Genomic DNA, 56,644 nt, shown 5'->3' on the forward strand with positions numbered 1-56,644 from the left:
GCTAAATGGGTAATTTGCTAAAAAAAGATGCCATAGCGAGTTAATAAACGATCCTTATTCGGTTTTATTCTTTATTTAGAAAACAGGCAATTTGTTATACTTAACGCCGCTTATTAACCCTTCCTACCACCTTTAAATAAGGATAAACGCATCATGTTGACGCAGGATTGCGACCCAGGCCAGCCGAGATTTTCTCGTCGCTGGCTTTTTTTGTTAGCCCCCTTACTATTTTTCTATAGCGTGTCGACCTTTGCTGTGACAGGTGAGATTGATTTAACGACATCTTTTATCGGTTTTTTTGCTGTCGCCATTTTTGTTTTGGCATATGCCTTGGTGATGGCAGAAGAAAAGATTCATATGCGTAAATCAAAGCCAGTGCTAATAGCGGCAGGTATTATTTGGAGCCTCATCGGCTGGGTGTATGTTCAAAACGGCATGTCAGAAACCTCAGAATATGCGTTTCGCATGACCCTTTTAGAGTTCACCGAGCTGATGCTGTTCCTGCTGGTGGCCATGACGTATATCAACGCCATGGAGGAGCGTCGAGTATTTGATGCTCTGCGCTCCTGGATGCTGCGTAAAGGATTTAACTATCGCACGCTTTTCTGGCTGACCGGCGGCTTGGCATTTATTCTTTCACCGATTGCCGATAACTTAACCACCGCGCTGCTAATGTGTGCCGTCATCACCAAGGTGGCCGAAGGTGACAAGCGCTTTATTAACCTGGCGTGCATTAATATTGTGGTCGCCGCCAACGCGGGGGGCGCCTTTAGCCCATTTGGAGACATCACCACGCTGATGGTATGGCAGGCAGGCATTCTTCAATTCCAGGAGTTTTTTACTCTTTTCCTCCCTTCGTTGGTTAACTTCCTGATTCCGGCCATGATCATGAGCCTGTTTATCAAGGACCAAAAGCCCGGTAGCGTGTATGAGGATGTGCAACTGAAACGCGGTGCACGACGGATTATCGTGCTTTTCTTACTGACCATTTTAACCGCCGTCATCTGCCACACCTTCTTACACTTGCCGCCCGTGCTTGGCATGATGACAGGGCTTGGTTATCTTCAGTTCTTTGGCTTCTACCTACGCAAGAGCCTGCCCCGTTCGCTGGAGCGTAAGCGTGAACGCTACAGTCGTCGTGGGGATAACAAGAAACTGGCGCAGTTAGGTAGCGTGGTACCGTTTGACGTATTTAACCGCGTGGCGCGGGCCGAGTGGGACACACTGCTGTTTTTCTACGGCGTAGTGATGTGCGTAGGTGGGCTTGGCTTTATGGGCTACCTTGGCTTGCTGTCCGAGGCGCTTTATACCAACTGGGATGCTACGTGGGCGAACATTGTGTTGGGTGTGGTCTCCGCTGTGGTGGATAACATTCCCGTGATGTTTGCGGTGCTCACCATGCAGCCTGAAATGTCTGACGGGCAGTGGCTATTGATCACCCTAACCGCTGGTGTTGGAGGCAGCCTGCTCTCTATTGGTTCAGCAGCTGGCGTTGCGGTTATGGGCCAAGCACGCGGCGCTTATACCTTTATGGGCCACTTACGCTGGGCGCCGGTTATTCTATTGGGCTACATCGCCAGTATTGCCGTTCATTTATGGCTTAATGCAGGAAGCTTTACCGCCGCTTAAGACAGCTTGATACGCTGCTTTTAACACACCTCCTCACCACAATAGATAACGCCCTTATCCAGGGCGTTATCGTTTAGCTTTTAATAGCTTTCAAACAAGCGATCAATGGATGTCGGGCGGCCAAACAGGTAACCCTGATAACGATAACAGCCATGACCTTTTAGCCAATCCAACTGCTCCTGCTTCTCGACCCCTTCGGCTACCACCGTTAACCCAAGACTCACTGCCAACAAGATGGTGGTATCGACGATGGCCGCATCCGCTTTATCGGTTAAAAGCTCGCGGATAAACGACTGGTCAATCTTTAGCTCATCCAAGGGCAGTCGTTTAAGATAGCTTAACGACGAGTAGCCAGTACCAAAGTCATCAATCGCAAAGCGAACCCCTTGCGCGCGCAATTTGAGCATTGTATTGCGCACGCGTGTTGGATCTCGCATTAACAGGCTTTCGGTGACTTCCAACACCAGCCGCCCAGGTGGCGCTTGGGTCTGAGCAAGAAGACCTTCCAAATTGCGTACAAATTCAGGCTGCTGAAACTGTACCGAGCTCACGTTAACGGAAATCGTCAGCGCAGCATAAGGGGCCTGGTTGGCCCACTTAGCAAGCTGCTCGCAGGCAGAATGAAGCACCCAATAACCAATGGGTATAATTAACCCATTCTCTTCTGCTAGAGGAATAAAGGTCGAGGGCGGCACCCAGCCACGCTGGGGGTGATACCAGCGTAAAAGCGCCTCCACACCGGTGGTAATGCCTTGATGGTTCACCTGAGCTTGATAGTGCAACGTCAGCTCATGACGTGCCAGCGCATGGTGTAAATCGGCCTCAAGGTTGGCCCGCTCGATCAAGCGTGTTTGCATACTGCGATTAAAAAAGCGCAGCGTATTCCCACCCGCTGCTTTCGCCTGCTGAAGTGCCAAATCGGCCTGTTGGAGCACGCTGTTCATACTATGATCAGCGCCATCGAATAGCGTAATACCAATACTGGCGCTGACGGGCAGCGAACGACCCGTACGCAGTTTGGCGATAGTGTCCAACAGCTGCTTGGCTGTGCGTTCAGCGCTTAACGCAGCATCCGCTTGGTGCTCGCCCAGCTTTGCCAGGAGCGCAACAAACTCATCCCCACTAAAGCGGGCCAACACAGCCCCTTCCGGTAACAACGGCCGCACCTGCTTGGCCACATCAATTAACAACTGGTCGCCACTTTCATGGCCCTGAATATCGTTAACGAGATGAAAGTTATCCAGATCAATGGTCAGCAGTGCGCTATAGAGATGGGGCGTATTCTTCTGCTCAATTTTCCCGCTTAACGACTCCATCAATAAGCGTCGATTAGGCAGGCCTGTCAGCGCATCGTAAAACGCCAGATGATTGGTACGCGATTGCAGCTCAAGGTAATCGGTTAGTTCAGTGGAAATACCGCACAGACTCGCGGGCTCGCCTGGGGAGAGGGACAACGGCATTTTAATAGTAACAAACGTGCGAACCTTATCGTTGTGCCGTAGTACGTTACTCTCTTCGAGCGTTATTTTTTTGCCTGATTCCATCACACTGCGGTCAATCTGGGCTATTTCATTCGCGGTTGTGCGATCAAAAAATGCCTCGTCGCTCTTACCCAGAATTTGCTCTTTCGGCAGCCCAAAGAGCTCAACCACCCGCTGGTTGACAAACTGGTAATGTAACGAGGGTGTTTTGATATAGATGTAGGCGTCCACGTTATTAAGAATAGTGGCCAGCATGGCCTCATTAGCATCGAGCTGTGCCCTATTTAGCGTGACACGCCGTTTAAGCCACCATGCACTGCCTAGTGCCACAGCAAGTAGCGCCGTTAACAGGCCAAGCCCGCCCCATAACCAGCTAGAGATCGTATCGGGTGGCGTTTCGGCACGCCAGGAGCGCAGTATCCTAAAATAGGCTGAACGTGGATTTTGCTTCCAACCAAGCAGCACATCGTCGATACGGTTCAATATGGTTGCCGACAAAGTAGGCGACCCGGCATAGAACAGCCGGATAGGTTGAAAGATGATGGGCGTTTCATATAGCCCATAGTCCTGCGCGCGCCAGTCTCCGAAGATATGGTCGGTAACCGCCAGGTCCGCATCCCCCATAGCCACGGCTTGAAAAGCATCCGCATAGCTATCAACGGGCAACCAGGTGACCGCAACACCAAAGCGTTCTGCCACGGCGCTCAGGTAGTTCTGTTGAATAGAGCCATCTACAATGGCGACGCGTTTTTGTTCAAGGTCAAGAATCGCCTCGACCCGCTCGTTTTCGCGCTGATAAATCTGCGACCAGCTTTGGATAATCGGTTCACGATGAAACGCGATACGTTCACCACGCTCTTCACCCCAGGCAGTCCCGGGCAATATATCGATATCACCCTGTTCAAGCAGGGTAAGACAGTGGTGGAATTCGCAGGCAATACTCTCAAGCTGCCAACCCTCTTCTTGTGCAATCGCTGCAAGCAGCTCACCCAAAATACCGCGCAAATGCCCCTGGTCATCCACGAATATTTTTGGCGGATTGTTATAAACGCCCACCAATAAGGTGTCGCTGGCCATGCTTGAAAAAGCCAAACTCCAGAGGCCCAGCAACGCAGCGGCCTTAATAGCGCCTCTGCGTGTACGAGCAAGCAGTCGTCCTGACATCAACCACAGCGGGTGAGTAACGTATCCAGCCTTATCCTGCATCGTCCTGTTACTCGCCTGGCATAGTGAGCGGGCCTGCGCGCTCGACGACACGCTGCCAGGCAGGGTCAGCATCAATACGCGCTACAAACCGCATAATGGCGGGATACGTTGTCAGCGTTTGGGTGGCAGCTATGGCCTGAAGAGGAAAGCTCATTTGAATATCGGCCCCGCTTGGCCACTCTCCTGCAAAGTTCTCTTTACGCGCTAAATGATCTTCGATAAAGCCCAGATGCTGTTTAAGCTGAGGCGCTAAAAATTGCTGACTAACCTTATCGCCAATGCCTTTAGCGAGCGGTTTAATTAACCAGGGAGACTGTGCGGGTATCTTTTTAAACACCAGTTGCATCACCAGCAGTGGCATTAAAGAGCCTTCGGCATAATGTAGCCAATAGCGGTAATCAACCCAGTCGGCGATATTATCGGCAGAGGGTTGCAAGCGCTCTTTTCCGTAGGTGTGTATTAAGTAATCAATGATTGCCCCTGACTCTGCAATCACTAACTCGCCATCCATAATGACTGGGGATTTACCTAAAGGATGAATGTTTTTTAGTGCTTCAGGCGCCTGATGAGTTTTACGATCACGCTGATATACATGGATGTCATAGTCCAACGCAAGCACTTCGAGAAGCCATAAAATTCTATGTGAGCGTGACTTTTCCAAATGATGGACGTGAATCATAAAGTACTCCATGAAGGCGATGTAATACGCAGGCGCTAGGCCTGCAGCAGTTGTCCTTTTACTGCAAGCTTAGTTAGCGTAGCAGCGTTGCCCCTCATGGAGTACATATATCCAGGTAAAAAAAGCCTTATGTTCGATTAATGCGCCGCACATGTATCCACCTATCCATTGGTGACCACTTCCCTTGCAGCCAAGGCGACAGTAACCGTGTGGAGAGTGGAATAAACACAAACACCATCACTGGCGTTAATATCAGAGTGCTCACTAACACGCGCGGGATCAGTGCCCAATCGGCCAACATACCGCCAAATACCCACTGAAAGAGTAACGAGATAGGAAAAAAGGCCAACCAAACGGCAACGGCCTGCTTCCAGCGAGGCGGCACACTGCCTGAGCCGGTTTGAAACCAGGCATCCAACCCCGTGGCACGGTGCTCATGAGGCGCATCATAAAGCCCCTTGCCGCGCACAAGCCAGGCATGACGTGAAGCCGAGTGCTCCCATGCATGAAGCGTTTCACTGCTGCTAAAGCGGAAAATAATCTGATATTCATCGTGATGCTCGGGTGGCGCAAGCACTCCTGAGCCCAGATAACCTGGAAAATCAGCCGCTAGCTCGCGACCTTCGTTCAACCACCGATTAAAATCATGGTAACGGCCACTGGCAATGCGCCGAGCTACCATCAATGTGACAGGTGAGGCAGACATGGTATATCTCCTGATATAACCACAACCAATGCTGGGTAAGCAGGTTGTAAACGACCCGGCGGATAAGCCTGATCGCGTTAACGGCATAAGCGAGGGATACCGCTTATGAGATGACGTAATTATATAGACAATAGCAATGCCATGTGGGTTATTTAACAGGTGACGTTAAGCACTCTAAGCGTGCAGCCTATGCATTAACGATAAGAGAGCGGATGGATGCTCATAAAGCGCCCTTGCGCTGAGAACTCCAGCCGGAAAACACCATGAACACCGTTTTTTCCTACCACACGTCGAATAGCGTCGGAGGGAAACACCACCCAACGCCCATCCACGCTGCGGGTACGCACGTTGGCAACGCGCCCTTCATAATGGGCCAAGCATTCATCGGGACTAAGATGGAGAATCACATCAATGGACGGCATAGCGGTATCAGTTAAAAACGGTTATCCAGCAAGTGACATGCCCTTGCACGCTTCTATTGGTTTACGAATGCGCTATAGTAACGCAACCGTACAATAACGTAATGACTCAAACGGCGGTAACTGCTTATGGATGCGACCATCAGTGCTTTTTCCCCGGTTGGGGCAGCATATACCACGGCCTCCCATCGTGGGTCGTCGACTGACGACACCGAGGACACGCTAAAAGCGCCTTCCACCTCCGAAGACGAAACGGCCAAAACAGATAATGAGGTGGCTGCCCCTACGCGCCCCGATGGAACGCCTCTAGCGCCGGAAGAAATCAAGCTGATTGAGCAGTTAAAGCAGACCGACCGGAATGTTCGTCAGCATGAGATGGCTCACCAGATTACTGGCGGGGCCTATACTGGCGGCGCCACTTACGAATATGAAATAGGCCCGGATGGAAAGAAGTACGCCGTTGCGGGTGAAGTGCCTATCGATTACGGCCCTATCCCGGGGGACCCACAGGCCACCATCGAGAAAATGCAGACGGTAATTGCTGCCGCGCTGGCGCCAGCCGACCCGTCGCCAAAAGACGTGCAGGTAGCCGCTCAAGCCCGCCAATACTTGCTGGAAGCCCGCCTTGAGGCTTCCCAGCAAGAGAGCGCCACAAGATCTGCGCAGAGTGAACCTGAGCAGAACGAGCCTGAAGCGGCCGACTCGGGACAAGCCGCTTAACCGCTGCCCCGAAGCCGCAGTGCTTATGGAAGTTGTGTAAGCGACTGCCAATCGGCTCGTAACGGCCATCGCAAAAGCCAAGCATTAGGGCTACTTTTTTCGGCCCGGAGAGAACTCATTAAAAAGCGACCTTACGTCCCATAAGGTGGGATGTAATCGTAAGTAGGTGCGTTAAAGGTGCAGGCCAGGTATCAAGGAGCAAGTGCAGCGGCGCCTAAAAAGCGCTGCTGCCAGTAGTCGACATCCAAGGGAACGCTGACCACGGCGCGACCACTTCCCGGTGCATGGATCATCTGCTGGTTGCCGCGATAGATGCCCACATGCGTGGCCTTGCTACGCTCTCCAAAGAAGAGCAGGTCGCCAGGCTTGGGGGTATTGGCTGAAGGTAGCGCACGGAACTGTGCGTCTGCGGTGCGCGGTACGCGCATACCGGCCGCGCGATACGCCATTTCAACAAGCCCCGAGCAGTCGAGGCCGTCGGGCGTATTGCCGCCAAAGCGGTAAGGCGTGCCAATGGCCTGCTGAGCATGGGCCAGGATCAGCACGCGCTCCATGGAGAGCCCTTCGCGGGATTCGGCGGGCGAGGAAGGGGGTGCGATAGCGACATCACGGCTGGCACAGCCCGAAAGCCACATTAACATCATCAAAGCGAACGTAAACCTTCCCAGCGTGATGGGCATTAGCAGCTCTCCTTGTGGCAATGCCCTTATCATGGCGCAAACGGGAGGGCAGCGCCAAGTTCAACTAACGGCCAATCCACTCAATAAAGCTGGTTTCGCCTAACGCATGGCGTTCGTGGCGTACACGACTCATCGCAGCGTAAGGCAAATCCATCGCCAATACACGCCCTAACGGTTGCCCCAGCACCTGGCGCAGCAGGCCATTGCAAACAAACAGATGCGCCACTACCAATACATGCTTACCAGGCGGGTTTGCCAGCACGTTTTGCCATACTTCAGCAAGCCGTGAATCAAAAACATCCATCGCCTCGCCCTGCGGTGGTGATACAGTCTCAGGGCTGTTCCAGAAAGCGCTCATCGGTGCGGAGCCCTCCTCGCTAAACACCTCAGCGTGGGTTTTGCCCTCCCAACGTCCCAAGTGTAATTCAGCGAGGTCGTCTTCAATCTGTACTGGCAATTCAAACTCTTCACCTAACCACAACGCAAACTCACGACAGCGCATAAGCGGCGAGGTAAGCACCGCATCATAAGGCGGCCTGCCGTCAACGGTATGGCGCATAATGGCATCCGTTACCTGCTGCCAGCCGGTTTCACTCAGCGGGTGGTCAGTAGAACCGCGCAGCATACGCCCGCCAACGGGTTCGCCATGGCGCAGCAAATCAATAGTGGTGACATCAGCATCAGGAAAGCGCATTCAGAACTCCTCGCTTGGCGATTTATCAATCCGTGGGTTAAATAATCGCGTGGCGGACACGGGCGGATATCCATTCCGAGACCAATACCGTGGCGAAGATCATGACAAAAATAACGCTGACCTGATTCCAGGCGAGCATATTGATAGAGGCATTCAACTGAAGCCCGATCCCCCCAGCGCCCACCAGGCCAAGCACGGTGGATTCACGAATATTGATATCCCACCGGTAAACACTGATACCCGCAAACGTTGGCATGACCTGAGGCAGAACGCCGTAGTTCATGACCTGTAAACGGCTAGCACCGGTTGCGCTAATGGCCTCGACAGGCGTCGGGTGAATTTCCTCAATGGCCTCATAAAGAAGCTTGCCCACAAACCCAATAGAGCGCAGCGCAATGGCGATAATGCCCGCCAGGACGCCTGGACCCAAAATCGTTACCAACAGCATGGCCCAAATCAGCGAATTGATAGAGCGTGACGACACGATAACCATCAACGCCAGGCTTCGCACTAGCGGATGCGGCGTGGTGTTACGCGCGGCGAGAAACGCCACAGGAAACGCCATAACAATCCCCAAGGCGGTGCCCAGCGTGGCAATGTTCAGCGTATCCCACATGGGTTTCCACAGCACATTGGCGTATTCCCATTTAGGGGGCATCATCCGGCTTAAAAGATCACTGCCCTGGCGTCCAGCATCCTCAACAAACACCCACATGGTGTTGTCGGAAATCACCTTCCAGCAGAACAAGAACAGGCTAATCCCTACTAGCCACGCACTAAATTGCAGCCACTGGGCACGCGTGGTACGTAGCCGCCATACCGGGACCCCTTGCCGGGAGATTGAAACAGGCATATAGATTCTCCGGAGATTACTGCGTCCAACGGCGGACGTGGCTTGAGCTGTATTCGCACAGCAGCACAATCGCGATGATGATCAACAAAATGGCGGCTGACGTGTCGTACTCATAGCGGCTAAGCGAGGTATTCAGCGTGGCGCCTATTCCGCCTGCACCAACAATGCCGATCACTGACGATTCGCGAAAATTGATATCCAAACGGTACATGGAAAGGCCAATTAAGCGCGGCATGACCTGGGGTTGAATAGCGTGATTCATGGTTTGCCACCAGCTGGCGCCGGTCGCTCTCACCGCTTCTACCTGGCGCCAGTCGAGGTCTTCAACATCTTCGGCCAACAGTTTGGCCATAAAGCCGATAGTCGCAAACGCCAGCGTAATCATCCCCGCCAGCGGGCCAAAGCCAAACATCACCACAAACAGGATCGCAATAATGATCTCTTGAAAGGTACGTGAGACGGCAATGATGCTACGGCACACGAAATAAATCGGCAGCGGCGCAATGTTGCGTGCAGCGCCTAGTCCCACGGGAATCGCGAGCGCTACCCCAATGACCGTGGAGGTAAGCGTCATGGTCAAACTCTCGACCAGCCCATTGATAATATCGTTACCACGGCTGAAAAAATCAGGCTGCGCAAACGCGCTAATGAAACGCAGGCCTCGGCTGGTGCCTTCCGCCACACGTGCCCAATTCACCTCAACAGAGGCCAGCGCCAACACCAGGTAAGCCACCACCCCCAAGACAATGGCCCAACGCAACCACTGGCTATGCACAAGGGGTAACCGACGCCAATGCCCCTAGCGGGCCGCGTGTTGGCGGGCTTCAAAATACGCAGAGCGCTGCTCACTCATGGCGCTACCCCAGCCATCTCAACTGCGACAGAGCGACGCTCACAGGAAACGGCTTCACTGTCAGGCTCATCGGCAGGTTCAGGAGAGGTATCCCAATCCTCTTCGCCATAAATGGTGGTGAGAATCTCGCTGGTTAGCTCGTCAGGGCGGCCATCAAACACGATCTGGCCAGCCCGCAGGCCCACAATACGGTCCGCAAACTGCTGGGCGAGCGCCACGTCATGAATATTGATAATCGTCGCCAACTCGCGCTCAGCACACAGTTCACGAATCAGGCGCATAATCTGGCGTGAGGTTTTGGGGTCCAGGCTGGCGGTTGGCTCATCTACCAGTAACAGCTTGGGGCTTTGTAACAGTGCCCGGGCAATCCCCACTCGCTGGCGTTGGCCACCGGACAACGCATCAGCACGCTTATCAATAGCGTGAGGCAGGCCTACCCGCTCAAGCAGACGAAACGCTTCAGCGACGGCATCCTGCGGGTAGCGACGCAAAAAGCTACGCCAGAAGCCCACGTAGCCAAGCCGTCCGGAAAGCACGTTTTCCATCACTGTCAGGCGGTCAACCAGCGCATACTCCTGAAAAATCATGCCCATTGAGCGGCGTGCCTTACGCAGGCCGCTGCCCGAAAGCCTGGTAAGCTCTGTTCCTTCCAGGCAAATGCTGCCCGCCGTAGGCTCTACCAAGCGATTTACACAGCGAATCAGGGTACTTTTACCCGCACCAGAGGGGCCGATAAGCGCCATCACCTGGCCTTTAGGCAGGGTAAGTTCGATATCGGTAAGCGCACGGTCCCCGGTTGGATAGCGTTTGGTAACGCCGCTGAGTGTCAACATCGCTCTACCTCATCTACATAATGTAACGGCCAGAAGGGATTAACCTTCTGGCCGAGTAACTGCAAAATTAAGGGCTTACTTAGTCACATTCGTACGTCACACCGTTAGCATCGGCGATCGTGCGGATAACGGACCAGTGCTCTTCATAGGTAATCGGCATAAATTGCGCTTCACCCGAGTTGGCAAACTCAGCCTGTAGCGCAGAACCCTCCCAGTCGTAGCTGAAGAACGCGTCTTGGATCTGTTCAGCCAGTTCAGGCTTCAAGTTATGCGCCAAACCGTACGCTGTGGTGGGGAAGGTTTCTGAGGTGTAGATAATGTCGTAGTCACCTTCATTAACCACGCCTCGGGCAATCATGCGCGTGCCGACGGAGTTCGCAATGGCCGCTGCGTCGTAGTCTTGATTCACAACGCCCAGAATGGAGTTATCGTGGGAACCCGAGAACGCTGTCTCGAAGGCTTCCCCTGCTTCCATGCCATATTCAGAGCGCAGCAGCGCAGAAGGTGCCCGGAAGCCTGAGTTAGAGGTCTCAGAGGTAAACGCCAATTGGCGGCCTTCGAGGTCTTCAACCGACTCAATACCGCTACCTGGATAGGTGATGATTTCCATTTCATAGCCATAGCTGCCGTCGTCTGCTGCCATAATGGCAAACGGACGGAAGCCACCGCAGTTTACGGCAACCGGAACACCACCGGTGTTAAAGCCCGCTACATGCAGGCGGCCAGCGCGCAGCGCTTCTTGCTGTGCCGCGTTGGACTGCACTGGGAAGAACTGAACGTCTTTGCCTGTGGCTTCACTCAGATGGTCCAAAAAACCGGCCCAAACATCCGCGTAAACAGCCGGGTCTTCAACCGGTGTATAAGCAAATACCAACGTATCGGGGTCGACCCACTGCGACTCGTCCGTGGGTGCATCCGCTACCATGTCGCCGTCGTTATCAACATAGCGCGCAGAGAGGTCTGCCGATGCATTAACGGCAACCAGAGCAAAGGCACTGACAACAGCAGCGCTGATCAAAGTACGGGGAAGAGTCACAGCATGCATACGTCACCTGGAATGTTGTTCAAAGATAGCGCCATCCTGCCGACGCTAGATGACAACACCGCGACACTTAAGTGACCACTTGATGACGGTTGTAAAACACTTAATGCAGCTCTACCAATTGCCCTGCCTGCATGGCCACATCAAACAAGCGCAGCGGCGATGTTTTAGGCCCACGTATCAGCCCTTCATAGCCGTAAATAGAGTGCTGGCTGGCATCCGCGATGGGTTGAAACAACACGTGCAGATCTTCTGATTCAATAATACGGTTAAGCCATTGAGCTTCCTGGGCGGTCAACGGCTGAATGCCTCTTGTATTAGAGACGGTGTTAGAGACGATGTTAGAGGCAGTTTGCAAAGGCTTTTTACGAGGGCTGTCTAGTTAGTAAGCGTGCGACTTTTTTATGACATTGGCGTGACAGTTAGCGCGCTAAAATAGCTTACGTGTGAAGGGTGGTGGGCGGACAAGCGTCAGGGAATAGCCTCTAAAGGGGACGTGCTTGAGGTCATGGCGCCAAGCGTGAACGCAAGCGTCGATGCTGCAATCAGGCTTGCCGCATGTGCCTCGGAGCGTGCCAACCTTGCATCCAGCAGACCGGACTCCGCCGCAGTAGCCTCAGTGATAGTGCCTACCCCGTTGCGATAAGCATCAAAGGCCGCGTCGTAAGTCACCGCTGCCGCTTCGGTCAACGCATCAGCGGCGTCAAAAGCCGCCAGTGAGGAGCGCAGTGCATCAGCAGCAACCACCATCTCGCGCATCGCCGTGTTGCGAATTTTCTCGAATGCCGCTTCGGCTGAAGCCGTGACAGAGACTGCCTGCTGGCGTTTGGCGGCAAGAAGGCCGCCATCATAGATAGGCATTGTCACCCCCAAGAACACCCCGGTGCCTGTGGTCTGGTTGCCAATACTGGGCAAATGACCAATGCTCAGATTTTGCTTGTTGGTTCCCGTGGCGGCGGCAACAAATACCCGGGGCATGAAGTCGGCACCGGCGGCACGCTCTGTCGCTTTGGCAGCTTGCAGCTCAGCATAGCTGGCCAGCACATCCGGCCGCTTGCTGAGTGCCGCCTCAATCGCAGAATCCACCGATGCCAACTCGTCAATACCCGGTAGCGGGCGATTCGACGCGCCAGCCACCTCGATTTGGGTCGTCGGCGAAGCGCCGAGAGCACTCAGCAACTCCTGATACTGATCGCGCAGCATACTCTGTGCCTGCACCATCCGCAGGTTGGATTGGGCGACAAGCTGACGGGCTTGAGCAACAGCGATACTGGTGCCGGTGCCATTGGCGTAGCGGGACTCAGCCGCATCCTGCAGAAGGCGGTTGTTGACCAGCACCTCCTCAGCAATTGCCAGCCTGTCCTTGGCAGCACCGTACTGGTAATAGCTACGCGTCACGTTGTAGATCACCGCCTGGTGGGCGCCATTGAAGTTGACGTTGGCCGCATAGGCATTGTGTCGGGCGGCATCGCTGAGCGCCTCGCGCCGACCAAAATCAAACACTAGCCACTGCAAAGCAAGGTTCGGTGCCACACCGCTGACGGTGGTATCGACATGGTGAGTGTCACCATCCAGCAATCCGCGATAAGGAATGCTGGTCTGCTGCCTGCCCGCAAACACATTGGCGGTCAGGATCGGCAGAAACGTGGCCTCGACCATTCCAGAGGCCAGCGCCAGCTGGCGCGCCTGTTCCCAGGCAATTCGGGTTGACGGGTTATGGCGTTGCGCAAAGTCTATCAGTTCGGGTAACTGATAAACCTTGTCCGCCTGTAGATCCTGTGACACCGGGTCTGGCAGCAAGCCGATATCAGTTGAACCTGACACGGAAAAATCGCCAGACAGCGCGGACTGACCTTGAGGCACCCAGGGTGTACTGGGGGAGGCGGAAGTATTCTTTAGCGCATCCGTTGCACAGCCCTGCAGGCCCCCTATAGTGCCAAGAACAACGCCCAGAGCAATACAGGTTCTGAGCTTGGCTAATCTGAACACGCTAGCTTTTCTCAACATGCACAATCCGCTCTATCCGAGTGAGTTGCCGTTCTATATCACTATACGCGCCGCCGTCGAGGGGAGAGCCCTCGTAAGTCGAAGACGCCCTGTTACGTCGGTTTTCAAGCTCAGTGACCAGCTGTGACTTGAGTCGCTGCAGGCGCTCTTTGATAGTGCCGTCATCCTGTTCTGCCATGTAAAGCTGGCCGGTGAGGTCATTGAGCTCTTCAACAATTCTCTCCACGCGCTTCAGCTCATCAGTGCTGGCACGCAGACGTGACGGCTCGAAAGGCACCATATCGAGCAGTTCTTCGGCCTGGCCCAGTGCAAAATATGCAGTAGATGCCGCCTGGGTGCGCAACTGTTGATCCTGCCTGGAAAGCGTACTGAGATCGCTCAAGGCATCCAGCACATCGTTGAGCTGCCGTGCCACCTGATTGATGACGCTACGCGGCCAGAACTGGGTAAAAATCACATAGATGACAAAAATACCCAGCAGGATGCCGTAGATACGGTTGCTGGCCTGGGAGATATCAAAGCTGGGGCCAAACCCGTTGAGAGTGGTCAGCAAGAAAGCCAAGGCGATCTGCACGCCGGCATAATAGATCCGCTCAGTACCTGATGACACCCAGGCACCGATCAGCACGCCAAAGAACACCAGCCCCATCAGGCCACCGACGGAGCTCAGGTGCGGCATGATGAAGGCTAACGAAAAGATCCCCATCGCTGCGCCAATCAGACAACCGACGATCCGCAACGTCAGCTTGCGCAGTGTTTCCCCCGTAGTGCCGAGCGCGGCCACATAACAGGTGATCATCGCCGTATGAATGCCATCCCACTGCATGCCGGTGTAAATCAAATAACAGAGCACCGCCGCAGCTGATGTCTTTAGCGCATAGCGCTGATGTATCGGATTGGAAAACGCATCGGCAGCCAGCAAAGGTATTTTTCTCGGACGCGGCGGTTGTGCAGCGCCTCCATCTGGCTGGGACAAACCCTGTAAGGCGACATAAAGCGGCTGTAAGCCGGCTTCTGCCGCCTCCGGCGCCGCCTGTAGCACTGGGCACGTATCATTGGCGATAGCATCCGCCGCTTGGCGTAACTCAACCGCCAAGTCACTCCTTGCTGCACGACTCAGGCTTTCAGGCAGGGCCTCAGCGATAATCAGGATGCGATAACTTGTCTCAGTGGCTCCGCTGAGCCAGCGAGAGCGTGCCGTCGATATCAGGTGCAGTAGCTTGACGAGCTGCATTTGCTGCAACGAGTCATCATTACCTTCGCTCACCAGGGTGTTAAAAGCCGTTGATGCTTGCTGTGTCTCGATGCGGTCTGCCGCACAGCGCAGTCTTTCGACAATCCGGTTACGCACCAGTGTTTGCGAAGGGGTGCCGAACAGCAGGTTAAAAAGGATCATCAAAAACATCGGCATGCAGGCCATTTTCCATGCCATCAGCAAGCCTTTGTCAGCGACCTCTCCAACCGGCACCATGGTCACCAGCGTCATGATAAAGGCGATCACCAAGCCAACAATGGCCGCCTGCTCGCCCAGCGGAGTCGCTGAGCTGAGGAACAGGAAAATATACGAGGCGAAAAACATGACCGCTAGGCGCATGGCAGGGCTGTCGATGCTAACGTTGATGATCGGAATCATCAGCACCACCACGGTAGACGCCATCAAAATGACGCCCAAAGCCATAATGCAGTTCTTGACGGCATCCTGCTTGGACAGAAAAATGATCAGATAGCAGCTAATCGCGGCCTCAGGTATTTTCAGCATCATGGCCGTTGCAGACACCAGAGCACACAGTAGCGCCACGCGCCAAGTCAGGCCCATCCTTCCGGGAAAGGGCTGGATATCCGCCCACGCCTGGCGGGCGATTTTCCCCCACGGAGATTCAGCAGCCATCGTGGTGGTGAACCGTTGCCACCGCCGATGCGCCGACACGCATCAATTCTGCTGGCGGGTCATCCAGCCGAATGCGGACGGGAAAGCGCTGCTGAACTCTCACCCAATCAAGAGATTTCGGCACAATCGGCAGCGATAACGGCAGGTCGATCAGGTCTTTCGAGGCCACGCCCCAGCCTACTCCCACCACCGTGCCTTTAATGGCACGGTCGCGGTTAGCCAGCGCATATACCGTGGCGCAGTCACCGACAGCGATATTACCCAGCATGGTTTCGGTGAAGTTGGCCGAAGCATACCAAGTCTCCGTCTTGACCAGATTGAACTGGGACTGGGCAGGCAGCGCGTAGTCACCCACAGAAACGGTCACTCCGACAACCCGACCGTCGGCAGGCGCATAGACCCGAGTGCCGTCCAGCTCATGCTGGGCAATGTCCTGAGCGGCCCGGCGCGCTTCAATCAACGCCAGGGTTGCTTCATCATTACCCACCAGCGCCTCAGCGGCTTGACGCTGCTGAATCGCTTCCTGCAAGCTGATTTCGGCATTGCGTTTAACAGTGCGCGCGTCGTGGATCTGCTGCTGAGAAACATACCCCTTGGACTCCATCGGCAGCAGGCGGTCAAGGGTCTGGTTCGCCAGCGTCAGGTTTGCCGTGGCTCGATTGATTTGGGCCTCGGCAATTTCTGCATTGGCCTGCTCCACGCGGATAGTGCGAGACTGATCACCACTGGCCGCCGTTGCCATGGCCAGGTCGGCCTGTGTCTGTTTCAGGGCCAGCCGATAGGCAGTGTCATCAATTTCCAGCAACAGATCGCCCTTGCGGACAAAGTCATTTTCCTCAACATGCAAGGCCACGATGCGGCCCGCGACCGATGGAGCAATGTGGACAATATCGGCCCTCAGAGTGGCATCATCTGACAGCGGATTGGCGCGCGCATTCTCGTAGCTGTGGTAGGCCAGAACAGCAGAGCCCGCAATGATGGCAATGGCGATCACGGCTCCGACAATGGATGCTACCCGCTTGGAAGCATGACCTTTCATGATTCAGCGTCCAAAAAAAAGATGAGAAGATAACAGCGTCATGGCCAGCGTCAGCGACAGATATACCAGGACACGCCACGGAATGATGTCATCAAGCTTCGTCACCACGAAAATGACACGGATAAAAATCGTTGCCACCACACCGATAAACAGCGAGATTAGCCAGTAAGGAAAGAAGCTACCAAACATGCCGACAGCCGGAGCGGCTGACAAGGCCGGAGTGGCTGCCATCAACAAAAGGATCGCCAGAAAGGTTCTTTTCAGCAGCCGTTCTTTCCTGGCGGCGCCTGCTCTCAGCACCAGAGCCTCCTATTCATTGCAGTCTGCCCCTATCAAATCTGCCCCTATCAAAATAGTGCCCAACAGGGCCTTTTACTTTTGTTCGATCTTGATGAGGCGATGCACCTGGTGCATGCCGTCCCCTAAGCATGCTTACTATGGCATGCGTGGTTCGCGGCTGTCTATGCCGCCGCCCGCGCTACACGCTATTCCAGCGAACAGCCCTGTTGTTTGCCATGCACTGACGTCAGATACATGTCATCAGATAAAGGGAAGGTCAGCGGGCGGGGGAAAGACAACGTCATTGCCGTTGGCGTCCAACTGGCGAATATCCACCGGGCGGCCCTCGATATCCAGCGTTACAAGGCCAATACCGCTGGCGTTCCAAAGCCGCTCGCCCGCGCTTGCCCCGCTGGGGTCACGCGGGTGGATACTCAGCTTGCGACGTTTGGTAAACCAGTTAAGCGGCGACCAGGGCGCGTAGAGCCACCGATTAAGCCGGTCAAAGGTATTTAGCAACTGCACGGGGAAAGTGTTCTTGATGCCGCTGGAGGTCACCTGCCATAAATGTGGCGCACGCTTTTGGCGACGCACAATAATGTCGTAAGCAAATGAGTAGTGCACATCGCCAGAGAGAATCACGTAATTGCCCGGCGTTTTGGAATGACGCCAGATTTGCAGCAATGTATTGGCGGCGCCACGGTGGGCCATCCAGTTCTCGGCATCCACCACCAGCGGCTTGCCCGCCCAGGTGAACATCTTCTGAACGCCTTCAATCAGCTTTACCCCAAACATGGGGGCTGGCGAGACGATGACAGCGCTTTTGCAACCCAATAGCGCCTGCTGCATTTCCATCAGCGCTTCCCAATCCATTAATCCGGATGGCTGTTGGGGGCTACGCTCGCTACGCCAGCGGCGGGTGCGGGTATCCAAAACAATCAGCGCAGGCGTACCGGGCACCTGAAACTCCCACCCTTGAAAACGCAGTAGCCGTTCGATCAATGCATCCTGCCTGGCGCACGAAAGCGGCAGCCCTAGCTCACGGAACAATTCGGCCGCCTGTTCGACCAGCGGGTTAAGCTTATCCGGTGCATTGCCCCACCCCTGGCAGAGCAAATAGGCCACCAGCGCATTGCCAATAATGCGCTTTGAGAACGGATGGCCATACGCACAGCGCTCCCAATCGGCGGTCAGGTTCCAGTCGTCGGTAACATCGTGGTCGTCAAAGATCATCAAGCTGGGCAAATGCGCCATTAACCGAGCGCACTGCGGTAACCCGGCCACAAAATCATCCAAAGCCGCCTGCTCCTCGCGATAACGTTGGGCTGCTTTATCGTTAAGGGCAGGCATCTCCGGGGCAATCATTTGCCAAGCAACCGGCGACCACACTAAACAGTACATGGCGAGCATTTCCGCCAGTGTCATTAGATGATTGGAGGCGTTCGCCGAGGTAAACACCGGCTTTTTAACGCCGCCGAAAAATCGCTCGCGCAGCGCCACGTTGCTGGTGACATCAGGCAGCAGCGACTCACGCTGGTAATAGCTATCAGGCGAGGCATAAAGCGCCTGGCTATCCTCCACCGTGGCGCCCTCCAGCCGCTCATCGACTAGCCCCAGGCGTTCAATAAGTGCATGCACCGCACGCAGCATGGGGCCTGCAACATCATCCACATACACCTGGTCGCCGGTCATTAACAACCATGCTGGCCACTCTTTCGGCGCTTGCTGCTTGTCCGTCAGCCAGCTGTCGGCGCGCACTAACCCATCGGCGCTCGCATGGTGAGGCTTACGGCACGAACCGTGCATCAACCGGTGATGGCGTGAGGCAATGACAAAGGCAGGATAAGCAGCGCCTTCATGGCACAGCCAAGGCGCCCACTCGGGCAGCGCCTGCCACTCCCCCGTCGCCGCTTGAAGTCGCAGGTCGTATTCGATGCGTTCATCAATGGGTAGCGCCTGCGGCAAGCGCAGGTCAATCAAGTGAATAAACGCGTGCCGACCGATAGGCAGGCACTGGTGATGATCATTTAAGTGGAAGCGCTGCTCATTGCTGCCGCCCGGGAAAAGCACCAGCGACATATCAAGCGGGCGCGTTGCCACTAACCACAACACCAGGCGTGTGGGGCTAATACGGCGCAATAGCGGGCCGACCAATACATCCGGCAACGCATCATCCATTGTCATTGCATTTGTTCTCCCTTAGCCATGCGCCACCACCGGCAGTTCAACAGTGACCTCAAGCCCCCCAGCCTCTGCGCGCTGAAGGCGCATTTGGCCATGATAGAGCGTGACCAGGTCCGCTACGATGGCAAGACCCAAGCCACTTTGGGAGCGCTGTTCATCTAAGCGCTTGCCGCGCTCAAGTGCCTCCTGGCTCTCTTGCTGCGTCATTCCAGGGCCATCATCACCGACGCTCAACCAAAGTGTCTGGTCGACGACCCACACCCTGAATGTCACCTCGTGGTTTGCCCAGCGCAGCGCATTATCCAGCACGTTGCCGATAAGCTCCTGAATATCCTGGGCATCCAAGTGCACACGCGGGTGATTTTCCCACATTTGATGCAGGGTAAGCGTGCGACGTTGAGCCAGCCGACCCAGCCCGCTTAGCAGCGGCGATAGCGTATCGTGCAGCGAAATCGGTGCAAAGCGGCCACCGTCACCTGCGGCAGATGCCCGTGCCAAGTGATGGCGAACGGCACTGTCCATTCGGGTTAACTCGGCTTCCCAGGCGGCGCGGTGCGCGTCAGGCAGTTGGTGGACCAGCAAGCGCATAACGCTTAAGGGGGTTTTCAGGGCATGGGCCAAATTACCTGCCGTGTGACGGCCACGCTCAATCAGGCGCTGGTCGCGGGCCAGTACGGCATTCATGGAAGCCGCAAGCGTAGCAAGCTCATTAGGCAGGTCTGTTGTCATCGCTGCTGCGCGCCCCTGCTCAACGTCTTTTAAGTTGGCCTGCATACGTCGCAGCGGCGCAAGCCCCCAGCGCACCTGTAGGCCCAGCACGCCTAACAGCAATACTCCAAGACTGATCAGGCCCAGCCAGAGCAAGCGCTGGAACTCGCGTATATCGGCCTTCAGCTCATCATCGCGGGCCGCTACGCTAATATGCAAAGGGGCTTCTAAAGGGGCCAGGTAAATATCTCGCTCGACGGTACGCAGTGATTGCCCACGTGGGCCGGGCAACGAGCGCGCGCTCACCTCTTCATTATTGGTGACCGGCAGGCGTTGATCCCACAGCGAGCGCGAGGTGATCGTGTGCGTTTGTTGATCGGTAATTTGCCAGTACCAGCCCGAGAAGACCTGGTCAAAAAGTGGGTCCCCAAGAGCGCGGTCATAGCGCAACTGCTCACTTAGCGGGTCAACGGAAACGCCCGCAATAATCACGTTCAGCGTTGCTTCAAGGCGTTCATCAAACGACTCGGTCGCCGCGTTTCGGTAATGATGCGAGAGCAGCATTCCAGCGAGCGGCAAGGCCACCCCGATCATGACTAAAACGGCCAGCAGCAAGCGAAGGCTAATCGAGCGGCCTGCCCAGCGCGTTCGCCAAGTGGGCGTTACCTTGCTCATTCGCCGCCGGGCACTTCTGCCAAGAGCCGGTAACCCTGCCCACGCAGGGTGGCAAACCGCCAGGCCCCCAGCTTGCGACGTAGTCGGCTGATTTGCACATCAATCACGTTTGAGTCGGGCTCATGGTCGCGGTCGTAAACGTGTTCAGAAAGCTCGCTTCGGCTGACGACCCGGGGAGCGGCATGCATTAGGTAGCTAAGCAAGCGTGTCTCCTGGGCAGTCAAGCTTACCGGGCGGCCCGCCAGGCTAACGTGCTGCGTATGAGTATCCAGGCTGAGTTCACCTACTTTGAGTACCGGATGAGCATGGCCGTGGGTACGCCGCACCAGTGCCCGCAGTCGAAACAACACCTCACCCGGCTCGAAAGGCTTGGTAACGTAGTCATCAGCACCTGCGGTAAAGCCCGCCGCTTTATCCGCCCAACGCTCTCGAGCGGTCAGAATCAGCACAGGCAGATCAATGCCGTCTTCACGCCAGGCAGCCAGCCAACGCGTGCCGTCACCGTCGGGCAAACCTACATCAAGTATTACCGTATCGTAGGTTTCGGTACGTACCAGAAAGTCGGCCTCCTGGCCATTTTCGGCATGCTCAACGACCCAGTCACCGTCACGCAGCGCTTGGCTCAGCTCGCGGGCAATCGCCTGATCATCCTCTACCAGCAAACACTTCATGGCGTCATACCTTGTGGGCGGCGCATCTCATTGATACGCACACCCTCTATTTTCATTAACTGACCATTGTGACCATCAAATTCAAACTCAACCACTTGACCTTGTGGGCCCAGCAGCTTGATTTCATACTCTACCAGACCCTGCTCGCGCTCTACCTCCACTTCCAGCACATCTCCCAGATAGTTCGCTTCCAGCCAGTCTAAAATGGTTTCCAAGGACACCACCTCCCCACGGCGCACTTCACTGTGCAGTGTTTCCCAGTGCTGGTCACCTACAGCGCTGCCTATCAATATGGCAGCCAGCAGCGCCCCGCCCATCCACTTGGCAGAGGAGAGGAAGCAGTAAAAGAGTCGGTGCTTGAATCGATGGCGGAGTGACTTCATTGAACTAGAATGCCAGAAGCAACATGAACGCTAGATGAATGGATTGTTCAGCTTGGGGAAATAAGCGAAGTGCTATAAATCCTCTGTCGCATTCGCTGAGTGATCTGTATCAGACCACATTCATCAGGCAATGCCATTCATTAAGCAAAGAAGGAATTTGATATGAACGTCATGCAAAAAATGCTGTTGATCCCCGCCTCTGCTCTGCTACTTACCGCCGCCGCAAGCAGCGCTCAAGCAGACGCGCTGTCCATGGACCGGGTTGACGAGGTGCTGGTACCTGCCGTCGACTATGGATTCACCCATTATGAAGAGATCAGCATTAAAAGCCGTGGACGCGCCGAGGTAGAAGGCTGGCTGGATGATGAGTGGTACGCCGACGTTGAATTTTCTCTGGATAACGGCGAAACCCTGAAAGAAGAGCGTAAACGCTTAATTACCGGTGCGTGGGGAATGAGCGAAGAGGACGTACGCCAGGCGCTGGAAGCGGCACGAAAAGAGGGCATGAGCGAGTTTGAGGATATCGACATTGATAAGGGCGGCATTATTGATATCGAAGGCCGGGATGAGAATGGCCGCGAGCTGGAAATAAGCCTGCGTCAAGGCTCTTACGAGATTACTGAAATTGACCGTGATTAATGGCTGCTAGCGGTAGCACCCTATCGCTGGCTAAGTGTTACCACACGGTGCGGGCCCTACGGGGCCCGCTTGTGTTTTTACCACTACCTAGCGACAGTTTTGTCAAGGGGAGAACATCGTGGAACTGATAACGTGGAAGTAAGAAGGCATCGTGCTGAGAAAAGCGAAGAGATGATAGCGCCGGGGGTGTCTCAAATAGCGCATGATTTGGCGTGGTTGATAACAGCGCCCGACCTGGTCACGCTCCCGCCGCCCATGCCAAACGGTGGCCGCCCGACGTGTCAGGAGTTGGGCCTGGCCGCAGGCACTGCTGACTGGCTACAGCAAATAACGCCGCTACTCGCAGGTGTTAACCGCCAACAGACAGGCCGCATGGGGCACTACCACGAGCGGCTGTGGCATCTCCTGCTGGATAACGCGCCTAACACGCGGCTACTCGCCAAAAATGTGCGCATCTTTAAAAAGCGTACAACGCTTGGCGAGCTGGATATGCTTTACCGCACCCGCGATAACCCGGCGCCCGTGCATCTGGAAGTGGCGATCAAGTTTTATTTGGGCCTGCCTGAAGGCCCCGGCCCGGCCGACAGCCCAAGCCGCTGGATCGGTCCTGGTGGGCTGGATAGCCTGGCGCTAAAATGCGCTCATTTATGCCAGCACCAGTTGCCGCGCTCCATAACGCCCGGGGCACTGGCCACGCTTGCTCACTGGCTAACCCCCCGCGACATCGCCACCTGCTCGTCCACGGTAGGAGAGCTTCTTACTCATCGCCTCGCCATGCCGGGCGTCTTGTTTTACCCGTGGCATACGGCGCTGCCTTCCCCCCAACATGCTACGCCGGACCATCACCGCGGCAGGTGGTGTTTTTTGCGTGACTGGCCTGCGCTGCGCGATAGCCTGGGTGCGTCGTTACGCATAGTCTGGTTACGAAAACCGCACTGGCTAGCGCCGCCCAGAGCGGAAGATTTTCAACCAGTGGCCGCCGTGATACCTGGCATTGAGCGACTCATCGAACAGTACGGGCCCCAGCAAATAATGCTCTACCTGCCCCACCAGCAGCGCATTGAGCGGGTATTTATTGTGCCCAACGACTGGCCCCGCCAAGTGCCCATCGCCCCCAAGGCAAAGTAGCGCACACATAAAAAAGCCGCTTACTGATCACAGCAAACGGCGTTTTGATGATGTTCTATTTCAACCAATACCCGGGCAAAAACCAAGCGCTAGATCACGACCAGGTTATCGCGGTGAATCAGTTCATGGGCTTCTACGTAGCCCAAAATAGCCTCAATTTGGTGACTCGGCTGCCCCGCCAACTGACGCGCTTCATCCACGCCGTAATTGACCAGCCCTTTGGCAACCGGCATGCCCTGCTCATCGACACACACCACCATATCGCCCCGCTTGAACGTGCCTTTTACACCCCGCACCCCTACCGGCAACAGGCTGGAGCCTTTTTCGCGCAGGACTTTTACCGCCCCGGCATCCAGCGTCAGCGTGCCACGCACTTGAAGTTGCCCCGCCAGCCAGCGCTTACGCGCCGCCATCGGTGCCTGCTCCGGATGCAGTAGCGTTCCCAACGCCTCACCACTCATAAGCCGGGTAATGACATCTGGCTGGCGACCACTGGCAATCACTGTAACGGCGCCTGAACGCGCGGCAAGCTTGGCAGCACGTACCTTGGTGCTCATGCCACCCCGCCCCAGCGCCCCGCCGCTGCCCGCCACCGCTGCCAAGCGCGGGTCATCTGCGCGCCCTTCGGCGATCATCTGGGCATTGGGGTTATGGCGTGGGTCGGCATCGAACAGGCCTTCCTGGTCGGTCAGCAGCAGTAACGCGTCCGCTTCCAGCAGGTTGGCTACCAACGCACCCAGCGTATCGTTATCGCCAAAGCGTATTTCGTCGGTCACCACCGTATCGTTTTCGTTGATGACCGGCACCACGCGCATCTCCACCAGCGTGCGCAGGGCCGATAACGCATTGAGGTAGCGTTTGCGGTTGGAAAGGTCGTCATGAGTAAGCAGAATCTGCGCAGTGAGCATTTCGTGGCGAGCAAAATGTTGCTCATAGCACTGGGTAAGGCCGTTCTGGCCCACGGCGGCGGCGGCCTGCAGCTCATGCACCGCACTCGGGCGTGCTTGCCAGCCTAACCGCACCATGCCTGCTGCCACGGCGCCGGAGGAGACCAGCACCACTTCAACACCCTGTTGATGAAGCTCGGCAATCTGGTCAACCCAGCCGCCAATAGCGGCTTCATCCAGGCCACGGCCGTCGTTGGTCAGCAGTGCGCTGCCGATTTTCACTACCACGCGGCGCGCACAGCTTAGCGCTTCGCGGCCCATCCCCTGCTCATGACTCTCCATCCGTCTCTACCTTATCAGGCACATTGTTAACGCTATTCAGCAACGATATTCAGCGATGGTATTCGACAACAATATTCAACGTCGGCCATTACTGGCAGGCTGAGCAAGCCTGCCGGTTTCGGCCGTTAGGGCGCGTACTCGACCTCAACGTCGTAATCATCATCATCGAAGTCATCGTCGTCGGCTTCTTCAGCAGGTCGCTTGCGGCGACGCCCCAGACGCTCTTCGATACGAGCGACCGACTCATCTTCCATGCGGCGGCGCATTTCCTGCTCGCGGGCCAGCGCCTCTTCGTCTTCGTTCTCAAGGCGACGCTGCTCGGTCAGCCAGCGGTACGCGGACTGAACCAGCTTGTCCGTGCCTTCATTGCTAATCGCCGAGATACGGAACACCGGGCCTTCCCAGCCAAGCGCGTCAATGATCGCTTGGGCGCGCTCTTCGCGCTCCTCTTCCGGCAGCAGATCAAACTTGTTCAACACCAGCCAGCGCGGGCGCTCGGAAAGCGCCGGAGAGAACTGACCAAGCTCATGCACAATCGCTTGAGCGGCTTCCACCGGGTCAGACTCATCAAAGGGCGCTATATCGACCACATGAAACAGCAGCCGCGTGCGGGTCAGGTGCTTAAGAAAGCGCTGCCCCAGGCCCGCACCATCAGAGGCACCTTCGATCAACCCCGGCACGTCCGCCATCACAAAGTGCTCGTGCATCCCTAGCTTCACCACCCCCAGGTTAGGCACCAGCGTGGTAAACGGGTAGTTGGCGACTTTAGGTTTGGCCGCCGATACCGAGCGAATCAGGGTGGATTTGCCAGCATTGGGCATGCCCAACAGGCCAACATCCGCCATCACCTTCATTTCCAGACGCAAATTGCGTCGGTCGCCTTCGGTACCTGGCGTGGTGCGCCGCGGTGCACGGTTAGTGGACGACTTGAAGTGGATGTTACCCAAACCACGCCGACCACCTTCCGCGACCAGTACCACCTGGCCAATTTCGGTAATATCCGCGATGACTTCCAGCGTATCAACGTCCACAACGGTGGTGCCTACCGGCACCTTAACGTGCAGGTCTTCACCGGCTTTACCGCTCATCTGGCGGCCCATGCCGCCCTGGCCGTTCTCAGCCTTGTAAAAACGCTGAAACTTGAAGTCGACCAGCGTATTGAGCGCATCGTCACCAATCAGGTAAACGCTGCCGCCGTGCCCACCGTCACCACCATCGGGGCCACCCTTGGGCACATATTTTTCGCGGCGAAAGCTCAGACAGCCATTGCCGCCATTTCCCGCCTCAACAATAATCGAGGCTTCATCGACGAACTGCATAGTTTCTCCCGGCCGCTTCCGCCGCCCTATATGCAACGCTCCTGCCTCCATTCATTGGGCAAGAGGGTTTAAACAGACAAAAAAGCCCCGCCATAGCGGGGCTTTTCTTCATTAACTACGTTCTACGCAACCAGAGTTGCTTATTCAGAAACGATGCTAACGAATTTGCGGTTTTTCGGGCCTTTGGTCTCAAACTTCACAAAGCCTTCGTTCAGTGCGAACAAAGTGTGATCACGACCTAGACCAACGCCAGTACCCGCGTGGAAACGCGTGCCGCGCTGACGAACGATGATGCTACCAGCGTTCGCTGCTTGGCCACCGAAAAGCTTAACACCGAGGCGTTTGGATTCGGAATCGCGACCGTTACGCGTGGAGCCGGCTGCCTTTTTATGTGCCATTGCAAAATTCTCCTTTCAGGGAATGAACCGCTTACGCGGAAATTCCGGTAATTTTGACTTCAGTGAACCACTGACGGTGGCCCTGACGCTTCATGCTGTGCTTACGGCGACGGAATTTAATGATCGTCACCTTGTCACCGCGGCCGTGGGAAACGATTTCAGCGGAAACCTTGGCGCCACTCAACAGCGGAGCACCAATGTTTACGTCGTCGCCGTCTGCAACCAGCAGCACTTCATCAAACTCAATCGTTTCGCCGGTAGCGACTTCGATTTTCTCGAGTTTAAGGGTCTGACCTTCTTGAACGCGGTACTGCTTGCCACCGCTTTTGATAATTGCGTACATGTCGCTCTCCGGACTTGTCGGTAATGCCGTTATGCGTTGCATAACCAGCGCTCATCGCCTGACGCTCTTATTGACCTGCTGCGAGTGGCGCCCCTTTTGGAGCCATCTGACAGGGAGCATGATGAGTGGGTCGCGGATTATAACGACAATCGCCTTCTACCACAAGACTGTAGGCCGTTGTCAATTGATGATTATTGTCGCACGTCGAATGGATACCCTGCACGCGCCTTGACGCTTTCCCGGTAGCCCCATAGCATGACCTCAATTCAGGGGCGTACCCCTCCACCTGCCGCGATGAACGGAACCCATGACCGCCAACGTCTCCCCAACCCCGACTGCCAGCCCTACGCCCTCACCGCTGCACGCCGTGGTGGCAGATGACTTTGAAGCCGTCAACCGGACGATTGTTGAGCAGCTCACCTCGAAAGTCCCGCTCGTCGAGACCATTAGCCAATACATTATTGAAAGCGGCGGCAAGCGTTTGCGGCCCATGCTGGTACTGCTGGCAGCCCGTTCACTGGACTACCAGGGCGACAAGCACATTACGCTGGCCACGCTGATCGAATTCATGCACACATCCACACTTCTGCACGACGATGTGGTGGATGAGTCTCACATGCGGCGGGGCAAAAAAACCGCCAACGATGCCTGGGGTAACGCGCCATCGGTGTTAGTCGGCGACTTCCTCTATTCGCGCTCATTTCAGCTCATGGTCGATGTTGGGTCGATGCAGATCATGGAGATTCTCTCCAGCGCCACCTGCACCATCGCCGAAGGCGAAGTGCTACAGCTGACCAATATTGGCAACCCCAGCGTCTCTGAAGCGGACTACTTTGAAACCATTCAAGGTAAAACCGCCATGCTGTTTGAAGCTGCCAGCCACAGCGGTGCCGTACTTGCTGATGCCACACCAGAGCAAGCCCAGGCGCTACAGTTATATGGCCGTTACCTGGGCCTTGCCTTCCAGTTGATTGATGACCTGTTGGATTACCAGGGCGATGCCGACGCCATGGGTAAAAATGTCGGCGATGACCTGGCCGAAGGCAAGCCCACCCTGCCGCTGATTCACGCCATGGAGCAGGGCACGCCTGAGCAGGCCAAGCTGATTCGCCAAGTGATCCGCAAAGGCGGCCTTGAGCAGTTGGATGACGTACTCGCCATTGTTCACGCCACGGGCGCACTTGAGTACACCCGTAAGCGCGCCGATGAAATGGCCGATAAAGCGCTGGCGCAATTAGAGGTACTCTCGCCCAGCCCGTATCGCGACAGCATGGCGCAACTCGCCCGCTTGGCCGTTGACAGGCAAGCATAAATTCGCACAACAGCGGCGCTGAGGCTTGATAAAAAGCGTCTACTTGTGTAAGATACGCCCCGTTGTCGAGCACCGCTCACAACCTTCGGAATATAGCTCAGCTTGGTAGAGCGCTGCCTTCGGGAGGCAGAGGTCGTAGGTTCGAATCCTGCTATTCCGACCAAGAACATATAAAAAACGGCCACTTAGCTAATATAGCAAGTGGCCGTTTTTTTAATCTACACTTCCCTTCCGCTAGCCTATTCTTCGAGCAGGTCAGGCGCGACGCTGATAACCTCGTTTCTATAGTCATTCAGCGCTTTTTCAATAATTTCGATCCAAGCGCCATCCGTTGCGAGATGCCGGTGCTCAAGGGCATGAACAGAAATGCGCTCCTGTTCCTCATTAGATCGTAGTTCCAGAACAGTTGCGATGCGGGTGTTCAGCGTGCCAGACCATCCCGGATTGAGCCATGCCCAAAACTCATCGATGTAAACATCTATAATAGGGGTATTTGCGGCGACGCCAGTTGAATGAGCGAGAACATTATAGCCAGTTTCACGCAGGGCGAGAGTCAAATTGCTGCGCACGACTTCATCAACGGTCTGTCCATTTTCTAAAAGAACATCCCCCATCGCCATACCGTAGGTGTTTCTTTTCCGACCAACCGCTCTTGCCTTGGTCTCATCGGACGCTTTACTTGCTCCTCCTTTCCCAAGCGAAGGAGTACTGGGCTCTCTTGGCGCCTCTTCGAAAACTCGACGATCGATAACCTCGCCTATTACTACTTCTTGTCCAGCACTTATGTGTTGATCCGAATTTCCTTCTGGCACTGTCAACGCTATTTCGCTGCGGCTGGTGGCGCACCCAGACAGCAATACTAGACTAAAGACTGCCACTACCCCTGAATACATGTTAAGTCTCAAGGCCTTATCCCCTTTGGTTAATTTGGCAACATGCTTTTCATCTAATAAAGTTATTTACTAGGAGTTCAAGCTTCCTCCCTGGAGAGGACTATGTCAACTTAGACAAAGTCAGCATTATTGCCTCAAGCCTTGAACGATCTGCCTATTGAGATCACCTCACCGTTTCGCATCATTTGAGCCACATTCCTTTTCCACACCCTATAATTAAGTTAAAGTAGCCGCCTTTTTTGAGCAGGCTGCTAAGTGGTGTCCTTTTCTCTATTTATCGAAGACTGGCGGGGCTGGCTTCCTGAAGAGGCAATGGCAACCGTTAAGCCAAATCGTCTTATTTCGGCCCAGCTGAGTAGCGAACTGCCTGCTATGCTGCGGCGACGGCTTGATGATACGGGCCGCGCCACTTGCGATATTCTGCGAGAACTCGACCCACAGGCTAACGCCCCCTTGGTGCATGCCTCACGACATGGCGATACGACGCATACGCTCGCGATGCTGGAAAGTCTGCAGCGGGGCGACCCGATCTCCCCTACCCGCTTCTCAATGTCAGTGCATAACGCTATTCTGGGCGTTCACTCTATTGCGCAATCGCATCACCGTCCCTTGCAGGCGTTAGGCGCTTGTGGTGATGAGTTTGATGCGCTTCTTCACGAGTCGTATGGGTATTTGCAAGCGGGCTACCCCGCCGTAGTTGCCGCATTTTCAGAAAGCTGTCTTCCTGCGGCCTATCAGGGCGAAACACAGCATCCAGGCACAGCCTGTGTTATTGGCATGCGCTTAACTCTGCAACGAGGTCGCGCCATCACGGCATCTACATCAGCCCACAGCGCTTCTCCGACACCGGTCAATGTGCTGCAGTGGCTTAGTGGGGAGACCGCTTTCCTAAACGGTCGACAGCGCTGGCATCTGGAGCAGGAATGAGTATCAACCAACTGTATCGCGGCTTGGGTACGGCTATTTCCTTCACAGTCTTCGGGATCGGTGGCCTTTTCATTGGCTTGGTGATTGCGCCACTGTTGAACCTCTGCGTGCGTAATACTGAGCGGCGCCGCTACCTGGCGCGCCGCCTTATCCGCGTCTGCTTTCTCGGATTCATCAATTTGATGAAAGGCCTTGGCGTGCTTGATTACCGCGTTGACAACCCTGAGCGCCTCAAACGCCCTGGATTGCTTGTGATTGCCAATCACCCCTCGCTCATCGACGTTATTTTTTTAATCGCTTACACGTCTCATGCCAACTGCATCGTAAAGGGGCGGCTGACCCGCAATTTTATTACCCGCGGCCCTATTCGTGCTGCGGGCTATATCACCAACGATGACCCCGAGTCAGTGCTGGAGGCTGCCCGTCAGAGCCTGCAACGGGGTGACTCACTGATTCTATTTCCTGAAGGCACCCGCACTAGCCCGAAACGCCCGATCAAATTTCGTCGCGGGGGAGCAAATATCGCCCTGCGCACCGGTACAGCGCTCACCCCTGTCCTGATACGCTGCACGCCGACCACACTGACAAAACACGAACCCTGGTACCACATCCCCGCTACCAGGGTTTTAATGGAGCTTAGCGTGCTTGACGACCTGCACGTTGATTCCGCTAGCCAACAACCAACCGGCCAGCTCGCTAGACAACTAACTCAATGGCTGAGCGACCACTTCAACAGAGAACTGGAACACTTCCATCATGATAGAAACCTGCAATCAGGCGCTGGAACTTGAACTCAAGCGTCTCATCATTGACGCGCTAGAGCTTGAAGATATTACGCCTGCCGATATTGACCCAAGCGCTCCCCTGTTTGTCGAAGGGCTAGGGCTTGACTCTATCGATGCGCTTGAACTCGGGCTGGCACTGCAAAAGCAGTACGGTATCAAGCTTGATTCCGAAGCCGATGAGACGCGTCGCCATTTCGAAAGCCTAGCGGCGCTGCAAGCACTCGTGGAGGCCCGCCGTGTCAATTGAAACCGCTGATCACCAGCGCGCAGAAATACTCGCCCATATTCGCAAGACACTGGTTGATCTGTTTGACCTCAATGCCAGCGAAATAGAGCCCGACGCCCGCCTCTATGAGGACCTGGATATCGATAGCATCGACGCGGTGGACCTTGTCGTCGAGCTAAAGCAATTCACTGGGCGACGCATCAAGCCTGAGGATTTCAAATCAGTGCGCACGATCAGCGATGTTGTCACTGCCGTCGAACACTTGATGCAGCAGTAATCATGTCCAAATACGCAAGCATGGCGTGCGCGTTGATGTGGCCACTACTGGTACTGCTTTTGCACGATGATATCGGCAGCTGGCCATTACTGGTCATCGGTGCGGCACTACTCGCCTGGAGAATGCCTCAAGCGCGCTATCTGGCAGCCGCTGCGGCGGTCCTGTTGGTCGCCTTGGGCGGGCTGGGGCACGCGGAACTCGGCATGCGCGCATACCCCGTGGCCGTAAACGCGGTCATGCTGGCTATTTTTCTCTCCAGCCTGTGGCGAGGAGTGCCGGTCATCGAACGTTTGGCGCGCCTGCGCGAGCCTGAGCTGCCCGCCGCCGGCATACGCTATACCCGAAATGTCACTTGGGCATGGTGTGGCTTTTTCATACTCAACGGTACCATCGCAAGCTGGACAGCACTGTACGCAAGCTTGGCAGCATGGACACTGTACAACGGTGCCATCAGCTATGGCCTAATCGCCGTCATGTTTACCGGTGAATGGTTAGTACGCCATCAGCTGCGGAGCCGCCTGACATGACCTTTATCTCGCTTACCCAGTTACCCTGGCGTAGATCCACTCCCCGTCATGAGTCACTGCCCAGCCACTGGGTGTGTGGCGCTTCGCTTACGGCACATATTGATGCATGGCACCACTGGCTGACGGACAAACCCGCCGGCCGCTGGCTGCTGTGCCAGCAGCAACCGCTAGCGTTCTGCGCCGCACTGATCGCCTTATGGGAAAGCGGCCGGGTCGCCGTGCTACCCGCCGATGATCGCCCCGAAACGCTCTCCCGGCTGGCAAGCGAAGTCGATGGCACCCTGCCCGATATGCCTGAGCCGCGGCTCCCGCAGGGCGCTGAAACACGCCCACGCGTTGCGCCTCTTGACCCGAGCGCTACCGCCGTTGTGCTATCCACCTCAGGCTCCACCGGCAACCCCGTTCAGCTAGCCAAGCGTTTTGATCAATTGGAAGCAGAGTTATCAGCTCACGCCAGGCTTTGGCCACTGGCAGACAGCGGGGTTATTTCCCAGGTCAGCCACCAGCATATTTATGGGCTGCTCACCGGCATACTGCACCCCTTATGTGCGGGCGCGCCGTTTATGTGCGGGCGCGCCGTTCTGCGGTGGTGAAAGCCGCTATCCCGAAACGCTAGTGACCCGCTTGCAGGAGGCCAGTGACGCTGGCCTGTACTCGGTGGTGGTCAGCTCCCCCGCGCAGCTGTCGCGCTTGCCTGAACACCTACCCTGGCACACCGCTACGCCGCCGGTCCGCGTGTTCTCATCGGGTGCGCCCTTGGCGCTGGCACACGCGCAGCTTGCTGAACGCCTGTTACAGGCGCCGGTCATCGAGATTTATGGCAGTACCGAAACGGGCGGCATTGCCCAGCGTCGCCAAACACGCCGTTCCAGCTGGCAGCCGCTGCCCGGCGTGGAGTTATCGTTTCAAAACGGTAGCCTGAGCCTGCGGTCGCCGTTTCTGGAGATGCCTCAGCAGTGGTGGCATCAGCCTGACCAGGCGGCGCCGGCAGATGACGGCTTCACGCTGCTGGGCCGAGCGGATCGTCTGGTCAAGATTGGCGGCAAGCGTGTCTCGCTCGACCATGTCGAGCGCATTCTTACGGCAGTGGAAGCGGTCAGAGAGGTACGCTGTGTCGACCTTGACCGCGCCGACAGCCGCCTGGGGGCGGTGGTCGTGCTGGATAAACCATCGATTCCGCACCAGCGTGATGCTCGGCAGAATTTGATCCAGCGTATGCGCGAAAACCTTTCCGACCACCTGGAGCCTATTGCCGTGCCCCGTTATTGGCGCTTTGTCGAAACGCTGCCGAGCAATGCCCAGGGAAAGCTGGACCGCACGCTAATCAACCGCCTGTTTGCCGACCTGGACGACCCGAAAGTGCCGCGCTGGCTGGGAGAGCACCCTCTTGATGCCAATAGTCGCCTGCTCACCCTGGAAGTTCCGGAGCGGCTGGTGTTTCTGGAAGGCCACTTTGATCAATACCCGCTGGTTCCGGGCGTGGTGATGGTGCAGTGGGCCATCCATTATGCCCACGATATCTTTGGCCACAGAGGCCTGTTTCTGGGTATCGAGCGCTTGAAGTTTACGCGCGCGCTGATGCCCGGCACTCGTTTCACCCTACAGCTGACCCGCCGCGAGGATGGTATCGCGTTTAGCATTGACTCCCAGGAAGGGCGCCACTGCACCGGGCAGGTTCGCCTGCAAACGCCCAAGGGAGGCCAGCATGGCTGAGCCAAGGCCCTGTATCCTTATCCCTGTGTATAACCACCCAGCGACAATCACCCCGCTATGCGAGGAACTGTCAGCGCTGGAGATACCGCTGCTACTGGTCGATGACGGTAGTGACCAACAGTGTGCCGCCGTTTTGGATCGCCTGGCTGAACAGGGCCATCACCTGCTGCGCCTTGAGACTAACCAGGGTAAGGGGGCGGCGGTGCGTGCCGGACTACGCTACGCCGAGCAGTTGGGGTTCAGCCATGCACTTCAGGTCGATGCCGACGGCCAGCACGGGGTCGATGATCTGCCCGCGTTTCTCGCCACGCTAACGGTAGCCCAGCACACGCTGGTAGTAGGTTATCCTCGATATGACGCTAGCGTGCCCCGAGTGCGCTTCTATGGCCGCTACGCCACCCATATCTGGGTGTGGATAAATACCTTATCGCTGGATATTCGCGACTCGATGTGTGGTGTCAGGCTCTACCCGGTGGCACCGCTCAACCGAATGCTGGCCCGCCACCCCTGCGGTAATCGCATGACCTTCGATACCGAAGTGCTGGTGCGCTGGCACTGGGAACAAGGCGCCATGCTGCACCGCCCGGTACGCGTGCACTATCCCCGCGACGGCATCAGCCATTTTGCCGTATGGCGTGATAACCGGCAGATATCGCTGATGCATACGCGCCTGTTTTTCGGCATGTTGTGGCGCCTGCCACGCTTGCTCGCCCGGCGCTTTCAGCCACACCGCGAGGCGAGCCCATGAACCACCACTGGGCGCGGATCGGCGAACGCGGCACGCTGCTGGGGATGACCCTGATGGTGGCTATACAGCGGCGCCTGGGCCGCTGGCCTTTTCGGCTGGCACTATGGCCAGTCATGCTCTGGTATTTTCTCGTCCACACCACGGCGCGACGTGCTTCCCAGGCTTTTCTGCAACGCCTTTACCCCATGCTCAAGCAGCAGCCTGTCGCCCGTTGGTGGCACAGCTATCGCCACTTTCTGGCCTTTGGCGAAACGCTGATGGACAAGGTCGAAGCGTGGAGCGGCCATATTGCCGACGAGCGCCTGGTGGGTAGCGGAGTTGAGCACTTCACTAACGCGATCGCTGGCGGTCAGGGCGGATTGATCCTTGTCGCCCACCACGGCAACCTTGACGTAGTGAATGCGCTGACCGAACGCCATACCAATCTCGACCTGACGGTGATGATGCACACCCGCAATGCACGCAAGTTCAATGCTCTGCTTGAACGCGTCACGGGCAAGCCGCGCCCACAAATTCTCGAAGTCAGCGAAGTCACCCCAGCCACTGCCCAGACGCTGGCCGAGCGTATTAACGCCGGTGGCTATGTGGTCATCGCCGCCGACCGCCTTCCCCTGTCAGGAGAGCGAACCCAGTCGTTTGATTTTCTCGGCGACCAGGCAAGCTTCCCGGAAGGCCCTTTCCGCTTGGCCACCTTGCTGCGTTGCCCCCTCTATACGCTGGCCTGCGTGCGCGATGATGACCACTTCAGAATCGACTTTGAGCTTCTTGGCGACACCCGGGACCTGCCTCGTCGTCAGCGTGAAACGTGGATTACCGATACCATGCAGGCGCATGCCGACCACTTGGCCGAACGCGTTCGGCGGCACCCGCTGCAATGGTTCAATTTTTATCCCTTCTGGATAAATGATACTGGATACCTTCATGACGATACTGCGTGACCCGACGGCGGGGCCTCTTACTAGCGCGCCGCTCATTCTGGATGGATCGATGGTCAGCCTTGAAGACGTGCTGGCCGTTGCCGAAGGTCGCCGTCGCGTCACTCTGTCGACGGCACCCGATTTTCGTAAACGTATTGCCAAAGGCAATGCCTTTCTTGAGCGCCTGCTTAAGGAAGAGGGCGTCGTCTACGGCGTTACCACCGGTTATGGCGACTCCTGCACCCGCGAAGTCTCCGCCTCCGACCTGGAGCAACTACCCCGCCAGCTGTACACCTTTCATGGCTGCGGGCTGGGCGAAGCGCTAACGGTTGAGGCCGCGCGGGCGGTGATCATGGTACGCCTTGTCTCGCTTTGTCGTGGCGTATCCGGCGTCAGCGTCGAGCTGCTTGAGCGCTTGGCATGGTTGCTTGAACATAACGTGATACCGGTGATTCCTGAAGAAGGCTCTGTCGGGGCCAGCGGGGATCTCACGCCGCTATCTTACCTGGCCGCCGTCTTGTGCGGTGAGCGGGACGTATTTCATAACGGCCAGCGGCGGCCTACGGCGGAGGTGTTTACCGAGCATGGGCTTACCCCTTATCGCCTGAAGCCCAAGGAAGGCCTGGCGCTGATGAACGGCACCGCGGTGATGACAGCGCTGAGCGTGTTCGCCTTCGCCCGCACCACTTATCTGGCGCGCCTGACCACCCGCATCACGGCGCTCTCCGTGCATGCGTTGAACGGCAACCCCTACCACTTTGATGCCGAGCTTTTCGCCGCCAAACCGCATCCGGGGCAGAACAAAGTCGCCGAACGCCTGCGCGAGGATCTCCACGCGCCCGACACGCCGCGCAACTCATCGCGCCTTCAGGATCGCTACTCGACGCGCTGCGCCCCGCACGTGATCGGCGTAGTGGAAGATGCCCTGCCCTGGTGGCGCCAGTTTCTCGAAAACGAACTCAACAGTGCCAACGACAATCCATTGATCGACGCCGAACAAGGCAAGGTCATGCACGGCGGCCACTTTTACGGCGGCCATGTCGCCTTCGCCATGGATAGCCTCAAGCAGGCCTGCGCCAACCTCGCGGATCTGCTCGACCGCCAACTGGCGCTGCTGGTGGATGCTCGTTTTAATCATGGTTTGCCCAGCAACTTAAGCGGTGCCGCCCCCGAGCGAGCCAGCCTTAACCATGGCTACAAGGCCGTGCAGATCGGTGCGTCCGCATGGACCGCCGAGGCGCTGAAGCTGACCATGCCCGCCAGCGTTTTCTCGCGCTCCACCGAATGCCACAATCAGGACAAGGTCAGCATGGGCACGATTGCCGCCCGCGATGCGCTGCGTGTGCTTACCCTGGTAGAACAGGTCGCGGCCGCCACGCTGCACGCGGCCTGTCAGGGTGTTGAGCTACGCAGCCAGATAGGCGATGCGCCACCGCTGCCCGGCCGCCTGGCTGAATTTCTGACCGACTGCCGCCAGATCTTTCCGGCACTTGGCGAAGACCGCGCCCTGGAACACGAACTCCGCACTCTGTGTGACGTGATTCGCCAACGCCACTGGAGCCTATATGACGCTTGATGATGGCAAACTGCCCCGTTACGAAACCGAACTGACGATACCGTTTCACGATATCGACATGATGCAGGTGGCCTGGCACGGCCACTATGTGCGCTACCTGGAAATTGCCCGCTGCACGCTGCTCGATGCGCTCGATTACAACTACCCCCAAATGCAGGCCTCAGGATTTGCCTGGCCGGTGATCGATTTACGCCTGCGCTACGCGGCACCGGTGCTATTCGCCCAGCGAATCGCAATCGAAGCGCGCCTGAGCGAGTGGGAGAACCGCCTCAAGATCGACTACACCATTCGCGATGCACACACCCGCAAACGCCTGACGCGCGCCTGGAGCGTACAGGTGGCCGTCGGAATTGAAGACCGCGAAATGCGCCTGGAATCGCCCCCCGTTTTGCGGGAACGTCTGCTCGCCTGGCAGGAGGCCAATCAATGATGCGCGCTATTCACCAAGCGGCTTTTTTTGTCTTTACCCTTCTAGCCATCAGCGCCAGCGCTGCCGCTTGGGCGGCTCCCGACGCTGACGAGCTTGCCGCACGCCTGGCCGACAATGCACCGCAGTGCGGGCGATTCGAGCAGACACGCTGGCTAGCCGATCTCGACAGTCAGCTGGAAAGCCGTGGAACCTTTGAACATCAAGACGCAGGGCTTGTCTGGCAAACGACCTCCCCCATTAATGACCGCGTGGTGATGAGCGCGGACAACGACGAGCTACCGATGGGTTTTCAGGCGGTCGCACCGGTGCTTGGTGGCCTGCTTTCAGGTGACTGGCAGGCGTTGGAGAGATACTTCACCATCGAACTCAGCGGCACCCAGGAAGAGTGGCAGGCCAAGCTGACGCCCAGTGAAGCGAACATCGCCCAACGGCTTGACCAGTTACTGGTTCACGGCAACCAGCAGGTAGAGCGTGTCGAGATCATGTTCACCAATGATGACCGCCTTGAGCTTACCTTGAGCGGTGCGGCTTGCGAGCGTCTTGAAGACGATCAGCATACATCGTGAGTGAAGCAACGCGTCCCGGCCGCCTGGAGCGTCTGGCAGCTATCGGCTGGGCGGGGCTGCTGCTGGGCTGCGCCTTGCTCTTGGCGAGCCTGCTGAGCAGGGGCGCAGCACTGGATACGCGCATTACCACGCTGTTGCCGGACACCCGGCAGGGAGCGCTGCTCGAACACGCCGAACAGCGCCTAACGCAGGCCTTCGAGGACCGCTTCGTGCTGCTGTTGCAGGGCGAATCGCCGACTCAGCTGGTTGCGGATCTCAAGACCCGTCTTAAACAATCGGCTAGCGTCACAGCCTTCGACGATGACCTTCTGCACACCCCCGACAGCGACTTATCAGCGTACCGTTATCGGCTGCTATCGCCCTCGTTGGCCGCTGCCGATAACGACGCTTGGGTGCAACGAGGCCTGCGCCAGCTGTTCACGCCGGGAAGTGGCGCTGACCCACGCCAGGACCCCTTTGGCCTGCTGGATGCCTGGCAGGACCAACGCCTGGCGGGCCCCATTCGCCTGATCGACGGCCTGCCTGCCGTCAGGGATGAGAGCGGTAACTGGTTCATCATCAGCGGTCAACTCACGGCCAGCCCCTATGATATGGCCATGCAGCAACGCCTTGTCACAGCGCTGGCGGAGTTTAGCGATGCTCATCCAGAAGCCGAGCTGTTGCGAAGCGGGCTGGTGTTTCACGCCGCCGCCGGTGCCGAGCAGGCCAAGCGCGAAACCTTGACCATCGGCATTGGCTCGCTGCTGGGTATCACCTTGCTACTCTGGATCACCTTTCGGCGCGGTTCGATACTGGCCAGCCTGTTGCTACCGGTGGCGTGTGGCATTCTGTTTGCACTGCCCTTGACCTGGCTACTTTTTGGTACGCTCAACCTGCTGACGCTGGCTTTTGGCGCTAGCTTGATCGGCATTGCGATAGATTACGCCCTGCATTTTCAATGCGCTCGCCAGCTGGCGCCCGAACAGCCGCTCGCCAGGCTTTGGCCGGGGCTATTACTCGGCCTGATATCCAGCCTGGTCGCCTATCTTGTCCAGCTTGCCACGCCGCTGCCGGGGCTGCGCCAGATGGCCACGTTCGTGGCACTGGGGCTAATTGGCGCCTGGCTAACGGTGCGGCTTTGGCTGCCGTGGTTCACCCCGCGCCCTCATGCCGCCACTACGCGTATTGCCACTCAGTTGAACCGTCTACGTTTACCGCCTCACGCGCCCAGGTATTGGGGGCTACTCGCCCTGCTTGGGGTTCTCGCAGTCGTCATGATCGCCACGCGGCTGTCCGCTGACGATGATCTTCGCCAGCTCAATCCGTCACCGGCCGAGCTGATTAGCGAGCAGCAACGCGTGCAGATACTGCTGGATAGCCCGACCGCCAGCCGCTACCTGCTTGTCACCTCCGAGCAGGAAGGCGAACTATTGGAGCGCCTTGAAGCTCTGGACGCAGCGCTTGCCGATTTAGAGACGCAAGGGCACTTGACCCACTACCGCCACTTGGCCCAAGCAGTGCCCTCTCCAGCGACGCAAGACGCCAACCTTGAGCGCGTACGTCAGGCCTACCGTAACGCCCTGCCCGAGCTGATCGCCCAGGCAGGCCTTCCTTCGACCTTGCTGGAAACCGCGCAGCGCTCGCTTGAAAGCGTGCCGCTGCTGACGATCACGGCGTGGCTCAACACCCCGGCGGGGCAAGCCGATGCCATGCTCTGGCTAGGCGCAACCGCCAATGCCGAGCGTACAGACATGGCGGCGCTAATAACGCTAGGCGATGCCGACAGTACTGCTCAGCAAGCATTTACTCACCTTGCTGCACCGGAATACGTGCTCTACCAGGACCGCGTGGCAACGTTATCCAGCCACCTGTCGCAGCTCCGCGACCAGATCGCCCTGTGCCTGGCCATCGCCGTGGCGGGGCTTGCGGTGATATTTGGCGTTCGCTATCGCAGGCGGGCCTGGCGCGTATTATTGCCCCCGCTGGGCGCACTGCTGTCAACCATCGCGCTGTTGAGCGCCTTTAATATCGGATTGACGCTTTTCCACCTCCTGGGATTGCTGCTGGTACTGGGTATCGGTCTCGACGCGGGTATCTTCAGCACCGAACACCCCAACAGCCCAGCTGCCTGGCTGGCCATTAGCCTGTCGTGTGCCTCAAGCCTATTGGCCTTTGGCCTACTGGCGTTCAGTGCCACCCCGGCGCTTCACTACCTGGGGCTCACTTGCCTTATTGGCCTTGCATCAGCTTGGGCACTTGTGCCGTTTGCCAGGGCGGGCACCAGGCCTTTATCTTCTCGACAGGACACTCCCTGATGGCTATAGAAACAACGCAACACATGAATATCCAAGATACCACCGATGTCGCCATCATCGGCGCCGGGCCTTCCGGAGCGGCTGCAGCGGCCTGGCTTGCCCAGCGGGGTCTGGATGTGCGGGTGATTGAGCGCAGCCGCTTTCCGCGCTTCTCCATCGGCGAAAGTTTACTGCCACAGTGCATGGTCCATCTTGAAGCCTGTGGCCTGCTGGATGCCGCCAAGGCAGGCGGATTTCAAACCAAGAACGGGGCGGCCTTCACTTGGCGGGATCGCTATGCGGCCATCGACTTTCGCGACAAGTTCACGCCAGGCCCAGGCACCACGTGGCAGATCGAACGCGCTGACTTCGACCAGCGCTTAATCGAAGGCGCGCGCCAGCTGGGCGCCCAGGTTGAGTTTGATACCCGCGTTGAAGCCTTTGTCGCCGACCCCGAACGCCCCAGCCTTACGTTGGTCGATGCCAACGGTGAGCAGCGCTCGTTACACGCACGCTTTGTGCTCGACGCCAGTGGTTATGGTCGCGTCCTGGCGCGCCTCACCGGCCTTGCCCGCCCCTCGACGCTTGAATCACGCTGCGCGCTGTTTACCCATATTGACGATCACATTGATTGTTCGCGTTACGACCGCGAGAAGATCCTGATCGGTTTGCACCCTGAGCATCCCGGCATCTGGTACTGGCTGATTCCCTTCACGAATGGGCGGGCATCGGTCGGCGTAGTAGGTGATCGGGCAACGCTGGAAGCTGCAGGTATCAATGATGAGGAGCGCCTCTGGCACTTCATACGTGCCGAACCGAGGCTCGCCGAACTACTGGCCAATGCGAACGCCATTCGCGCGGTTAGCCGCTTAGAGGGTTATTCAGCAGATGTCGAGCAACTGCACGGCCCCGGTTTTGCCCTGCTGGGTAACGCGGGTGAATTTCTTGATCCGGTTTTCTCTTCAGGGGTCACCATCGCCCTGGATTCGGCCCTGCGTGCCGCCCCCTTGGTCGAGCGCCAGCTCGCCGGTGAGCACGTCGATTGGAATAGCCTGTTTGAACAGCCCCTACGACGCGGCGTTGCCACCTTCCGTGAATTCGTGGAGGCCTGGTACGATGGCCGCCTACCGCGCATCATCTTCAATGACCAACAGATACCGCGCATACGCACCATGATCAGCTCAGTGCTCGCCGGCTACGCCTGGGATGAAGAAAACCCGTTCGTTGCCGCCAGCCGTCGGCGGTTAGACAGTCTGGCAGAGGCCTGTACCGATATGCGCTGCGATACCGCAGGGAAGGAAAAATGACCACCACGTTGTTTCGCTTCGCATGTCAGGCAGGACTGCTCAGCGCCCTGCTTCTGCTGTTCGGCTGTGCCGGGCGGCCGGTGGCGACCGTACCCAGCCTCGCGACACTACCGGCGATGGAAACGCAGCGGCAGCGCCTGACGTTTGAACATAATGACCAGCGCCATGAGATGATTGGCGTTCTGCGCCACGACGACAAGACGTTGCGCCTGGTCATACTAAGCCCACAAGGCCAGCGCCTGCTGACTCTGATACACGACGATAGCGGCAGCCGCTTTCTACAGGATGCCGCCTTTGAGCCGCCCTTTACCGCTGAGTGGCTGGCCAGCCGTTTGAGCTGGAACCTGTGGCCCGCACCGGCTATTGAACAAGCCTTTGGGTCCAGCGCCTGGTCAATCCAGGAGGATGAGACGGGCCGCACGATGCGCTACCGGCAGCGTATCGTGGCACGGATCAGCGGTAATTCGGCATGCACGTTCATTGACGACGTTGAGGCAGGCTACCGCCTGTATATCATGCCCCTTAGTGACACCGACCAGACAACCGCCCCATGCTTAACCCCTTGATAGCGTCTCAGATGCCTCCTTGTCGCCTCCTGCCACCGGCCCTGGTCTGTTCGATCGGTGACGATCTGGCCACCATAGCCGACGCCCTGTTTACTGGCCGTCGTGGGCTTGAGTATGACGACGTGTTTACCCCCGGGCGGCCTTTACCGTTAGGCCGAGTCACGACCTCCCTGCCCGATGCCCAAGCGCTACCGCCAGCGCACCGTTCGCGCAATAACCAGCTGCTGGCCGCCGCCCTGGAGCAGTTGGCACCGACGCTTGAGGCTTTTCGCAAGCGGCACCCCCAGCCGCGTATCGGCGTGGTGCTCGGCACCAGTACCTCCGGCATCGGCGAAACCGAAACAGCGCTGGCCGAGCGCCAGAGAGATGGCCACTGGCCCGACGACTTTCATTACCAGCGCCATGAAATTGGCGCGCCAGCCCGCTTTGTTGCCGAGTGGCTCGGCCTGGACGGCCCCGCCTACACGCTCTCTACCGCCTGTACGTCGAGTGCGCGCGCCCTGGCAAGCGCCAAACGCCTGCTGGCGAGCGGCGCGTGCGATGCGGTTATCGCCGGTGGGGCTGACAGTCTTTGCGGGTTGACCGTCAACGGGTTTGCCTCGCTTGAGGCGCTTAGCGACCGTCCTTCTCAGCCCTTCTCAGCCGAGCGCGACGGTATCAACCTTGGAGAAGCCGCCGCACTGTTTCTGGTAACGGCAGAAACCGGCGGCATTCAGCTCAGTGGTTACGGTGAAAGCAGCGACGCTTACCATATTTCCGCTCCACGGCCAGATGGCCAGGGGGCCATTCAAGCGATGCAAGCCGCGCTTGCCATGGCACAGCTGCCCGCCACGGCCATTGATTATCTCAATCTGCACGGTACCGCCACGCGCCAGAACGACAGCATGGAAGCCAAGGCAGTCGCAACGCTTTTCGGCAATACGCTACCGTGCAGTTCAACGAAGGCCCTGACCGGGCACACGCTAGGCGCCTGCGGCGCGCTCGAAGCGGCGTTCTGCTGGCTGACGCTCAATGAGGGGCGCCTGCCGCCCCAGGTTCACGATAGTGACGTCGACCCAGAACTTCCGTTACTGAATTACGCCAAGGCGACGACTCATCACGGCCGTCGCGCGATCAGCAATGCCTTCGCGTTCGGGGGTAATAACATCGCCTTGTTGCTGGAACGTTTCAATGAATGATTCACTTATGCCCGCACGGCTTGACCTGCCCTGCGATATCGCGCCGTACGTGCCACACCGCCTGGGCATGTGCCTTCTGGATACGCTACTGGCCGTGGGTGACGAACACCTGCATGCCCGCGTCGTACCTCAACCCGACGACCTGTTTGCCACACCAGACGGCATTCCCGGCTGGGTCGGGTTAGAGTGGCTTGCCCAGGCCGTTGCCGCGTGGGCGGGTGTGCAGTCCGTGACGTCAGGCGATACGCCGAAAATTGGCTTTCTACTCGGCACGCGCCGTTATCAGTGCCAGCAGCCGTTTTTTAACTTCGACCAGCCGATACGCATCGAAGTAGGGCTCGATTTTCGGGCAGATAATGGCCTGGGCGCGTTTCAGGGGCGCTTGCTAGACGCTCAGCAACAGCTGATCGCTAACGCCACACTCAACGTGTTTCAGCCCGATACGCAACAGGCGCTGGAAATGATGCAACAAGGAAAAACTCAATGACGAATACCATCCTGGTTACCGGTTCAAGCCGCGGTATCGGCCAAGCCATCGCCTTACGCTTGGCGCGGGATGGCTTCGATATCGTCGTACATTGCCGTCAGCGTCAGGCAGAGGCAAAAGCCGTCGCAAACCAGATTCGTGATATGGGCCGCAACGCCCGCGTGCTGTGCTTTGATGTTGCCGACAGGGCCGCGGCGCAGCAGGCGCTGGACGCCGATATCGAAGCGCATGGCGCCTACTACGGTGTTGTTTGCAATGCGGGCATTACCGCCGACGCCGCCTTCCCCGCGCTCTCTGATGAGGATTGGGACAGCGTGATCCACACCAATCTCGACGGTTTCTATAACGTTGTGAAGCCCCTCGTCATGCCGATGATTCGCCGCCGGGCGCCCGGCCGCATCGTCGTGATGTCCTCGGTTTCAGGCATGATGGGCAACCGTGGCCAGGTCAACTACAGCGCTGCCAAGGCCGGGCTGATCGGTGCCATGAAAGCCTTGGCCGTGGAACTGGCGAAACGCCGCATTACGGTCAACTGCGTTGCCCCAGGCTTGATCGACACCGACATGACCGACGACCTGGTTACCGAGGAAGCGCTCAAGTTAATTCCCATGCAACGCACCGGTACCAGCGAAGAAGTCGCAGCCACGGTGGGCTTTTTATGTTCAGCCGATGCTGGCTATATCACTCGGCAAGTATTCGCCGTCAACGGAGGGATGTGCTGATGGCAAGTAATGTACAACGCCAGGGCGGGCTGGGGCGCCGTGTGGTAGTGACCGGCATGGCCGGTTTCTCGCCGATCGGCAACGACTGGCCAAGCATCAAGGCTCGCCTTGAGCGTTTGCAAAACGGCGTTATCCACATGGATGACTGGGAAAGTTATGACGGCCTCAATACGCGCCTTGGGGCGCCCGTGCGCGACGTTACCTTGCCTGCGCATTATCATCGCCGGGCGCTGCGCAGCATGGGCCGCGGCGCGCAGATGGCCACGCGTGCCAGTGAGCTGGCGCTGGAAGATGCAGGCCTGCTGGATACGCCGCTCTTAGGCAGTGGCCAGATGGGGATCGCGTACGGCGCCTCCGCTGGGGAGCCCGACGCCATTGCCGACTTTGGCAACATGTTGATCAATAAGTCGACCGATGGCCTGAACGCCAACTCCTATATTCGCATGATGGCCCACACCGCACCGGTCAATATCGGCGTTTTTCTCGGGGTGCGCGGGCGGATCTATACCACCTCAAGTGCCTGCACGTCTGGCAGCCAAGGCATCGGCTATGCTTACGAAGCCATCCGTTTCGGACGCCAGACCGCCATGATTGCCGGTGGTTGCGAGGAGCTTTCGGCTTCCGAGGCGGCCGTCTTCGATACGCTGTTTGCGACCAGTACGCGCAATGACGCGCCGCACACCTCGCCGCGCCCCTTTGACGCCGAGCGCGACGGTCTGGTGATCGGAGAAGGGGCAGGCACGCTGATCCTTGAGGAACTGGAGCACGCCCAAGCACGGGGAGCCACCATTCACGCAGAGCTTGTGGGCTTTGGTACCAACAGCGATGGCCGCCACGTTACCCAGCCGGATGCCAGCATGATGGAGCAAGCGATTCGCCAGGCACTGGAGGATGCAAATTTGCAGCCCGAGCAGATTGGTTATGTCAGCGCCCACGGCACGGCCACCGAGCGGGGCGATATTGCCGAGAGTCATGCGACACACGCGGTGTTCGGCTCAAACCTGCCCATTAGCGCTTTTAAAAGCTTCACCGGCCACACGCTAGGCGCCTGCGGTGCGCTGGAAGCCTGGGTCGCCATCAAGATGATGCAGGAAGGCTGGTTCCACGGCACCGCCAATCTTGACCGCCTTGATGATGCCTGTGCAGAACTCGACTACTTGAACGGCCCAGGACGGAACATTGACTGTGACTATGTCATGAGCAATAACTTCGCTTTTGGAGGCATCAACACCTCGTTGATCTTCCGCCGCTGGCCCTGATATCGCTTACGACTCAGTGCCACTCACACTACCTGCTCTCAGGTACTTAAACCCAGCAAGAAGGAACGCTAAATGAGCCGAGGAATGATGTTAATGGGGGTGCTACTAGGCGCTCTACTAGTAAGCACGACGAGCCATGCGCGCGACACGACACACATGCTCTCTATTGAGGACGCAATGAACACGCCCGATGCGAGAGCACGGCTTGATTCCAATATTCAATTTATCTTTGGCGACACTCCGCACGGCGAGATTACCGCCGAGCATGGTCCTGCCGTCACAAATAAAAAGACCAATGCCTTCAACAAGTCTGATGTAGAAGCCTGCGAGTGGGTCATGCTCTCGGCGCTTCTTAGCTTGCAAGACCGCGTCAAAGCGGAAGGCGGTAATGCGGTGGTTAACATTGAGAGTTTTTATGACCGTCAGCCGATGTCCTCGACCAGTGAGTATGAGTGCCATGCAGGGGCGCTTATGGCCGGTGTCGCGCTGCGAGGTGACGTTGTCACGCTAGCCGACTAATGACCGCGTATTTAGACATTGTGTTGGCCCAAGCCCCCGCTCACAGCAGCGGGGCTTGTTTATCGGCGCTGGGCAGAGAGCTTCTCTCCAGGCTTGCCGATGCGCGCGGCTACCACTGCCCCGTTAGTGAGTGGTCTCCCAGAGGCAGCGGCGCGCCGTGGCATCCAGCGCTGCCGCTCCCCTGGAAAGCGTGCCTCGCCCACCGCGACAACCGCGTGATTGCCGGTATCGCCACGGTCCCTGTGGGCATTGATATAGAGCATGTTCGCCTGCGACATAAAAAACGCCTACCCGAGCTGGTGGCGTGCCTGCCTGAGGCCGACGTACGCCGCAAGATACATCAGTCCGCTGTACCTCTAGACGCCTTTTACCGCGCATGGACACTCCACGAAGCGCTGTTCAAGCTGGATAGCCTGTCCGGCACTCCTTCAAGCCATGTATTGAGCACCCGTCTTGAGCGGCTAGCCCCTAGGGGCAATGTTCATGCCTGGCAATGGCAGCAGCAAGGCTGGACCATCAGCCTCTGTGCACACGCAAGTTCGCTTGAAATTCGCAGTCTCCCCAACCTCTCTTTTATGCAACTCGACTAACACTCGCCAACGCGGGCCGCCCCCTCCCTTACTTCCTGACGTAAAATAGTAGCTTGCTAACGACAGTGCTATTATCAGTGCCTTTGCCATCTCGATGTTCATCTAGGGAAGCTCACCATCAACCATTTAACCCATACCAAAGCCGTACTGCTGTTTGCCAGCACCATGACGGTGATGTCGGGTGCGATTATTGCGCCTGCTTTGCCGGGTATCAGCCGCCATTTTTCGGATCATCCGCAGGTGTTGATTCAACTGATCCTGACGCTTCCTGCGCTGATGATTACGCTGTTCAGCCCGCTAATGGGCTATCTGGCCGACCGGTTTGGGCGCAAGCCTCTACTCCTGATGATGTTGTCCATTTATGGCCTGGCGGGTGGAGCGGGCTTCTTGATTGATAGCGTGAACCTGTTGTTAGCATCACGGGCGCTGATGGGCATCGCCGTGGCCGGTATTTTAAGTATTAGTACTACGCTAGTTGGCGACTATTTTGATGGCCCCGAGCGAGTGCGTTTTTTGGGTCTGCAAAGTAGCTGCATGGCGCTCGGTGGCGTGGTGTTTATTAATCTGGGTGGGCTACTCTCCGACTGGAGTTGGCGGGGGCCTTTCCTGCTTTACCTAACCGGGGTGTTTCTACTGCCTTATGCCTGGGCGATGCTCAAGGCGCCTAAGCTTCAAAGCAATGCGCAGGCAGGCAGCGTCAACGCGCCAGTCAAGGTCGACTATATGCGCACCGGGATTGCCTATCTGGCGGGCATGCTGAGCATGATGATGTTTTACATGTTTCCGGCGCAACTGCCTTTTTTACTTTCAGAGCAGGGTGAGGTCAGCGGTTTAGCCATCGGCATTGCGCTCTCGACCGCCGCCTTTACCGCCAGCATCGTGTCGTTCTGCTATGGCTACTACAAACCCTTTTTGTCGGTCATGACGATCTATATAGCGGGCTTTGTACTGGCCGCGCTGGGCTTTCTGGTGGTGGGCCTTACGCAGAGTTATGCCATGGCGATTGTCGGCGCGGCCATTTCGGGGCTTGGCCTGGGCGCCTTTATGCCCAACACCACGGCCTGGCTGATGCGTATTACGCCACAGCGAGTGCGTGGCCGCGTGTTTGGTGGCTTTACCGCTACCTTCTTTCTTGGTCAGTTTATCTCGCCCATTGCGGTCGCCCCTGCGGTTACCTGGCTTGAGTCACTGCGCAATGTCTATACCGGCATGGCCGTGCTCTGCTGCGTGTTGGCGGTGATACTGGTGATCCTGAGCAGGACGCTGCTACGCGCCGACAGCACGCTTTAAGCGGTAGCAACGTTTTCATACCAAGCCGATAATCAAGAAGGCGAAAATACCAACCCTATGATGCTGACAAAGATCAGCACCGCGCCCAGCACCCGGAAGAACACGCCTGTATCGGCTTTGATGATATAGCGGTGCGCCCGCTCACCCACCAGGTGCCCGGCATACGCACAGGGCAATAGCCATAGCTGATGGATCAGCTGTAGGTCCACACCGGCAAACACAAACGAGATCATCTTGATCACGACCAGAATGAACCACAGCACGAACATGGTATCGCGCAGCTGCTCCTTGGCGACATGTGAGGCAAACACCGCCACAATCAGCGGCGCACCAATCAGCGACGTACCGCTGACATAGCCGCCCAGGGCCAGCAGCACATAGTCGACGTACCTGTTGTTGCTTTGAAACGGCTTATTGAGCACATAGCCAACAGCGTAGACCAGCACGATGCCGAAAATGATGCTGGTCATGATAGAGGCAGGCAGCGTTAACAGGCCCACCACGCCAACCAGCTTGGGGATGATCATAATTTTCAGGGCCTTGCGTAAATAGGCCCAATCAATATTGCTCTGTGCCGACGCGTTGCCACTCTCTCGCTTTATTTGGCGGTTACCCTGCCAAGCGATCCAGCTGGAGAAGATCAGCAGATGAATGGCGATAATTGGCAGGAAAAGTAGTGGATCGTTAACCACCAAGAGTAGAAACGGCAACGCCAGCACCGCGCCGCCAAACCCCAGGCTGGTTCTGACAAAACCGCTCCAGGCAAAAATCAGCCCGATCAACGCATACTGATACCACAACAAATCCGCCATTCACTTGCGTCCCTGGTTATCACGTTGGTTATCAAAATGATGATCCGCCTACCGCCCACCAGCTGGGTAATAGCGCCTGCACGCGGGTGTGGGCAAAACGATCATCCATTAATACCACAACCCCTTCATCAGAGGGGCTGCGGATCACCCGTCCGGCGGCCTGTACCACCTTGATCATCCCCGGAATGCGGTAGGTGTAGTCATCGCCCTGGCCAAACCGTGCCGTGAGGCGCGCTTTAAGGGCTTCGTTGAAAGCATTAAACGGCGGCAGCCCAAGCGTTGCGATAAACGCACCAATCAGTCGGTCGCCGGGCAGGTCGATACCTTCAGCAAAGGCGCCGCCCAGCACCGCAAAGCCGATGCCCTGCCCACCCGGCGTAAAACGCTGCAAGAACGCTTCGCGCTCGGCTTCACGCATGCCCGGCGTTTGGGCAAATGCAGGGATGTCAGGGTGCTGTTCACAAAACAGCTTAAGCGCGGCATTGAGGTAGGTGAAACTGCTAAAAAATGCTAGATAGTGGCCCGGCGCCTGCTCATACTGCTGGGCCATTTCGGCCACCATCGGCGCAAGCGATGCCTCCCGGTCGCGAAAGCGGGTCGAGATATCCCGGCGAATGCACACTTCAAGCTGGCGGGCCACAAAGGGCGAGCACACTTCGCGCCACACCGTGTGCGCTGGCAGGCCCAGCAAATCACGGTAATAATGGGCAGGCGTTAGGGTGGCTGAGAACAGTACGGCACTATGCGCAGCGTTGAAGCGTGGCGCTAAAAAGTCTGCCGGTATCAGATTACGCAGACCGATTAGCGCCTTCCCTCGGCCTTTTAATGTGAGATCACACAGCGAGTGATCGCCGAAATTCTCCGCCAGGCGGCAAAATGCCAGCGCCTCAAACAGCAGCTCCTGCAGCTCATAAGAGATATCTTCGGGGTGCTCGCCCAGGTGGTTGGTGATCGAGGCGGCAACGTTCTGAAGGGCGCCCACCAGCTTATCGGGTAGCGACTCAAGCAGGTGATAGCCTTCCCGCTCAGCATCATCCGGCTTACTTTCGGCGACATCTTTCACCACGGCCTGCCACTGCCGACCCAGGCTTGCCAATGAGCGGCTCAGGGCTTTCGGGGCGCTACGCTTAACGCGATTAAAACGCTGCTGGTCAAGCTCGGCGCTATACATGCCACGTGCCCGCTCAACCAGGTTGTGCGCTTCATCCACCAATAATCCCACTCGCCAATCATTAGCTTGTGCCAGGCCATGCAGCAGCGCATGGCGATCAAACCAGTGGTTAACGTCGCCCACAATCACATCGGCCCAGCGCGCCAGTTCCTGGCCCAGGTAATAAGGACAAACACTGTGAGTAAGCGCTAACTTGCGCAGCGTTTCGCGGTCCCACCCGCTTTCAGCCACGGCGGCCTGGCGTGCAGCGGGCAGGCGGTCATAGAAGCCCGCCGCTAACGGGCAGGCATCACCATGGCAGGCGGTTCCGGGGTACTCGCAGGCTTTTTCACGGGCAATGAGTTCCAGCACACGCGGCGCGCTGTTATCAGAATGTTCGGCGGATTGTACAGAAGAGCGAAGCTGAGCCAGGGCGTCCAACGCCAAGCGGCGCCCGGGTGTTTTCATGGTCAGAAAAGCAATCCGATCAAGCTGCTGACGAGGCATGGCGGTGAGCATGGGAAACAGCGTGGCCAACGTTTTGCCGATCCCGGTAGGCGCCTGGGCCAGCAGGCAGCGCCCGGTGCTGGCGGCCTTATAAACATCTTCGGCAAGCTCACGCTGGCCGGGGCGAAACGTGGCATAGGGAAAGCTGAGTGTTGTTAACGCTAAATCACGCGCCTTGCGATGCACCGCTTCCTGTTCGGCCCAGGCAATAAAGCGCTCGCACTGGGTGATAAAAAACGCCTCAAGCTCAGATGCTCGCGCTTTCTGGCTAAGCAAAGTCTCTTTTTCAGTGGCGATATCCAGATACACCAACGTCAGCGTAACTTCATCCAGGCCGCGTTCTTTGCATAACAGGGCGCCGTAGATTTTTACCTGCGCCCAGTGCAGCGCGCGCTGGTTGTCGGCCATGCGCTCAAGGCTACCGCGGTAGGTCTTGACCTCCTCCAAACGGTTTTCGGCAGGATCGTACCCATCAGAGCGTCCGGTGACGGCCAGGCTTTTGTAGGTACCGGAAAGCGGCATTTCGGCAATATAGTCATCGCCTCGGCGGCTGGCCACCAGGCGATGCCCGGCCATGCCTTCCTGAGCACTGGGCGAAGGGGTAAAGCGGTGATCCAGGTCACCCTCGCGGGCGGTAAAATCACACAGTGCGCGAACGGCTATCCGATACTCCGCAGCGCTACTCATAACGTACCTAGCGAGTCAGCCAGCCACTGCACGTAACATACTGCAACCGGAATACGATGCTGATGAAAAAATGCCAGCCAGCGGCGCTGGTTATCCTGAAGCCGGTCACCAGGGCCTTTCACTTCAATAAGCCGATAGCGGGGTTCATTCTTCGGTGCGTTGGGTAAAAACTGGATCAAGTCGGGCAACCCTGCCCGGTTAGCTTTAAGGTCTTGTAAAAGCCGTTCAAAACAGGCTTTCAAGTGGGCGGCAGGCAGGCACTCAAGCGCCAGCGCTAAAAGCGTTTCATCCAGCAATGGCCAGTGCACAAAGGGGGACGCCAGGCCGTGTTTTTGCTGCCTGGTTGTGTGAATCGTCTGCCGGTAGCTGCCATCCTCTAGCTGTGCCAGGCACTTATCAAACAAACCACGCCGCCGAGCGACGAAATCTTCACGATAAAGATCCGCAGGCCCGCTATGAAACGGATGAAAAAACGCCCCTGGCAGAGGAGCAAAGATAGCGGGCCAGCAGAGCAGGCCAAACAAGCCGGTGATTAGCATGTTTTCCGCATAGTACACCGGCGCTTCAGGTGTGCCGACGTGCTGCCCAACGGCGCGCTCTACCGGCTGAGGGCCGGGAAGCATTAACTCCCAGCGCGTGTAGGCGGGCTCATGCACCGGCGGCTGCGCCTCCATTTTCAACTTTTTACGCAGCCGAGGCAGCAACCGAGCGAGTGCCTGAGCTTCGGTTTCATTGGGCGTAAGTCGCTGGGCATTCGTTGCCAGCTCAAATGCCTCCTGATACCTCCCCAGCCGCTCCAATACGCGCAGTTGGCGAACGCGGGCTTCGCTGCTACCCGCTTGTGCATAAAGTAAAATGGCCTGCTCGGTTTGGCCACTGCGCTCCGCTTCGCGGCCCATCTGCAACACCACGCGGGCATGCCGAGTCGCTAACCAGGCGTTAGCGGGTTTGGGCGGTAGCTCATGCTGTAGATGTTCAAGTGGCTCGCCCTCTTCAAGACGCTGCCTAAGCCTATGCAAGACGAAGTAAGCATTCACTTCTTCGCGTTTCTGAAAGGCACGCGAGGCGGCGGTGAACGGTACCTTTTCAAACCGCTGAAGCCCAAGCTCCGTCAGCACGAACTCGGCCCAGTCCTGGCGCAGGTTGCCAAAGAACATCAGCCGTAACCGGTCGCACACGTCCATTACGTTAAGGCGCACGATGCTGTCCGACGCTTTTGGCCACCACTCGGTTAACGGTTTTATCTCAGTGAGCTGGGGCGTTAGCGTGGCCTGGAGTACCGCTTTGCCAGCAGACGCGGGCAGCCCCGCATCGCGTATAGGCGTTGCCAAGGCTGAGCGCAGCTCGGCCAAGCGCAGTTGATGAAACAGCTCATTCACACTCAGCGCCGGGGCAGTATCCACCCAACCAAGCGAGGCCAAAGGTGCGAGGGCATCTGCCGTGTCGCCTATTTCCGGGTAGTTGAGTTTGTAAAGCCGGAACAGCTCGCCCTTGCGCATTACCATACGGGTAAGCAACGCCTGGGAAGAGCGCGGCAGCGTATCAAAGCGGCTTATAAAGGTGAGTTCGTCGGTATCTAGAAGGTCAGCGTGGCGCTCACCCACCCACCCCAGCACGAAGCGGAAGTTCGTCAGGTAGTAGAAGGGGTCGTCGAGCGAAGCAGTAACGGAAGTGGCAGAAGCACTGTTCATGCATCCATTGTATCAGCGCGATTTGCCCCGCGTCATGGGCTATTTCAGCCCACGCGGTGCTGCCTTAACACCTCAAGTGCATCATCCACTTCGTCATGGGAAACGCTGGAAGACACGGGGGATTGGCGGGTGGTGCGAGGCTTCGCACTATCACCTACCAGTACGTACCATTCGGCTTCGGTGAGGTAGTGCTGACACCAACGACCCAGGCCGTCGGCGACTACGTCACGGCTCTGCTCGCCACCGCGAAAGCCGTGGGCCAAGTAAAGCAGGTCCTGCCGGGCGGTGCGCGCACGGGCATTGCCGCCATGCACCTTGGAAAGCGGGCAGCGCCGGTCGTAGGCCGCGTTGGTTAACGCATTAAGCCAACGCTCCAATTCATGCCCCTGAATACCGCCGTAAACTGCCACGCCTGCGCTCCCTGCCCGTTAGTGGGGGCGTTAGCCTGCCCTAATAAAGGCCAGCTGTCATCTATCTCGCGAGTTTATCTGCTCAAACCCTTGTAGCACATTGACGACGTTGACACCTATTTCTTCAACCGCATAGCCTCCCTCCATTAAAAAGGTGGTGGGTAGACCGGCTTCTGCCAAACGCTTGCCCAAGGCAATAAAGTCATCGCGCTTGAAAGTGAACGCGCTAATAGGGTCGCCTTCGAAGATATCCACGCCGAGCGATACGATCAACAGCTCACACTCATGGGTTTTGATGGCAATAAGCGCCTGCTCCAGCGTTTGCATCCAGGTGGCTACGCTGGTGCCAGGCGCCATCGGGTAGTTGAGGTTGAAGCCCTGCCCTTCGCCCGTACCGGTTTCATCGGCGTAGCCTAGATAGTAGGGAAAGGTCACATCAGGGTCGCCATGTAGCGAAGCAAATAGAACGTCGTTACGCGCATAGAAAATCTGTTGGGTGCCGTTGCCATGGTGGAAGTCGACATCCAGCACCGCCACGCGGCGTCGGCCTGCATCCAGCGCGTGCTGGGCAGCAATCGCGGCATTGTTAAAAAAGCAGTAGCCACCAAACTGGTCAAATGCAGCGTGGTGCCCCGGCGGGCGGCACAACCCAAAGCTGGGCTCTCCCGTGGCCAAGGTATATTCCTCAGCACCCAACGCGGCGTCCTTACTCGCCATGGCCGCTTCAAAGGTGCCTTCACAGATAGAGGTTTCCGCCGCAAGCGCGTAGTAGCCAAGCTGGCCACTCACCGAGAGCGGAATTTTATCCTGACGCAGGGTGCGCGCTGGCCAGATATTGGGGATCGCCTCACCGCTATGCCCGGCTGCTTGCCATGCCTGCCAGCAGGTTTCAAGGAAGCTGACGTAACTGGCGTCGTGAATCGCACATACCGGCTCAAGGCCATAGGCGTCAGGAGCGCGCACTTCGAAACCGGCCTGGCGCAGTTGTTCGAGCACCAGGTCAACACGCTCGGGGCACTCAAAGGGGCTGACAAGTGCCCCGTCATGAAGCTCCGTTCGCGCCTGGCGCAAACGACTATCCTCAGAGAAAAACGTCAGCATGTTGGCTCCTGAATAACCGGGAAAGGCGGCAGGCTCGTATAAAAACGAGCGCTTTAGCTTTACGTTAGCTTAATCCACTTCTATCGAAAGCGGCCAGCGCGTTGCCCAATGACGTTTTTGAACAGAGGTTTGCTGTTTCAACTGATACTCCGCCCGGCTGGCGGCGGCCCTATCTTCAAACGGCTGGGCGCCCAGCAGAGCAACCGGTGGGTTAGCACGGGTATAACGCGCCCCTTTGCCCGCACAGTGGGCGCGATAGCGTTTAGCGATATTGTTGGTGATGCCCACATAAGTCCCGCGTCGGCACTCTAATAAGTAAACATACCAAGGGGTTGAGGGTAACGACATCCCAGCTCCTTAGGGAGATAAATGGGCAATAAAGGCTTGCAGGGCTTCCACTGGCATCGGCTTGGCCAGTAGATAGCCCTGGAAAATATCACACTGATAGCCCAGCAGGCGCTGATACTGCTCTTCGGTCTCCACTCCTTCAGCCACGACCTTGAGCCCCAAGTGGTGAGCCATGGAGATAATCCCTTGCACAATCGCCGCATCATCGTAGCTATTGGTGAGTTCATTAATAAAGCTGCGGTCAATTTTCACCGTGCTAATAGGCAGGTCCTTAAGATAACTAAGGCTTGAATAGCCCGTACCAAAATCATCAATCGACACGCCAATATGCATACTGCGCAGGGCATGCAGCGTATCGATCGCGCCTTCAGCGTTATCCGTCAAAATACCTTCGGTCAGTTCCAGACTCAGCTGTTCAGCCGGTAGGCCGGTGGTTAGCAGGGTTTGGCGCAGCGTGGCAAGAAAATTGGAGCGCTGGAACTGGAGCGGTGAAAGGTTAACCGCCACACGTATTTTACCCAGCCCTTGTTGCGCCAGTGACTGCATATCCTGGCAAGCACGTTGGAGTGCCCACTCACTGATCGGAATAATTTGCCCGGTGGTTTCTGCCAGCGGAATAAACCGCGCGGGAGAGATAAAGCCTTTTTCCGGATGCTCCCAGCGCAGTAGCGCTTCTACACCGGCAAGCTTTCCTTCCCGATTCATTAACGGCTGGTAATGCAGTGCGAACTCTTCGCGCTCAATGGCTTCCTGGAGATCATTACGCAGCACCATGCGCTCGCTAACCGTATCGGTAAACGCGTGGGTAAACCACTCGTAGGCATTACGCCCTTGCTGCTTGGCCTTGTACATCGCCATATCGGCTTGTTGAATCAGCGTTTTTGGCTGAAGTGTATCTGGCTGGCTCATCGCGATACCGATACTCGCGGTCAGGTAAAGCTCTTGGGATTCAATACGGTAAGGGCGCGCTAACATAGGCAGCAACCGCTCCACCAAATCAACAACGTCAGACTCGTCGTTAATCGCCGTTTGCAGAATAACGAACTCATCCCCGCCCATACGGGCAACCGTATCCTCAGGCCTGACCGCATTGATAAGCCTACGGGCGACTTCGACCAACACCTGATCACCCACTACATGCCCCAAGTTGTCGTTAATGGGCTTGAAATCATCCAGATCCACAAACAGCACGGCCAGACGCTTTTTATCCTTACCCAGCGTAGAAAACTGCTTTAACAGCATTTCCTCAAAGAATGTACGGTTAGGCAGGCGGGTCAGGTCATCATGTGAAGCATTGTGAGCCAAACGCGCCTCGTACGCTTTATGCTCGGAAATATCTTGCTGCACGCCGACAAAGTGCGTTACCTGATCGTCCTGGTCGCGTACCGGCGCTATATACAGATCATTCCAGAATAGCGTGCCATCTTTGCGGTAATTGCAGATAGTGACGTTGACGTCTTTCTGCTCATTAATACAAGCACGAATGCGTTGGATAACCGCCGGATCGCTGCCAGGCCCCTGAAGCAGGCGACAGTTTTTACCAAGGATTTCCTCCTGGCGATATCCCGTTATTAACGTAAACGCTTTATTGGCATAAACAATGGGCAAATCAGGCTGTCCAGCATCGGCGATCACAATGCCGTTAACGCTGGCTTCCACACTGCGCTCCAGGATACGCAGGCGAGACTCCTGTTGACGGGCAGCTGTCACCTCCTGAGCAATGGCATGCACCCCTTGCACGGTGTTATGCACCACCATCGGCAGATGAATAATATCCAATTGATGCAAACGACCCGCGCGGTCTTTCAGATTGAGTTCATATCGGTCAATCCCCCCTTGCAGGGCCGTTTCAATATAGGCCTCTACGCGCGTCACATCCTGTTCAGCAATAAAGAAGGTGAACGGCTTGCCGAGCATTTCCTCAACGGAGTAACCGGTCAGTGACGCGCAGGTGGCATTGGCCGTTACAAAGCAGCCCGCCTCATCCAGGGTAAATACCGCATCAGGATGATGGGTAAACAATGAGCGATAGCGCTGCTCGCTCTCCTCCAACGAGCTCCGCACCTGAAAACGCTCAACAGCCAGCGCCATCAAGCCAGCCGCTTTTTCAATTCGCACCGTATCGGCACTGCCTGGGGTGCTGGGCTTTGGGTAGTAAACTGCAA

58 protein-coding genes and 1 tRNA gene (1 of these 59 cut by a window edge) are annotated in these 56,644 nt (G+C 57.1%); 28 read left to right on the top strand and 31 right to left on the bottom strand.

Annotation, left to right across the window (positions count from 1 at the left end):
* Positions 1 to 153 precede the first annotated feature (153 nt).
* On the top strand, positions 154 to 1,629 hold the full coding sequence (gene nhaD, locus ACT3TJ_RS00005; protein ID WP_193053211.1) for a sodium:proton antiporter NhaD: 1,476 nt from the start codon (positions 154 to 156) through the stop codon (positions 1,627 to 1,629).
* An 80-nt stretch (positions 1,630 to 1,709) separates the two neighbouring features.
* Here nhaD and ACT3TJ_RS00010 read toward each other — a convergent pair whose 3' ends face one another.
* The 4 genes from ACT3TJ_RS00010 to ACT3TJ_RS00025 all read right to left on the bottom strand — a co-directional run bounded on the left by ACT3TJ_RS00010 (position 1,710) and on the right by ACT3TJ_RS00025 (position 6,123).
* Positions 1,710 to 4,316: an EAL domain-containing protein gene (locus ACT3TJ_RS00010; protein WP_226912056.1), complete on the bottom strand. Its 2,607-nt coding sequence runs from the start codon at positions 4,314 to 4,316 to the stop codon at positions 1,710 to 1,712.
* Positions 4,317 to 4,323: 7 nt separating this feature from the next.
* Positions 4,324 to 4,995 (bottom strand): glutathione S-transferase, encoded by a 672-nt coding sequence (locus ACT3TJ_RS00015; protein WP_193053210.1) that lies wholly within the window; start codon positions 4,993 to 4,995, stop codon positions 4,324 to 4,326.
* Positions 4,996 to 5,122: 127 nt separating this feature from the next.
* Positions 5,123 to 5,701: an antibiotic biosynthesis monooxygenase gene (locus ACT3TJ_RS00020; RefSeq protein ID WP_172117621.1), complete on the bottom strand. Its 579-nt coding sequence runs from the start codon at positions 5,699 to 5,701 to the stop codon at positions 5,123 to 5,125.
* Between the two features lie 194 nt (positions 5,702 to 5,895).
* Positions 5,896 to 6,123, bottom strand: coding sequence for a DUF2835 family protein (locus ACT3TJ_RS00025; protein ID WP_193053209.1), 228 nt, complete (start codon positions 6,121 to 6,123; stop codon positions 5,896 to 5,898).
* 126 nt (positions 6,124 to 6,249) lie between these two features.
* Here ACT3TJ_RS00025 and ACT3TJ_RS00030 point away from each other — a divergent pair, with 126 nt between their 5' ends.
* Positions 6,250 to 6,840, top strand: a complete 591-nt coding sequence (locus ACT3TJ_RS00030; RefSeq protein ID WP_193053208.1) for a putative metalloprotease CJM1_0395 family protein — start codon at positions 6,250 to 6,252, stop codon at positions 6,838 to 6,840.
* 191 nt (positions 6,841 to 7,031) lie between these two features.
* Here ACT3TJ_RS00030 and ACT3TJ_RS00035 read toward each other — a convergent pair whose 3' ends face one another.
* The 15 genes from ACT3TJ_RS00035 to ACT3TJ_RS00105 all read right to left on the bottom strand — a co-directional run bounded on the left by ACT3TJ_RS00035 (position 7,032) and on the right by ACT3TJ_RS00105 (position 21,563).
* Positions 7,032 to 7,520: a C40 family peptidase gene (locus ACT3TJ_RS00035; protein ID WP_172117623.1), complete on the bottom strand. Its 489-nt coding sequence runs from the start codon at positions 7,518 to 7,520 to the stop codon at positions 7,032 to 7,034.
* A 64-nt stretch (positions 7,521 to 7,584) separates the two neighbouring features.
* The gene (locus ACT3TJ_RS00040) at positions 7,585 to 8,214 is read right to left on the bottom strand and encodes a histidine phosphatase family protein (protein ID WP_193056528.1); all 630 of its coding nucleotides are present in this window, start codon (positions 8,212 to 8,214) and stop codon (positions 7,585 to 7,587) included.
* Positions 8,215 to 8,251: 37 nt separating this feature from the next.
* On the bottom strand, positions 8,252 to 9,067 hold the full coding sequence (gene phnE / locus ACT3TJ_RS00045) for a phosphonate ABC transporter, permease protein PhnE (protein ID WP_193056529.1): 816 nt from the start codon (positions 9,065 to 9,067) through the stop codon (positions 8,252 to 8,254).
* A 16-nt stretch (positions 9,068 to 9,083) separates the two neighbouring features.
* Positions 9,084 to 9,842 (bottom strand): phosphonate ABC transporter, permease protein PhnE, encoded by a 759-nt coding sequence (phnE, locus tag ACT3TJ_RS00050; RefSeq protein WP_444665421.1) that lies wholly within the window; start codon positions 9,840 to 9,842, stop codon positions 9,084 to 9,086.
* Between the two features lie 74 nt (positions 9,843 to 9,916).
* Entirely contained in the window at positions 9,917 to 10,753 is an 837-nt protein-coding gene (gene phnC / locus ACT3TJ_RS00055) for a phosphonate ABC transporter ATP-binding protein (RefSeq protein WP_193056531.1), read from the bottom strand.
* Positions 10,754 to 10,832: 79 nt separating this feature from the next.
* A complete protein-coding gene (phnD, locus tag ACT3TJ_RS00060) occupies positions 10,833 to 11,798 on the bottom strand; it encodes a phosphate/phosphite/phosphonate ABC transporter substrate-binding protein (protein ID WP_172117627.1) in 966 nt (321 codons plus the stop codon).
* Positions 11,799 to 11,898: 100 nt separating this feature from the next.
* Positions 11,899 to 12,153, bottom strand: coding sequence for a hypothetical protein (locus tag ACT3TJ_RS00065; RefSeq protein WP_226912057.1), 255 nt, complete (start codon positions 12,151 to 12,153; stop codon positions 11,899 to 11,901).
* Positions 12,154 to 12,266: 113 nt separating this feature from the next.
* The gene (locus ACT3TJ_RS00070; protein ID WP_441673937.1) at positions 12,267 to 13,619 is read right to left on the bottom strand and encodes a TolC family protein; all 1,353 of its coding nucleotides are present in this window, start codon (positions 13,617 to 13,619) and stop codon (positions 12,267 to 12,269) included.
* Between the two features lie 166 nt (positions 13,620 to 13,785).
* The gene (locus tag ACT3TJ_RS00075) at positions 13,786 to 15,690 is read right to left on the bottom strand and encodes an FUSC family protein (RefSeq protein ID WP_444665422.1); all 1,905 of its coding nucleotides are present in this window, start codon (positions 15,688 to 15,690) and stop codon (positions 13,786 to 13,788) included.
* Entirely contained in the window at positions 15,680 to 16,729 is a 1,050-nt protein-coding gene (gene mdtN / locus ACT3TJ_RS00080; protein WP_193056534.1) for a multidrug transporter subunit MdtN, read from the bottom strand. The genes ACT3TJ_RS00075 and mdtN overlap by 11 nt, the downstream gene beginning before the upstream one ends.
* 3 nt (positions 16,730 to 16,732) lie before the next feature.
* Complete coding sequence (locus tag ACT3TJ_RS00085; RefSeq protein ID WP_319643844.1) at positions 16,733 to 17,029, bottom strand: YtcA family lipoprotein; 297 nt, start codon at positions 17,027 to 17,029, stop codon at positions 16,733 to 16,735.
* A gap of 240 nt (positions 17,030 to 17,269) precedes the next feature.
* Positions 17,270 to 19,192, bottom strand: a complete 1,923-nt coding sequence (locus tag ACT3TJ_RS00090; protein ID WP_444665423.1) for an alkaline phosphatase D family protein — start codon at positions 19,190 to 19,192, stop codon at positions 17,270 to 17,272.
* Between the two features lie 15 nt (positions 19,193 to 19,207).
* Positions 19,208 to 20,575 carry a sensor histidine kinase gene (locus ACT3TJ_RS00095; RefSeq protein ID WP_193056536.1) on the bottom strand — a complete coding sequence of 456 codons (1,368 nt, stop codon included), beginning with the start codon at positions 20,573 to 20,575 and terminating at the stop codon, positions 19,208 to 19,210.
* Positions 20,572 to 21,246, bottom strand: a complete 675-nt coding sequence (locus tag ACT3TJ_RS00100; RefSeq protein ID WP_193056537.1) for a response regulator transcription factor — start codon at positions 21,244 to 21,246, stop codon at positions 20,572 to 20,574. The genes ACT3TJ_RS00095 and ACT3TJ_RS00100 overlap by 4 nt, the downstream gene beginning before the upstream one ends.
* Complete coding sequence (locus ACT3TJ_RS00105) at positions 21,243 to 21,563, bottom strand: PepSY domain-containing protein (protein WP_407647885.1); 321 nt, start codon at positions 21,561 to 21,563, stop codon at positions 21,243 to 21,245. Before ACT3TJ_RS00105 ends, ACT3TJ_RS00100 begins: the two co-directional genes overlap by 4 nt.
* Positions 21,564 to 21,791: 228 nt before the next feature.
* On the opposite strand from ACT3TJ_RS00105, the gene ACT3TJ_RS00110 reads away from it, so the two are divergent.
* Positions 21,792 to 22,268, top strand: coding sequence for a PepSY domain-containing protein (locus tag ACT3TJ_RS00110; protein WP_193056539.1), 477 nt, complete (start codon positions 21,792 to 21,794; stop codon positions 22,266 to 22,268).
* 171 nt (positions 22,269 to 22,439) lie between these two features.
* Positions 22,440 to 23,396 (top strand): DUF1853 family protein, encoded by a 957-nt coding sequence (locus ACT3TJ_RS00115; RefSeq protein WP_172117796.1) that lies wholly within the window; start codon positions 22,440 to 22,442, stop codon positions 23,394 to 23,396.
* 89 nt (positions 23,397 to 23,485) lie between these two features.
* On the opposite strand, the gene proB is transcribed toward ACT3TJ_RS00115, so the two are convergent.
* From proB to rplU, 4 genes are all read right to left on the bottom strand, one after another.
* Positions 23,486 to 24,625 carry a glutamate 5-kinase gene (gene proB, locus ACT3TJ_RS00120; protein WP_193056540.1) on the bottom strand — a complete coding sequence of 380 codons (1,140 nt, stop codon included), beginning with the start codon at positions 24,623 to 24,625 and terminating at the stop codon, positions 23,486 to 23,488.
* Between the two features lie 125 nt (positions 24,626 to 24,750).
* Positions 24,751 to 25,944 carry an Obg family GTPase CgtA gene (gene cgtA, locus ACT3TJ_RS00125; RefSeq protein ID WP_193056541.1) on the bottom strand — a complete coding sequence of 398 codons (1,194 nt, stop codon included), beginning with the start codon at positions 25,942 to 25,944 and terminating at the stop codon, positions 24,751 to 24,753.
* Between the two features lie 140 nt (positions 25,945 to 26,084).
* On the bottom strand, positions 26,085 to 26,342 hold the full coding sequence (gene rpmA, locus ACT3TJ_RS00130; RefSeq protein WP_018917617.1) for a 50S ribosomal protein L27: 258 nt from the start codon (positions 26,340 to 26,342) through the stop codon (positions 26,085 to 26,087).
* Positions 26,343 to 26,373: 31 nt separating this feature from the next.
* Entirely contained in the window at positions 26,374 to 26,685 is a 312-nt protein-coding gene (gene rplU, locus ACT3TJ_RS00135; RefSeq protein WP_087108812.1) for a 50S ribosomal protein L21, read from the bottom strand.
* Positions 26,686 to 26,992: 307 nt separating this feature from the next.
* Between rplU and ispB the strand changes: the two genes are divergently transcribed.
* A complete protein-coding gene (gene ispB, locus ACT3TJ_RS00140; protein WP_193056542.1) occupies positions 26,993 to 27,997 on the top strand; it encodes an octaprenyl diphosphate synthase in 1,005 nt (334 codons plus the stop codon).
* Positions 27,998 to 28,083: 86 nt separating this feature from the next.
* A tRNA-Pro gene (locus ACT3TJ_RS00145) sits at positions 28,084 to 28,160 on the top strand.
* A 76-nt stretch (positions 28,161 to 28,236) separates the two neighbouring features.
* Here ACT3TJ_RS00145 and ACT3TJ_RS00150 read toward each other — a convergent pair.
* Positions 28,237 to 28,890 carry a hypothetical protein gene (locus tag ACT3TJ_RS00150; RefSeq protein WP_193056543.1) on the bottom strand — a complete coding sequence of 218 codons (654 nt, stop codon included), beginning with the start codon at positions 28,888 to 28,890 and terminating at the stop codon, positions 28,237 to 28,239.
* Between the two features lie 258 nt (positions 28,891 to 29,148).
* On the opposite strand from ACT3TJ_RS00150, the gene ACT3TJ_RS00155 reads away from it, so the two are divergent.
* The 22 genes from ACT3TJ_RS00155 (at position 29,149) to ACT3TJ_RS00260 (ending at position 47,773) form a co-directional block, all read left to right on the top strand.
* Entirely contained in the window at positions 29,149 to 29,817 is a 669-nt protein-coding gene (locus ACT3TJ_RS00155; protein WP_319022682.1) for a beta-ketoacyl synthase chain length factor, read from the top strand.
* Positions 29,814 to 30,608, top strand: a complete 795-nt coding sequence (locus tag ACT3TJ_RS00160) for a lysophospholipid acyltransferase family protein (protein ID WP_193056544.1) — start codon at positions 29,814 to 29,816, stop codon at positions 30,606 to 30,608. The genes ACT3TJ_RS00155 and ACT3TJ_RS00160 overlap by 4 nt, the downstream gene beginning before the upstream one ends.
* The gene (locus tag ACT3TJ_RS00165) at positions 30,574 to 30,849 is read left to right on the top strand and encodes a phosphopantetheine-binding protein (RefSeq protein ID WP_193056545.1); all 276 of its coding nucleotides are present in this window, start codon (positions 30,574 to 30,576) and stop codon (positions 30,847 to 30,849) included. Before ACT3TJ_RS00160 ends, ACT3TJ_RS00165 begins: the two co-directional genes overlap by 35 nt.
* Positions 30,839 to 31,105: an acyl carrier protein gene (locus ACT3TJ_RS00170; protein WP_193056546.1), complete on the top strand. Its 267-nt coding sequence runs from the start codon at positions 30,839 to 30,841 to the stop codon at positions 31,103 to 31,105. The genes ACT3TJ_RS00165 and ACT3TJ_RS00170 overlap by 11 nt, the downstream gene beginning before the upstream one ends.
* Positions 31,106 to 31,107: 2 nt before the next feature.
* Complete coding sequence (locus tag ACT3TJ_RS00175) at positions 31,108 to 31,632, top strand: hypothetical protein (protein WP_226912058.1); 525 nt, start codon at positions 31,108 to 31,110, stop codon at positions 31,630 to 31,632.
* The gene (locus ACT3TJ_RS00180; protein ID WP_444665424.1) at positions 31,629 to 32,225 is read left to right on the top strand and encodes a hypothetical protein; all 597 of its coding nucleotides are present in this window, start codon (positions 31,629 to 31,631) and stop codon (positions 32,223 to 32,225) included. Before ACT3TJ_RS00175 ends, ACT3TJ_RS00180 begins: the two co-directional genes overlap by 4 nt.
* Positions 32,179 to 33,345, top strand: coding sequence for an ApeI family dehydratase (locus tag ACT3TJ_RS00185; RefSeq protein ID WP_444665425.1), 1,167 nt, complete (start codon positions 32,179 to 32,181; stop codon positions 33,343 to 33,345). The genes ACT3TJ_RS00180 and ACT3TJ_RS00185 overlap by 47 nt, the downstream gene beginning before the upstream one ends.
* Positions 33,338 to 34,093 (top strand): glycosyltransferase family 2 protein, encoded by a 756-nt coding sequence (locus ACT3TJ_RS00190; protein ID WP_193056548.1) that lies wholly within the window; start codon positions 33,338 to 33,340, stop codon positions 34,091 to 34,093. Before ACT3TJ_RS00185 ends, ACT3TJ_RS00190 begins: the two co-directional genes overlap by 8 nt.
* Positions 34,090 to 35,031, top strand: a complete 942-nt coding sequence (locus ACT3TJ_RS00195) for an LpxL/LpxP family acyltransferase (protein ID WP_193056549.1) — start codon at positions 34,090 to 34,092, stop codon at positions 35,029 to 35,031. Before ACT3TJ_RS00190 ends, ACT3TJ_RS00195 begins: the two co-directional genes overlap by 4 nt.
* Positions 35,015 to 36,586, top strand: a complete 1,572-nt coding sequence (locus ACT3TJ_RS00200; protein WP_226912059.1) for an HAL/PAL/TAL family ammonia-lyase — start codon at positions 35,015 to 35,017, stop codon at positions 36,584 to 36,586. Before ACT3TJ_RS00195 ends, ACT3TJ_RS00200 begins: the two co-directional genes overlap by 17 nt.
* Complete coding sequence (locus ACT3TJ_RS00205) at positions 36,576 to 37,016, top strand: acyl-CoA thioesterase (protein WP_193056550.1); 441 nt, start codon at positions 36,576 to 36,578, stop codon at positions 37,014 to 37,016. Before ACT3TJ_RS00200 ends, ACT3TJ_RS00205 begins: the two co-directional genes overlap by 11 nt.
* On the top strand, positions 37,013 to 37,582 hold the full coding sequence (locus tag ACT3TJ_RS00210; protein WP_193056551.1) for a LolA family protein: 570 nt from the start codon (positions 37,013 to 37,015) through the stop codon (positions 37,580 to 37,582). The genes ACT3TJ_RS00205 and ACT3TJ_RS00210 overlap by 4 nt, the downstream gene beginning before the upstream one ends.
* Positions 37,579 to 39,876: an MMPL family transporter gene (locus ACT3TJ_RS00215; protein WP_193056552.1), complete on the top strand. Its 2,298-nt coding sequence runs from the start codon at positions 37,579 to 37,581 to the stop codon at positions 39,874 to 39,876. The genes ACT3TJ_RS00210 and ACT3TJ_RS00215 overlap by 4 nt, the downstream gene beginning before the upstream one ends.
* A gap of 23 nt (positions 39,877 to 39,899) precedes the next feature.
* The gene (locus ACT3TJ_RS00220; protein WP_193056553.1) at positions 39,900 to 41,162 is read left to right on the top strand and encodes an NAD(P)/FAD-dependent oxidoreductase; all 1,263 of its coding nucleotides are present in this window, start codon (positions 39,900 to 39,902) and stop codon (positions 41,160 to 41,162) included.
* Complete coding sequence (locus tag ACT3TJ_RS00225) at positions 41,159 to 41,728, top strand: DUF3261 domain-containing protein (RefSeq protein ID WP_193056554.1); 570 nt, start codon at positions 41,159 to 41,161, stop codon at positions 41,726 to 41,728. Before ACT3TJ_RS00220 ends, ACT3TJ_RS00225 begins: the two co-directional genes overlap by 4 nt.
* An 11-nt stretch (positions 41,729 to 41,739) precedes the next feature.
* A complete protein-coding gene (locus tag ACT3TJ_RS00230; protein ID WP_193056555.1) occupies positions 41,740 to 42,906 on the top strand; it encodes a beta-ketoacyl-ACP synthase in 1,167 nt (388 codons plus the stop codon).
* Positions 42,899 to 43,393 carry an ApeP family dehydratase gene (locus ACT3TJ_RS00235; protein ID WP_193056556.1) on the top strand — a complete coding sequence of 165 codons (495 nt, stop codon included), beginning with the start codon at positions 42,899 to 42,901 and terminating at the stop codon, positions 43,391 to 43,393. Before ACT3TJ_RS00230 ends, ACT3TJ_RS00235 begins: the two co-directional genes overlap by 8 nt.
* On the top strand, positions 43,390 to 44,115 hold the full coding sequence (fabG, locus tag ACT3TJ_RS00240; protein ID WP_193056557.1) for a 3-oxoacyl-ACP reductase FabG: 726 nt from the start codon (positions 43,390 to 43,392) through the stop codon (positions 44,113 to 44,115). The genes ACT3TJ_RS00235 and fabG overlap by 4 nt, the downstream gene beginning before the upstream one ends.
* Positions 44,115 to 45,374: a beta-ketoacyl-ACP synthase gene (locus ACT3TJ_RS00245; protein ID WP_193056558.1), complete on the top strand. Its 1,260-nt coding sequence runs from the start codon at positions 44,115 to 44,117 to the stop codon at positions 45,372 to 45,374. The genes fabG and ACT3TJ_RS00245 overlap by 1 nt, the downstream gene beginning before the upstream one ends.
* A 72-nt stretch (positions 45,375 to 45,446) precedes the next feature.
* Positions 45,447 to 45,893, top strand: a complete 447-nt coding sequence (locus ACT3TJ_RS00250) for an excinuclease ATPase subunit (protein WP_226912060.1) — start codon at positions 45,447 to 45,449, stop codon at positions 45,891 to 45,893.
* Positions 45,893 to 46,483 carry a 4'-phosphopantetheinyl transferase superfamily protein gene (locus ACT3TJ_RS00255; RefSeq protein ID WP_193056559.1) on the top strand — a complete coding sequence of 197 codons (591 nt, stop codon included), beginning with the start codon at positions 45,893 to 45,895 and terminating at the stop codon, positions 46,481 to 46,483. The genes ACT3TJ_RS00250 and ACT3TJ_RS00255 overlap by 1 nt, the downstream gene beginning before the upstream one ends.
* A gap of 150 nt (positions 46,484 to 46,633) precedes the next feature.
* Positions 46,634 to 47,773: an MFS transporter gene (locus ACT3TJ_RS00260; protein WP_226912069.1), complete on the top strand. Its 1,140-nt coding sequence runs from the start codon at positions 46,634 to 46,636 to the stop codon at positions 47,771 to 47,773.
* A 32-nt stretch (positions 47,774 to 47,805) separates the two neighbouring features.
* Here the strand turns inward: ACT3TJ_RS00260 and ACT3TJ_RS00265 are convergent, their stop codons facing one another.
* The 7 genes from ACT3TJ_RS00265 to ACT3TJ_RS00295 all read right to left on the bottom strand — a co-directional run.
* Positions 47,806 to 48,585 (bottom strand): sulfite exporter TauE/SafE family protein, encoded by a 780-nt coding sequence (locus tag ACT3TJ_RS00265; RefSeq protein ID WP_193053597.1) that lies wholly within the window; start codon positions 48,583 to 48,585, stop codon positions 47,806 to 47,808.
* Between the two features lie 31 nt (positions 48,586 to 48,616).
* Complete coding sequence (locus ACT3TJ_RS00270; RefSeq protein ID WP_193053598.1) at positions 48,617 to 50,929, bottom strand: ATP-dependent DNA helicase; 2,313 nt, start codon at positions 50,927 to 50,929, stop codon at positions 48,617 to 48,619.
* On the bottom strand, positions 50,926 to 52,620 hold the full coding sequence (locus ACT3TJ_RS00275; RefSeq protein ID WP_193053599.1) for a VRR-NUC domain-containing protein: 1,695 nt from the start codon (positions 52,618 to 52,620) through the stop codon (positions 50,926 to 50,928). Before ACT3TJ_RS00275 ends, ACT3TJ_RS00270 begins: the two co-directional genes overlap by 4 nt.
* A gap of 44 nt (positions 52,621 to 52,664) precedes the next feature.
* The gene (locus ACT3TJ_RS00280; protein WP_193053600.1) at positions 52,665 to 53,030 is read right to left on the bottom strand and encodes a hypothetical protein; all 366 of its coding nucleotides are present in this window, start codon (positions 53,028 to 53,030) and stop codon (positions 52,665 to 52,667) included.
* A 57-nt stretch (positions 53,031 to 53,087) separates the two neighbouring features.
* A complete protein-coding gene (locus ACT3TJ_RS00285) occupies positions 53,088 to 54,131 on the bottom strand; it encodes a histone deacetylase family protein (RefSeq protein ID WP_193053601.1) in 1,044 nt (347 codons plus the stop codon).
* Positions 54,132 to 54,200: 69 nt separating this feature from the next.
* Positions 54,201 to 54,479, bottom strand: a complete 279-nt coding sequence (locus ACT3TJ_RS00290; RefSeq protein WP_087108829.1) for a GIY-YIG nuclease family protein — start codon at positions 54,477 to 54,479, stop codon at positions 54,201 to 54,203.
* A 9-nt stretch (positions 54,480 to 54,488) separates the two neighbouring features.
* Positions 54,489 to 56,644, bottom strand: the 3' portion of a protein-coding gene (locus ACT3TJ_RS00295; protein WP_444665426.1) for an EAL domain-containing protein. The gene runs 1,816 nt beyond the window's last position; only the last 2,156 of its 3,972 coding nucleotides appear in the window; the start codon falls outside the window, past its right edge; it ends in the stop codon at positions 54,489 to 54,491.

This window comes from Halomonas sp. AOP30-A1-24 (assembly GCF_052378165.1).
GTDB lineage: Bacteria > Pseudomonadota > Gammaproteobacteria > Pseudomonadales > Halomonadaceae > Vreelandella > Vreelandella citrativorans.

Coding starts and splice junctions, on each gene's coding strand:
- ACT3TJ_RS00195 (WP_193056549.1), top strand. CDS start 34,090: ATGAACCACCACTGGGCGCGGATCGGCGAACGCGGCACGCTGCTGGGG.
- ACT3TJ_RS00290 (WP_087108829.1), bottom strand. CDS start 54,479: ATGTCGTTACCCTCAACCCCTTGGTATGTTTACTTATTAGAGTGCCGA.
- ACT3TJ_RS00020 (WP_172117621.1), bottom strand. CDS start 5,701: ATGTCTGCCTCACCTGTCACATTGATGGTAGCTCGGCGCATTGCCAGT.
- ACT3TJ_RS00165 (WP_193056545.1), top strand. CDS start 30,574: ATGATAGAAACCTGCAATCAGGCGCTGGAACTTGAACTCAAGCGTCTC.
- ACT3TJ_RS00205 (WP_193056550.1), top strand. CDS start 36,576: ATGACGCTTGATGATGGCAAACTGCCCCGTTACGAAACCGAACTGACG.
- rpmA (WP_018917617.1), bottom strand. CDS start 26,342: ATGGCACATAAAAAGGCAGCCGGCTCCACGCGTAACGGTCGCGATTCC.
- ACT3TJ_RS00160 (WP_193056544.1), top strand. CDS start 29,814: ATGAGTATCAACCAACTGTATCGCGGCTTGGGTACGGCTATTTCCTTC.
- ACT3TJ_RS00275 (WP_193053599.1), bottom strand. CDS start 52,620: ATGAACAGTGCTTCTGCCACTTCCGTTACTGCTTCGCTCGACGACCCC.
- ACT3TJ_RS00025 (WP_193053209.1), bottom strand. CDS start 6,123: ATGCCGTCCATTGATGTGATTCTCCATCTTAGTCCCGATGAATGCTTG.
- ACT3TJ_RS00100 (WP_193056537.1), bottom strand. CDS start 21,246: ATGAAGTGTTTGCTGGTAGAGGATGATCAGGCGATTGCCCGCGAGCTG.
- ACT3TJ_RS00180 (WP_444665424.1), top strand. CDS start 31,629: ATGACCTTTATCTCGCTTACCCAGTTACCCTGGCGTAGATCCACTCCC.
- ACT3TJ_RS00190 (WP_193056548.1), top strand. CDS start 33,338: ATGGCTGAGCCAAGGCCCTGTATCCTTATCCCTGTGTATAACCACCCA.
- ACT3TJ_RS00250 (WP_226912060.1), top strand. CDS start 45,447: ATGAGCCGAGGAATGATGTTAATGGGGGTGCTACTAGGCGCTCTACTA.
- ACT3TJ_RS00230 (WP_193056555.1), top strand. CDS start 41,740: ATGCCTCCTTGTCGCCTCCTGCCACCGGCCCTGGTCTGTTCGATCGGT.
- phnD (WP_172117627.1), bottom strand. CDS start 11,798: ATGCATGCTGTGACTCTTCCCCGTACTTTGATCAGCGCTGCTGTTGTC.
- ACT3TJ_RS00115 (WP_172117796.1), top strand. CDS start 22,440: ATGATAGCGCCGGGGGTGTCTCAAATAGCGCATGATTTGGCGTGGTTG.
- ACT3TJ_RS00030 (WP_193053208.1), top strand. CDS start 6,250: ATGGATGCGACCATCAGTGCTTTTTCCCCGGTTGGGGCAGCATATACC.
- ACT3TJ_RS00010 (WP_226912056.1), bottom strand. CDS start 4,316: ATGCAGGATAAGGCTGGATACGTTACTCACCCGCTGTGGTTGATGTCA.
- phnE (WP_193056529.1), bottom strand. CDS start 9,067: ATGCCTGTTTCAATCTCCCGGCAAGGGGTCCCGGTATGGCGGCTACGT.
- ACT3TJ_RS00040 (WP_193056528.1), bottom strand. CDS start 8,214: ATGCGCTTTCCTGATGCTGATGTCACCACTATTGATTTGCTGCGCCAT.
- cgtA (WP_193056541.1), bottom strand. CDS start 25,944: ATGCAGTTCGTCGATGAAGCCTCGATTATTGTTGAGGCGGGAAATGGC.
- ACT3TJ_RS00105 (WP_407647885.1), bottom strand. CDS start 21,563: ATGGGCGGGGCGCTGCTGGCTGCCATATTGATAGGCAGCGCTGTAGGT.
- nhaD (WP_193053211.1), top strand. CDS start 154: ATGTTGACGCAGGATTGCGACCCAGGCCAGCCGAGATTTTCTCGTCGC.
- ACT3TJ_RS00285 (WP_193053601.1), bottom strand. CDS start 54,131: ATGCTGACGTTTTTCTCTGAGGATAGTCGTTTGCGCCAGGCGCGAACG.
- ACT3TJ_RS00255 (WP_193056559.1), top strand. CDS start 45,893: ATGACCGCGTATTTAGACATTGTGTTGGCCCAAGCCCCCGCTCACAGC.
- rplU (WP_087108812.1), bottom strand. CDS start 26,685: ATGTACGCAATTATCAAAAGCGGTGGCAAGCAGTACCGCGTTCAAGAA.
- ACT3TJ_RS00270 (WP_193053598.1), bottom strand. CDS start 50,929: ATGAGTAGCGCTGCGGAGTATCGGATAGCCGTTCGCGCACTGTGTGAT.
- phnC (WP_193056531.1), bottom strand. CDS start 10,753: ATGTTGACACTCAGCGGCGTTACCAAACGCTATCCAACCGGGGACCGT.
- ACT3TJ_RS00235 (WP_193056556.1), top strand. CDS start 42,899: ATGAATGATTCACTTATGCCCGCACGGCTTGACCTGCCCTGCGATATC.
- ACT3TJ_RS00110 (WP_193056539.1), top strand. CDS start 21,792: ATGAACGTCATGCAAAAAATGCTGTTGATCCCCGCCTCTGCTCTGCTA.
- ACT3TJ_RS00265 (WP_193053597.1), bottom strand. CDS start 48,585: ATGGCGGATTTGTTGTGGTATCAGTATGCGTTGATCGGGCTGATTTTT.
- fabG (WP_193056557.1), top strand. CDS start 43,390: ATGACGAATACCATCCTGGTTACCGGTTCAAGCCGCGGTATCGGCCAA.
- proB (WP_193056540.1), bottom strand. CDS start 24,625: ATGGAGAGTCATGAGCAGGGGATGGGCCGCGAAGCGCTAAGCTGTGCG.
- ACT3TJ_RS00075 (WP_444665422.1), bottom strand. CDS start 15,690: ATGGCTGCTGAATCTCCGTGGGGGAAAATCGCCCGCCAGGCGTGGGCG.
- ACT3TJ_RS00095 (WP_193056536.1), bottom strand. CDS start 20,575: ATGAGCAAGGTAACGCCCACTTGGCGAACGCGCTGGGCAGGCCGCTCG.
- ACT3TJ_RS00035 (WP_172117623.1), bottom strand. CDS start 7,520: ATGCCCATCACGCTGGGAAGGTTTACGTTCGCTTTGATGATGTTAATG.
- ispB (WP_193056542.1), top strand. CDS start 26,993: ATGACCGCCAACGTCTCCCCAACCCCGACTGCCAGCCCTACGCCCTCA.
- ACT3TJ_RS00245 (WP_193056558.1), top strand. CDS start 44,115: ATGGCAAGTAATGTACAACGCCAGGGCGGGCTGGGGCGCCGTGTGGTA.
- ACT3TJ_RS00090 (WP_444665423.1), bottom strand. CDS start 19,192: ATGACAATGGATGATGCGTTGCCGGATGTATTGGTCGGCCCGCTATTG.
- mdtN (WP_193056534.1), bottom strand. CDS start 16,729: ATGAAAGGTCATGCTTCCAAGCGGGTAGCATCCATTGTCGGAGCCGTG.
- ACT3TJ_RS00220 (WP_193056553.1), top strand. CDS start 39,900: ATGAATATCCAAGATACCACCGATGTCGCCATCATCGGCGCCGGGCCT.
- ACT3TJ_RS00175 (WP_226912058.1), top strand. CDS start 31,108: ATGTCCAAATACGCAAGCATGGCGTGCGCGTTGATGTGGCCACTACTG.
- ACT3TJ_RS00200 (WP_226912059.1), top strand. CDS start 35,015: ATGACGATACTGCGTGACCCGACGGCGGGGCCTCTTACTAGCGCGCCG.
- ACT3TJ_RS00225 (WP_193056554.1), top strand. CDS start 41,159: ATGACCACCACGTTGTTTCGCTTCGCATGTCAGGCAGGACTGCTCAGC.
- ACT3TJ_RS00015 (WP_193053210.1), bottom strand. CDS start 4,995: ATGATTCACGTCCATCATTTGGAAAAGTCACGCTCACATAGAATTTTA.
- ACT3TJ_RS00150 (WP_193056543.1), bottom strand. CDS start 28,890: ATGTATTCAGGGGTAGTGGCAGTCTTTAGTCTAGTATTGCTGTCTGGG.
- ACT3TJ_RS00210 (WP_193056551.1), top strand. CDS start 37,013: ATGATGCGCGCTATTCACCAAGCGGCTTTTTTTGTCTTTACCCTTCTA.